Origin of the sequence: Rhizobium sp. 57MFTsu3.2, assembly GCF_012932765.1 — a bacterium.
In the GTDB taxonomy this organism is placed as follows: domain Bacteria; phylum Pseudomonadota; class Alphaproteobacteria; order Rhizobiales; family Rhizobiaceae; genus Rhizobium; species Rhizobium altiplani.
The window spans coordinates 57672-114211 of the sequence record NZ_JDWI01000005.1 but is presented as its reverse complement, the minus strand read 5'-3'; the positions used below and the strand labels follow the sequence as shown (position 1 = coordinate 114211).

The window sequence follows — 56540 nt, the reverse complement described above, 5'->3', positions numbered from 1 at the left end:
AGATGGAAGGGACATGGCGCGGGCTGTGGTACCTCGTCAACAATACCGAGACGGATCAGAAGCTGAAGATCCGCGTCATGAACATTTCGAAGGAGCAGCTGGCTGATACGCTTGAGGATTACGAAGGTCAGATGTGGGATCAAAGTCCCATATTCAAAAAAGTCTACACCGACGAATACTCGATGCTTGGGGGTAATCCGTTCGGCTGCCTGATCGGCGCCTATGAATTCTCGAACCACCCGAAGGATGTCGGTCTGCTTCGCAACATGTCCGGTATCTGCGCCTCGGCGCATACACCGTTCATAGCAGCAGCCGCCCCTCGTCTCTTCCGCATGGAAAGCTGGCAGGAATTGCCGAACCCGCAAGACCTCCAACAGATCGTCTCGTCGCCGGCCTATGCCTCATGGCAGTCGCTGCGCGAGAGCGAGGATGCCCGTTACATAGGCCTGACGATGCCGCGCGTGCTGGCAAGGCTGCCTTATGGTGCAGAAACCGTTCCGGTGAAGGGCTTTGCATTTGAGGAAGAAGTCCAGGGCGATCATCATAAGTATGTCTGGATGAACGCGGCCTTTCCGATGGGCGTCAACATCAACCGCAGCCACAAGCTGTTCGGCTGGGGCACGCAGATCCGTGGTGTCGAGAACGGCGGGGCAGTGATCAATCTGCCTGTCCACAATTTCCCGACCGACGACGGCACGGTGGCGATGAAATGCCCGACCGAGGTCGCCATTGACGATCGGCGAGAGGCCGAGCTCGCCAAGCTGGGGCTGATGCCGATCCTCCATCGCAAGAACACCGATATTGCCGCCTTCATAGGCGCCCATTCACTGCAGGACGACGAAACGAGGGCCGGCCGGCTGGTCGACCCGGATGCTCAGGCCAACGAGAGATTGAGTGCAAACCTGCCCTACCTGTTCCCGGTTTCGCGGTTCGCCCATTACCTGAAGGCGATCGCCCGGGACAAGATCGGCTCGTTCAAGGAACGTGCCGACATGCAGATCTGGCTGACGGAGTGGATCAACCGCTACGTTCTCGCCAACCCTGTCTTTGCCGACGAAAAGGCCCGCGCAAAACGTCCCCTTGCTGCTGCCGAGGTCCAGGTTGACAGTGTTGAGGGCCGTCCCGGCTGGTACAATGCCCGGTTCTATCTGCGGCCCCACTACCAGTTGGAAGGTATCAACGCTTCGCTCCGGCTGGTTTCGGAGCTGCCGTCCATGAAGTCATGAGCAACAGATAGCTGATGGGAGGTTATTCATGAAAATTGACGGATTTCTCAAAGTACCTGATATCACGGGACCCAGCGTTCGCGATGGCCACGAGGAAGAAATCGAGGTCTACGGAGTGGAGTTTGAGATGGTGGCTCCCTTCGACCCCAATTCATTGTCGCGCAGAGGCCGCGTCAGCTTGGGAATGGTCAACTTCATCAAGCATTACGACAAGTCCTCGCCCTATCTGAAGAAGGCTCTCTTCGACAACACGCCTCTGGACGAGGTGAAGTTTTCGGCGCGCAGAACGATCGAAGGCGAAACGAGCGACTACCTGGTCATCACGCTGAAGGAAGCTTCGGTGACCAACTACCACATGAAGCCAAGTGCCGATGAGCCAGACGTGCTCGAAGAGCGGATCGGTTTCGCCTACAAGAACATCACGTTCAACTATGACGACAAGGACGAGGTCGAAATGGATGTCTATGTCGGCAAGTGACAGCTGGCAAAAAGGATTGGGACGGGAGGCAAGACCGCCCGGAGGTCACCCGCGGGCAACTCGCGAAGCGATCCAGCCGTCCCTGTGGGATCGCCTTGTGAACGACCTGCCGGGGCTCAGTTCGGAAATCCATCAACTCCGGCAGGCGATCCAGAACGAAATGGACGAGGAACGTCTCAACGCGCTGATTGCGGGAGGCCTCCATCAGATCGACGCTGCCACGGATATCAGTTCCGAGCAGAAGAAAAACATCCACCGTCTGCTCTCTCTGGAGCGACGGCAGGCGGAACTGGAAAGCCGTGGCGTCGTCGTCTCGATCAATGTGCTGCGCGAAGCAGTGCGACGCGACATAGAGGCGCTTTTCAATGCGCAACGCTTCGAATCCTCGCCACTCTTGACCGACTTCGAAGCCGATCAGGCAGGAGACGACCCTCCATCGCTCGAGGACTTCCCGGAGGTGCGCCGCAGCGTGATCAATTATGGCGTCCCGCCTTTTTCCGGCCGTTCCTCGCGTGACTTCGACCGCGATGAACTGGCCAAAGAGATCCGAAGCGTGCTCGCTGCATTTGAACCCCGGCTCAAGGAGAGCGCGACGAAAGTCACCGTCAGTCTTGGCGACAGGGCAGCCGGTCTCAGGATCGACATCGACGCGCTGCTGCTTACCTCCCCCGCACCAGAGCGGCTGCTGCTGCGCACAATACTCAACCTCGATAACGGTTCGGCGCGGACTGAGCTGAAGGACACCTGACCATGGACCGGGTCTTCCTGGAGTATTACGAGGAAGAACTCACCCACATTCGGGCACTCGCCTCCGAGTTTGCGGGAATGCACCCCTCGATCGCGCGCAACCTCTCCCTGGACACGATCCCGTGTCCCGACCCCTTCGTCGAACGCCTTCTTGACGGTGTGGCCTATCTTGCTGCGCGCACTCGCCAGAAGGTCGATGCCGAGAGCTCGCGTTTCGCACGAAGCGTGCTCGAAAATTTCTATCCGGACCTGATCGCGCCTGCCCCCGCAACCGCCATGGCTTTGCTGAAGCCGGGCCAACAGGTCCAGACGATGCTCGCAGGGCACCTGGTAAAGCGAGGAACCCGACTGGTCTCGAGCGTCCGCCCTGGAGTACCCACCCGGTGCATTTATACGACGGCCCAGGACGTTACCCTTTGGCCGCTCGCGATAAGCTCGGTCTCCTATATTCAGGATCGAAGCGCGCTTGCAGCGGCCGGGATAGCCCCAATTGAAGGGGCAAGCGGTTCGGCGGCGCTGAGCGTCATCGTCAATCGAACCGGCAAAGGCAAGCTCAGCGAGTTGTCGCTCGACTGTCTGGATCTGCATTTTGGCGACAAGAGCAAGGCGCCCCTGCTTTTCGATACGCTCTTTGGCGCTTGCGCGGCCGTCGGAGCCCGCCCTGAAGGGCGCGATAACATTCTGAGCGCACTTCCGGATCCAGAGATGGTCGGGATTTGCGACGACGAAGCACTTATGCCGCGCACGCGCCAAACATTCGAAGGCTACAGGCTTTTGCGCGAATACTTCATGGCGCCGGAAAGATTTCACTATGCGCGCGTGAGAAGCCTGAAACCGGTCGTTCGGCGTTGCGGGAGCGGCTTGGAATTGGTCTTTCTGTTACGGCGTCCCGTTCCAGAGCTTGCGAATATCACGACAAAGGATTTCGAACTCTTCGTAACGCCAATCATCAATCTGTTCGAGCGCAGCTGCAACGTCATTGAACTCGATACACGCCGGACCCGGCAAGTACTTCACGCTGATCGCACGCGCCCACGAGACTTCGAAATCTATCGCACAATCGGCGTCGAAGACGCCGACGCCGAAGGCCCTGATGCCGAGATACCGGCACTCTTTAGCTTGGGCCAGAACCGTGGAAACGGCTGGGTCTATTTCGCCGAGCGCCGTCCGCGGCGACCGGGCGAGGACGAATTGCGCCAAGGACAAACTCGGACATCCTATACCGGCGACGATGTCTTCCTAACGCTTTCGCGCCCTGCCAAGTCAACAGCGGCCCGGCAACTGAAGCGGATTGAGGTTACGGCGCTTTGTACCAATCGCGATCTGCCTATCCTGGACGACACACCGTCCCTTTCGCTCGAAAGCGGCGACCCGGTCGAGAGCGTCCAGCTCCTCGGGGCGCTGCGGCCGCCGTGGCCTTCGATTCCAGCGACGCTTCCGGCTGGAGCGGTGGAAGGCTCGAGGGCCGATGAACTCGCCTGGCGGCTCATCGCGCAACTTTCGCTGAACTTTCTTAGCTTGGCGGAAGAAGGTCGCGGCGTGGATCCGCTTCATGCGCTGCTTGAACTTTACGCGCACCGCGGGGATCCAAGCCTGAGCAGGCACGTTCGCGCGATCGCCCGCGTCGAGGCTCGGCCCGTGATCGAGCGCCTGGCAATTGCCGGGCCGATGTGCTTTGCGCGCGGCACTGAGGTTACGCTTCACATCGATCAATCTGTGCTTGCCGGGCACAGCACCTTGTTGCTTCCAGCGCTGCTGTCGAAGCTTTTTGCGCGCTATTCGGCAATCAACGCATTCGTGCGCACCCGCACGCGCATCATACAGAAACAGGAGGATGTGCTATGGCCGATAGCGCCGGGCAACCGCTTCCTGATCTGACGAAGGAAGCCACTCCATCCCTTGAGGCATTCGACTTCTTCGAGCTCCTGCGACACCTCGAAGACGACGGACAGCGCTTTGGCCAGGCCGGGCGACCGGACCGGGAGCCGGCCCGGCTCGGACAGCACGTGCGGCTTGGTTTTGCCGTGCAGGATGTCGCAAAGGTCGAGCCGGCCACGGAAAGCGCGCCGGCCCGTGTCACGGTGGCAAATATCGGCTTGCTGGGGCCAGAAGGCCCGATGCCCCTCCATCTGACGCGCTGGGTGCTGGACCGACTTTCGCAGCGGTGGTTCGCAAGGGCGGACATGCGGGAGGTCTCCGATACAACATTCGTCGATTTCGTGAACATTCTTCAGCATCGCATGATCGCACTCTTTTATCGGGCCTGGGCCGACGCTCATCCGCCGGTTCAGGTCACACGCAACGACGGCGGCCGCATTCGCGCGATGTCGGCAGCCCTGGCGGGTCTCGGCTTGTGCGGAACGGGGCCCGGTGAGCCCTCGGAAATCGACGCCACCAAGATCTCCCACGCATCGGCCCTCGCCCATCAGGTGGATGGACCAGAGAGACTTACGCTGTTTCTCGCCGACCTGCTGAAAGTGCCGGTTCGGCTTCGCGAATTTGTCGGCTCCTGGACGTCAATACCGCCAGAGCTTCAGTCACGGATTGGCGGCGGGCATGGGCAACTCGGACGAAGCGCCACGATTGGACCGAGGTCGTTCCAGCGACAGCAGAGGATAGAGCTCTCGATCGGCCCGCTGACGTTTACCGACTATGTCGCTTTTCTGCCGGGCGGTGAACGGCGCGAAACCTTGCAATCCGCTGTCCGCGATCTGGTGGGAGACGGGCTCGACGTCGATGTCAGGCTGGTGCTCAAGCGGGACGACGTTCCCGCGGCCAGGATCGGAGCCATGCGGATCGGACACATCGCATGGCTTGCTCGACCGAAAGATCGCGGTGACGCGGATGACTTGTGCATGCGCACCATCATTGGCTGGCGGCCAAAAATGCCGGAGGCCGCGGCATGAGCCTGATCCTCACCCTTGAACACTCACCCCGACCCCAGGCTGTTCGCCAGATGCGGCTTGTTGATGGCGAGCTCGTCATCGGCCGCAGCGCAGACGCTGGCTGGCGGATCGACGACCCCGACATGTATATCTCACGCGCTCACTGCACCATCGGGTTCGTTCGCGGCCGGTATGTGGTGACTGACACCTCCAGCGGTGGGCTTTTCATTGACGGCTCGCGCACGCCGCTTGGACTGGGGAATTCCGCCCCGCTGCATGACGGAGCGCGCCTGCAGCTTGGAAATTACGTCGTCCGGGTCGAGTTCCAGGCAACACCGTCGGAGCGAGCTTCCGAACAGACGGATCCTCTGCCACAGGGTGGGCTCGAGCGGGACGACTTCTTCGCCGAGCGCAAGGAGCCGACAGTTCCTACCCCGCGGCCGGTTGGACTACCGGACCCGTTCGAACAGCCAGCCCCGGGTGCGTTTGTCGCGTCGGACAGGGGCGAGACAGCAAAGAGGGCGCCGATATTCGACGATCCCTTCAGCCTCGATCCTCTGCCAGCGTCAGACCAGGGCAAGCCCGCCTGGGATTTTTCCTTGCCCACGCCACCGCAGCCCGTCTCCGAGCCCCCGCCCGAACCTCGTTATTCCCCAGCGCCGCAGGCGACGCCGACGACGAAAGAGACCGGACAATCCGAAACCGTCTTGCGCGAAGCCTTTCTGCGCGGACTGGGGCTTGGCGCTGAAGAGTTTGCCACATCCGATCCGGTTGCCCAGATGGAGAATTTCGGTCGGGAATACCGGCTGATGCTGGAAGGACTGATGCACCTCTTGCGCAAACGAGCCGAAGAAAAGGGCGAAGCAAGAATCGCCCAGACTGTGGTTGGCGCATCCGAGGTCAACCCTCTCAAATTCCTTCCCACCGTGGATGATGTAATCGCAACCTTCCTGGCTCAGCGCAACGCAGGCTTTCTTTCTCCGCAGGCCGCCATCGGCAATTCCATCCGCGATCTCGCCCACCACCATGTGCGAACGTGGCGTGGCGTCCAAGCAGCGCTTGCCAGGATGATAGACCGCTTTGACCCGGCGACGCTCGAAAGCGAACTGAAGTCGCACTCAGCGTTGGATGCCCTGTTTGCCGGTGGACGGCGGGCGAAACTCTGGGAGCTCTATGAGAACCGTTATCGCGAAATCGCCAAGAGCGCGTCGACGCGCTTCCTCGGCGAAATCGGGAGCGACTTTCGGGATGGCTATGAAGAGAGGGAGGACAATTGATGCTTAACCGACGCGGTTTTCTCATTGTGACCGGCGCGACAGGCCTGCTTTCCGCTTGCATGGGCGGTCCACCCAAATCCTCGACCGTAATCGTCAGGGCGACGGGACAGGCCGGAATGAATGCTGCCGCTGGTGGCGGGGAGCGTCCCGTAACCCTCCTCGTTCTCCGGCTGAAGGATGTCGGGAAATTCAACTCGGCTGACATTTTTGCCCTTCAGTCAGATCCGTCCGGTGCGCTCGGCGCAGACCTCGTCGGATCCGAGCAATTGACGGTCGCTCCCGGTGCAACCGCCTCAAAGACGGTGGCGTTCCCGCCGGAGGCCACTTTCCTCGGGATTGTCGCGCTGTTCCGGGAACCCGGCAGTCGTACGTGGCGAAGGAGTGTTCCGATCAGGCCGGAATCGACGGTGACGGCGAATGTCGTACTCAGCCGCGGCGGTATGACGCTCGCGCTCGCCTGAATGGAGGGCGTTTAGCATGACCGATACCAACAAGGTTCTTTGGTCCGAGGGGCTCTTTCTGCGAACGCAGCATTTCCAGCAGCAGGACCGCTATACCGAAGCGCTGATACGCGGCTCGCTGCAGGCTGGACGGTTGCAGACCTTCGGCTTCAAGTCCCTGATGCTGGATGCCGCGCAGTTGGAAACCGGACGGATAGCGGTGACGTCGGCCCGTGGCATTTTCCCGGATGGCACCCCGTTCGCAATACCCGAAACGATGGACGCCCCCACCCCGTTGACAATCACCAACGACATGGGCGCCGGCGCTGTTCAGCTCGCCCTGCCGCTCGAACCTCCGGGAGGTGCCAGCTTCGATCCCGCCCACCGGGATCCCACCGGTGCGAGGTATAGAGGAAGGATCGAGTGGGTTCGCGATGCCGTGCATGGCGGCGCTGATCCCGAAGAGATCGAGATCGCCCGTCCGCAAGCCCTGCTCCTTTCCCCGGCGCAGGCGACCGGTGGCTACACCGCAATGCCGGTGACCAACGTTACCGGGCTCCTGTCCGATGGCAGGGTGGCGATCTCCGAAAACTTCCTGCCGCCCGCACTCGCAACCGGTACCGTGCTGTTTTATGGCCAACTCCTGCAGGAGGTCATCACTGGGCTTGACCGAATAGCTGAAGCCCATGGCAAGATGGTGCTCGGCGGCCCCGGCCGCAGCGTAGAAAATCTGCTGGTGCTCGATCTTGCCAACAGCGCCCGCGCCCGATTGGCGCATATGCTTCCTCAGGAGGTTTTTCATCCGGCCGAGCTCTTTCTGGAGCTCAGCGGACTGGCTGGACGGATGGCGACCTACGGGTCGGGCTCTCGGCGACTGAGCGAGCTTCCCATCTATGAGCACATGGCGCCTGGACCAGCTTTTGCTGCACTCGCCGACACATTGCGCTCACTGATCCTGAGCCTGCGCTATGTCGAGCCGAAGTCGCGGGCGCTGCCTGTTTTGAAACACGCCACCAATGTCTGGAAGGTCCGCATCGACAATCCCGAACTTCTGACGGCCAGCCGCATTGTCGTGCGGGTCGGATGCGACATGTCCGACGAGGCGCTGCGCAAAATCTTCGTCAACCAGGTTACTGTGGGTGCTGCGGACGAATTCGAGGCGCTGTGGAAGTCTCGACTGCCCGGTATCGGCCTCAAACCGCTTCACTCTCAGCCCCGCGAAATTCCCTACGACGGAGATCGCCTCTGCCTCGAACTCGATCAACGCAGCGAGCACTGGGAGTCGCTTCTACGCTCGCCCGGTTTTGTGATTGGAGTCTCCGGTGTTTTGCCCAACGAACCACAGATCGACTGCTACTCGGTAAACAGGTAGTACCATGTCAAGTGAGGATCCATTCGGCCTATCGGAAGATCAAGGTCGTACGCGTATCCGCCCCGTCCCCCCGGGCGCAATGCCGGTCATTGCCACCGGCACACTGGCTCGACGCGCCCGATCCCATCCTAATCCATTGGTCAATGCCTTCGCCAGGTTGTTCGAATTTGCCCCCGAACTCGAGAATGCATTGCCACCCGGCAATCCGGAAGCATTGCGAACCAGGCTGATGGAGGAACTCGTTTCGGCACGCGATGCGGCCGTGGCGTCTGGCGAAAGCCTGGCCCGCGCTGATGCGGCCGCCTGGGCTGTCGCCGCACTGCTCGACGATCTGGCACTGAACACACCCTGGGGTGGATCCAGCGCATGGCCGCGCCAGCCGCTGGTCGTCATGCTGCGCGGCGATGTGGATGCCGGGGAGCAGTTCTTCGCCAGGCTGGAGGAACTGGAACGCCATCCCGGTCGCGATCGTGAATTGCTGGAGCTGCAGTATATGTGCCTGGCGCTTGGGTTCCGCGGCAAATATCGGGTGCCGGGGCGTGCCGGCGATCGCTCCATTAACGCCGTTCGCGCTGCAGCCGCGCGCTTCTTGCGGGACGTGGATGCCGAGGGTGCGCCGCTTTCGCCGAGGTGGGAGGGCGTTGCGGCGAAAGACGAGCCTTCCGGCTTTGCCATTCCGATCTGGGTGCTCGCTGTCGTGGCGGTCGCACTCGCGACTGCGATCTACGTGCTGTTATCGACGCGGTTGGGCTCCAAGGCGGAAGAGCTTGCGACGCTCGTTCGGGCGCTACCACCGCCGGAGCGCGCCGAAATTTATCGCCCGGAGAAACGCACACCGCCGCCGGGCGCGCCGCCAGTCGAACCCGTCGTCCTTGCGCTTTTACCAGAGTTCCGTGCCGCCGCGCCTCCTGCGCTTCTTCCGGCTTTGAAAGGCAATGAAAACGCCTCTCGGGTCACACTCCTGCTTCAGTCGAGCACTCCGGAGCTCTTCCCTTCTGCCCGGGCCGAATTGACAAAAAGCTTCGAACCCCTCGTCGCATCGATTGCGGCTGTGCTCAAGGACAACGCCGAGCTGATCAGAAGTGTCACGATCGTCGGACACACCGACAATGTTCCGCTCCAGGCCACCAATCCCCTGTCCAACAATCAGCGCCTCTCGGAGGCGCGCGCTGCAACGATTGCCGCCTTGTTGCGTGCCAGCGGCCTGCCGCCGGATCGCCTGAGGTCGGAAGGACGTGCAGCAACGCAGCCTCTGGCCGGAAACGACAGTCGCGAAGGCCGGGCTGCTAACCGCCGCATCGAGCTCCTGATCGAAAAGGGGCTCTGAGATGGCGGTCTTCCGATTCTTCTGGGCAATCCTCACCTCGCGCTGGCTCTGGACCTTCATCGGGCTCGTGCTGCTGTCCCTGATCATCTGGATCTTCGGCCCAATCATCAGTGTCGCAGAAAGCGCGCCATTGGCTTCTGAGACGGTACGACTGGTTGTCATCGGCCTTCTCGTCGTCCTCTTTCTCATCTGGTGGATCGCGGCGCAACGCCGGGCGATCAAGGCCAATCGCATTTTCGTTTCCGAGATCGCCCCCCCACCGGAAGCGCCGCCAAGCCCGGCGGAAGAAGGGGTCGCCTCTGTCGGCGCAAAGTTCCGAGAGGTGATGGCGGAGCTGAAACGCCAGAAAGTCGGCGGCCGAAAACTTCTACGGGAGATGCCGTGGTACGTCATCATCGGGCCCCCGGCAACCGGCAAGACAACCGCACTGCGGCAGTCTGGACTGAGTTTTCCCATTGATCTGTCGGATGATTTGCATGGGGTCGGTGGGACGCGCAACTGCGACTGGTTCTTCACTGAAGAGGCTGTGCTGATCGACACTGCAGGCCGCTACGTTCAACAGGAAAGCCAGCCCGACGTCGATGCAGCCGAATGGCTTGGCTTCCTCGATCTTCTGAAAAAGCACCGGGGCCGCCGAGCCCTGAACGGCGTCATCGTGGCACTCGCAATTGACACGCTGGCGGAAGGTGACGCGGCCATTCGGGCACATGGCCGCCAGATCCGCAAACGGCTCACCGAACTGCAGGAGAGGCTGGAAATTCGTCTGCCCGTTTATCTGATGCTGACCAAGGCCGATCTCATCAAGGGGTTCGAGACTTTCTTCGCAGGCCTGTCGACGGCGGGACGCGAGCAGGTCTGGGGAGCAACCTTCTCACCCGGCGCTCGCATCGACGGCAGCGAAGTCACGCGGGAACTCGAAGCATTGGCTGGCGTGCTCGAACGACGCCTCATTCCCCGTCTGGAAAGCGAAGAAAACCTTAATGCCCGTGCGGAGATCTTCCGCTTCCCGGCGCAGGTCGAGAGCCTTTCCGAGCCTATTCGCGTGTTGGTGGAGACCATTTTCGGTGAAAGCCGCTATGCAGAAAGCGCCTGGCTGCGCGGTATCTATCTGACCTCCGCCACTCAGGAAGGCACTGCAATCGACCGGCTGACAGCAGCACTTTCTTCTTCTTTCGGCCTGCCCGCACAGCCCGCCACCCCAATGCCGCGGGTTGAAACGCGCAGCTTCTTCCTGAAGGACCTGCTCACGAAAGTGATCTTCAAGGAAGCAGGTCTAGGCACGTTTGATCCCGCGGCGGAGGAACGGCGCATATGGATTTGGCGCGGCGCGGCAGTGGCCGCGGCGGCGTTGGTTGTCGTTGCCGGCCTGTTCTTTACGATCTCCTACCGGAAAAACAGCGCCGCGCTTGCCGCACAGGCCGAGCAGCTCGAAGCCCTGCAGATTCCGCTCACTCCGATTGCTGCGCGTCAGGCGCCACTCGAACCGCTCGATCTGGATGTGGCGCTCGAAGCTGCAACCGAAGTCTTAAATGCCCGTACCGAGCCGCCAGGCGGCATGGCTGCCTTGATCGGCCCTTCCGCGGCAACCGAGATCAGACAGGCGCAGGCCGACGCCTACGATCGCTTGCTGCGCAACATATTGGAACCACGCATGGTCGCCCTGCTCGAAGCGACCATGTGGCGTCAGATCCGCGACCCCGAATACCTGCTCGGAGCGCTGAAGACATATCGCATGATGACGGGCTTATCGCCGATGGATCCCGAATTCGCCAAGCAATGGTGGACCGAGCGGCTGCCCGAATTCGCACCGGTTCCTCCTTTCCGCACCGACATGGCCACCGATCATCAACTTGCGGCAATCGACAACATGGCGGCGGAGCAGGCCCTTATTCAACCCGATGAGGCGCTGGTGAGCGAAGCCTTGCGGGCCATCTGTTCAATTCCACTTCCAGTGCGTGCCTATAATGCACTGCTGTCCGACCCGGAAGTCAGGGCGCTCAAGGAATGGGTCCCTGCAGATCATGTCGGCCCGAATGGCCTCAAGGTACTCGCTCGGCGCTCGGACAAGACGCTTCGGGTAGGCATCAGCGGCACCTTCACCTATGACGGCTTCCACAACGTGGTTCTTGCGCGGCTGGAAGACGTGGCCACGCAGGCTGCGCTCGACCGCTCTGTTTTTGCCGGCGGTTGCTCGGAAAGCGCCACCCCTTCTGTCGCCGCGCTGTCGCAGGACATCCTCAAGCTTTACTACGACGATTACATTGCCAAGTGGGACAGCTTCCTGCGCGACGTAAGGCTCGCTCCACTGACCGACCTGCAGACGGCAAGCGAAAATCTCAAGGATCTCTCCAGCGCAGACTCTGCCATGAAACGGCTTCTGGACGCCGTCGTGCATGAGACGGAACTGACCCGTCCCGAAGATGAGGGTGGCGGCAAAGTCCCTCCTGCGGCAACCTCCAAGCTCCTGTCCAAGCTCGGCAAGATCGGCAAGCTTGCCAAGACGGGCGTGAAGTTGATGCCCGCCGGCTCCAAAGCCGAAGTGGACCTTTCGGGCGCTCCGGTCGCCGAGCACTTCAAATCCATCAAGGGCGCAATTGCCGAGGTCGATGGCCAGCCTCCGGCACTCAATGATGCCGTGGCCGCGATGACTGCGCTTTCGAACATGCTGCAGACAGTATCGGCCAGCCCCGACGCCCAGGATGCCATAAAGCGACAAGGCGGTTTGGCCGAGCTCACGGGGGCAGTGGCAAAGCAGGCCATAACCCTGCCTGATCCACTGGACGACTGGCTGGCCGGCATCGCTGGCGATACGAGCGGCATTGCGACGAAAGCGGTGACCTCGGAACTCAACGCCATCTGGCGCGCTGATGTGTTGCCCTTCTGCCAGGCAGCGCTCGCGAACCGCTATCCATTCATTGCTGACAGCGCAATCGATGTGAACGTAGTCGACTTTGCACGCGTCTTTGGCCCGGGCGGGCTGATTGACAGCTTCATCAACAATCACCTGATCAACTACATTGACGTGACCCGCCACCCGTGGAAATGGCGAGCGGACATCCACCTCGATTCATCGTCTTTGGCAGCGTTGGAGCAGGCCCGGCTGATCCGCGACAACCTCTTTCCTGGCGGCGCCGGACCGATCCTGACCTTTACGCTCGAACCGAAGGATCTCTCTCCGACCGTCGGCCGTGTGACGTTAAACGTCGACGGCCAGAGCCTCACCTATTTCAACAACCCGACACGCCCGCAGCCAATGACCTGGCCAGGCAAGGACGGGACCGGTGTGATTACCCTTGCCTTCCAACCGCTCGACGGCTCACCGGAAGTGATGGTCAGCGAAACCGGAAGCTGGGCTTTCCTGCGAATGTTGCGTGCCGGTCGTCTGAGCGGAACGGAACTGCCCGAACTCTACAAGTTGCGGCTTGCCGCTCAGGGCCATTACGCCGATTTCGAGCTGCGGGCCGCGAGCGTGGCCAATCCCTACGATCTGAAAATGTTTGCGAGGTTCTCATGCCCGACGAGGCTTTGATCCTGCCAGGCTTCTTTGGAAAGCTGCCAGCGATGGGGGATTTCGTGACGCGCGGTCTGCCGGCAGTTTTCGTTGGCCCGTGGGATCGCTGGATCAGCCGATATCTGGTTCATCGATTTTCTCAAGGTTCGGTGACCTCTCATCCGGCGTTGCGGTTTATCCTCGGATCCGAGGCCTTTGGACCCATGACCGGTATCGTGATGGCAAGTTCCGACCGCGCAGGCCGCCGGTTTCCCTTGACCATCGCGGCCGCGCCGCCGACCTTGACCACCGAAATCGCCGTCTCCGCCGCGGACTGGTTCGATGCACTGGAAGCGGCGGGAAAATCTGCGCGCGACGGCGCGATGGATGGCGATGGGCTCGCTGCCCTTCTTGCGACCCTGCCCTATCCTGCGATCAAGATATCAGGCGGCGCGGTCCGAGGCATGGCATTGTGGACGCAGCCTGGCGAGCCAATCGAGATTGATCCTGGTGCACCTGAACCAGCGCTTCGCCACCTCTTCCCCGAAAGTCTGGAGACGAGCTGATGCAGATCTGGAACCAGACAGGCTTCCCGACCGAATTCACGATGGGGATGGACAAGGAGGGCCGCGAGTACATCGCCATCGTCGTCAAGGGAACCTTCGACTTTCCCGAGACGCCAGGTGCCCCCGTGCAAAAATCATCCGTGCAGACACCGCTGGTGATGGCCGACACATACACAGGTGCACCCGGTTTTTCGGCCACCCTCTGGGAGACCGACTTCGCCTTTCGCAAGCCGCGCTGCGACGTCATCGCCAACGGATTTGCCTATGCTCCCGGCGGGCGTCCAGTCGACCGCGTCAGTGTCGGGATCAAGGTCGGCAACTGGTCGAAGGTCTTTGATGTCCTCGGCCATCGCGAGTGGCGCGCCCGCGGCCCACTCTTCGTTGCCACGAGTGCGCAATCCTTCCTGCGGCAACCTTTCTCCTACGACACTGCGTGGGGCGGTACGGACCGCCTCGACCCGGAGGACAAGCTGCCGGCGAGCTATCCGCTCAACCCCGTCGGCAGGGGATGGGCGCGACCGAAGAACCAGCATCTGGTCCCCGGTCTACCCCTTCCAAACACACAGGCGATAGGCGAGGAAATCCGCTCGCCGTTTGGCGACTACCGGCCAATGAGCTTTGGCCCATACGGGCGGGGTTGGCCGGGCCGCATTGAATTCGGCGGCACGTATGATCAGAACTGGATCGACAACATCTTCCCGTTCCTTCCGCCCGATTTCGACGAGCGCTACTTCCAGATGTCGCCGCCCGACCAGCAGATAGAACATCCGAAGGGCGGGGAGGACGTGGTGTTGGTCAATCTGACACCGGCCGGGCGCGAGAGTTTCCGGCTTCCAGCGACCGGTCTACCGATGACGTTGTTCAAGGGGCGCGAGAAAGTCTTCGAGAGCGCTTTGGCGCCCGACACTGTCTTGTTCGATCCGGAGAACAGGCGCTTCTCGCTGGTCTGGCGCATGTCGCAACGCATCCACCGAACGATCCTCGACTTCAGCGAGTGCTGGGTCGGACCGCCGACCCAATCGATGCTGAGGGCGCGGGCCACCGGTCGCACCTACGTGCGCGCGAGCAGTGCGCCCGCGGCGCAGGAGGAAGAGGCATGACCGCCCCGATCGACATCGTCTCGGTTGGAATGGCAACGGCCGTCGGCCTCGACACACAATCCGCCTGCGCGGCAATGAGAGCGCGCCTGGACGGCTTTCAAGAAACGCGTTTTCTGGGACCTGGTAGAGAATGGCTGATCGGAGCTCCAGTACCTCTGCCGCGCAACTGGCTTGGCGAAACGCGTATGGCCCGTCTCGCCGCGGGTGCCATTTGCGAGGCCTTCGAGGCCGCTCCTGAAGCCCGCGGCCAGACTGCGCTTATCCTCTGCCTCGCCGAGGAGGACAGGCACGGCCGCCCCGCCCCCGAAGGTGCCCGTTTGCTCCAGCGCATAGCTGAGATCGTGGAATGTCCGCCGCATGGCCGCTCGAGAATTGTACCCTATGGTCGTCCGTCGGGGCATGTCGCCCTGGAACAGGCCCGCCGCATACTGGCGGCGGATGCAGCGCCCTTTGTGATGATCGCTGGCGTCGACAGCTATCTGACGGCAGAGACCCTTTCCTATTATCTCGCCGGCGAACGCCTGCTGACTGCGGATAATCCAAATGGCTTTATCCCGGGGGAAGCAGCAGCAGCCGTGCTTTGCACCCGTTCACATAGTAGCGCCCTTGGTCTGGCCGGGCTCGGTCTGACCCGCGAGCGGGCCTTCATTTACAATGCGGAGGATCTACCGCTGCGCGGCGACGGCATGACCTCGGCCTACCGCGCCGCACTTCACGAAGCCGGCATTGAAATGAGCCGGGTGGGCTACCGCATCGCTGATCTTGTCGGCGAGCAATACTGGTTCAAACAATCGGCATTGGCGAGCCTGCGTCTGTTGCGTGGCCGGCACGACTTCCAGGACATCTGGTCGCCCGGAGAAAGCCTCGGCAATGTCGGCGCGGCCGCTGTGCCCATTATGATCGGCATGGCCTTCATGGCCGCCCGCAAGGGCTACGCCGCCGGCAATCCGGTCTTAATCGAAGCCTCCAGCGATTCTGGCGCCTGCGGCGCTGCTATCCTGGCGACGAGGGCAGCTTAAATGTCCAACGTCTTCGCAAACGGCCTTGAAATTTCTGGCAGGGCCGTGAACGCCAGAACCATCGCGGTCTTCCCGGACACCTGCTTCACCCCGCCTGAGAACCCGGCAACACCGCCCGGCGTGCCCATCCCCTACCCCAGCTTCGGATTTGCCAGCGACACAGAGAAGGGCACGGGCACGGTCAAAATCGGCGGGCAAACCGTCAATATCAAGAACAAGTCAGACCTGTCGAGAACGTCCGGCACCGAAGCAGGCTGTGCCACCAAGAAGGGCATCATCACATCGAACAACACTGGAAAAGAGTATTTCAACAGCTGGTCGAATGATGTGAAATTTGACGGGGAGCCGGTCATCCGCTTCACCGATCTCGCCACCAACAATCATTCCTCCCCAGGCCCCAACACGGTTACATGGCCCCATATGGCCGGATTGAGCGCAGGGGGCCAGGACTGCGAAACCCTGCTCAACAAATATCAGATCCGGCTCCATCAGCATTCGAAGGCCGACTGCCCTGCGGGGTCCGAATCCGAACACTTCGTTCGCGTTGGGTGCTTCCAGAGCAGTCGCAAGCAGAACAAGTCTTTCACGCGATGGAAGGAGTACGATAACCAGACCGCCCCATGCATCTGCATGCGTTCCCGAAAGCACAAGAAAGGGGGCGGGTTTCAGCGCGGCGACGGCAGCAAGAAGGGAACACCCCACAACTTGAAAACGAACCAAGAAGCCGCATTCTTCCGAAAGGAAAAGAAGCGACGCAGGAAGCCATCGCTGAAGAATGCGATGGAAAAGTCACTCGATGCTGTACGGAAGAACGAACCCGCGATTAAGAACGCGCCGCAGAAGGATGCCGACGACATGATTGAATGCTTGCGGCTCGTAATGATAAACTATCTTCAGGACGTAGTCCGACCGAAGAAGACACAGACCGAACTGAATGCAATGACGGTAGGAAGGTGATGACGGACGATCCAGAGCCGCGTCTCGACGACTACCCCCTTGACGAGATCGACATCGAGGCGATCAACGCCTTCCACTTGGGGAGAAATCTCTTCTCCGTATCCGTGCAACTTAGCGACAAGAACGACGAAGCGGGACGCTCGTTCCTGCTGCGGATGTCGCTCGACGACCAGATTCGCCAAGAAGTACTGCTGGACATCGACGATCTCATTCTCTCGCATGTCAGCCTCTCCGAGAAGGAACATATCGCGTTGCAGGTCGGTGGAACCACCCATCACATTCGCAACGGCACCATTGCGACTGGCGAAGGACCGGAGGCGTTCACGAACAAGCTCTGGCATCTCGACCAAAGGACTGCCTATCTTTATGGAGACGAAGGAACTGTTTGCCTGGCGCAGGGCACCCAATGGGTGCCGATCGAGACACGGACTTCGGCTTTCCTGCGTGCCATGCATGGTCCGACACTTAAGCTCATTCACGTGGCCGGCGATCAGGGGACATTGCTGCGCCTCGATGGCACTCGTTGGCGCCCAGTTCCTCTCGGATTCAACCACAGCATCTCTGCGTTGCAGGTTGCGCGTGACGGCAGCGTATATCTCGGATGCGAAAATGGCTTCTGTGCCCGGTACGCGGATGAGGAATTAACGGAGATAGCTGGACCGGGTACACAGATATGCTCGATATGCGAGTTCGCTGGAAATCGGTACTGGGGAGATGACGAGTACGGCCTTTACGTCCAAAAAGGAATGAAACTCGTGCCGTTCAGATCACTGGGCTTCGTCTATGCGATGCATGCGACCGACGACTATCTTGTTGCGGTGGGCTGGAAAGAAGTCTTCACGTTTAACGGAAAGGCGTGGTCAGGGATCGAGTTTGGTTATGACGGTAACCTTTTTGTTCGTAGGATCGACATGACTCGCGAATTCATTTGACGAGCGCTGGCGGCGTTCGGCGTCTGCTCAAGCGGACGTCTCCAGAGTCACTTTCAAGTAGCGTCTGACCTTGTCGAGATCGAGTGCCCGAATCCGCAAGTCCGGTGAGCCAGATAGCATCCGCACCACAAACAACTCCCCGGCCTCGTGAAACGAGGCGTACCGCTCCTTGGCAATTTCCAGCCCGGTCTCTCCTGCCACTCGCAAGCCGTCGATATGCGCTTCCAGCCTCTCGATCAGCCGTGCAAGCCGCTCCTCGTCCATTTCGGGGTTTTCGTCCGGATGGAGCAGATGATAGTCATAGACCGTCCACAGGAATGCCGCCATTTCAGCATGCTGGCGGACGATTTCGCGAAGAACAGGTGCGGCAGGCATCAGTTGAGGTTCACCGATCCGCCACGAATTCGGTTGGCGGCGCTGGCGTGGCTGGTCACATAGGTGCCGCGTATGGTGATATGGCCGTCCTTTTCCATGATGATCGTGGCCTTGCCGCAACGAAGCTCAATACGCTCCTCGCCGGTGATCCGCACGCGCTCGCCGTCGCGAACGACATGTGGCGACGAAGACTTGCGCGCCGGCTCCACGATCTGGCCGACAATCAGTGGCCGCATCGCCTCTCCGCCTTCAAAGAGCAGCGCCACCTCAGCACCGATCATTGCCGATGTGAGGTCGGCCAAGCTGCGCGCAGGCAACGCGGTGTCACGGGGGTTGCCGGGAAAGACGACCAGCGGCACGCCGGCATCGAACCCCAACAACACTCCGATCACCACCCCTTCTATACGTTCCCGAGTCTCGGCCATCTGACTGCCCCTCAATTGTGAGTGATCTTACTGCCTTTCCACGTGACTTCGCTTGAAGCCTTGCCATTGAACTTGCCTTTGGCGTTGACAGAAATATCCTTGCCTTCGATCGTAATCGTGCCATCCTTTTTCATTGAAATGGCCGCAGAGCCGCACTTGATGACGACTGAGTCACCGGCGTCAATCAGCAGATCTTTTCCGATCTTGATCAGCCCGTCCTCACCGACCTCGAGCGCGCTGCCTTTCGCAACTTTCACAACGCGGGCACCGCTGATCTCCGTAGCATCGTCCTCCCCGATCTTCGCGGTGCGTGTCTTGGCGATCTGGCTTGTCTGTCCACCGCCAATGCCGATGCTCTGGTCAGTGCCGACATCCCAGCTGTCGGAAGTTCCGATGTCATGGCTTTGGCTGATAGCGACGCTTACCGACCTGGTCGCGCCGATGGTGTTCATCTGAGCGGCTCCCACCGTTCTGGTCTCTGCGGCCCCGACCGTATCGATCCGCGCCGCACCCACGACGACCGTCTGGACGATGCCGACTGTCTGCGTGTGGTTGGAGCCGATCGTCTCGGTGGAGTTCGCGCCGATGCCAATCGTCTCGTCTGCGCCAACGGTAAGTGAGCGATTGATGCCCACCGTCTCGGTGTCGTTGGAACCGATATTGACCGTGCGGTCGACGCCTACCTTTGTCGTCTTGTTGTTGCCGACGTCCTCATCGAGGTTCACGCCGACGGAATGCTTTGCATTATTGTCGATGCGGTCGGACTGGTCGTGCTGGACTAACTTGCCGCGGTCGTTCTTGATCAGCAGGTTGTGGTCCTTCTGCGCCTGGAAATAAACCTCTTCCGATCCGGCCTTGTCCTCGAAGCGCATTTCGTTCCAACCGCCGCCGCCCGGCGACGAATTCGTCTTCAACCCCGATTGGGTGGCATTTCCCGGCAGCTCGTAGGGCGGCATCTCCTTGCCGTTATAAACCCTGCCGGTGATAATCGGCCGGTCCGGATCCCCCTCGAGGAAGTCCACGATCACTTCCTGGCCGATACGCGGGATCTGGATGAAGCCCCACCCGGCTCCGCCCCAGGTTTGCGAAACCCGTACGAAGCAGGAACTGTTCTGGTCCTTTTTGCCGAGGCGATCCCAGTGAAACTGCACCTTCACCCGCGCATACTTGTCGGTGAAGATTTCCTCCCCTGAAGGACCGACCACCGTCGCGGTTTGCGGCCCCCGCATGATTGGACGAGGCGTGATACGCTGCGGCCGGTAGATGATGGAGGTTGGAGCGACCTGAAGTGCCGCGTGGAAGGTTTCCTCCCCTGCATAACCAGCCGGGCGGTAACCGGGGTCGAACAGGCGATATTCGGCGCGCAGGACAACATGCTCCGTGTTCTGGTCCTTCCGCCGGAAGTTTTCCAGTTTGAAGGTGCAGCCTGAAGCCAGCCCCCGCACAGTACCGCCGGCGGTGATACGCTGATGCGCCGCCTGTATTTCCTCGCGTCTTACCAAGGCCACAGCGTCGCCGCGGCCCACATTCAAATGGGCACCTGGATGGCGGTAGTGCTCTCCCTGTGATTCTGCGTGAGAAAAGGGCTGTGTCGACTGCGCCATGAGGTCGGCGCCCGGCTTGGTGAAATCATAGTCCGTGTGGGCGTAGGCGCCCGGGTGAACGGAACTGGTTGCCACCCATTGCGTGATATATTCCTGGTCCCGCCGCACAGGGTCGCCTTCCGCGCGGAACTTGACTGTCGCATAGCCCGGCGCCGGCTTCAGCTTGTTCATGGCGTCGGCGAGGATGAGCGTGTGCTCTCCGTCGCCATACTCGAAAAAATACATGATGCCTTCGTGCTCGAGCAGGCGCTGCACGAAGTCCAGGTCGGTTTCGTCATACTGCACGCAGTATTCCCTCGCCTCATAGGATCCTTGCAGCCGCTTTTCAAACTTCGCCGGCTTATATTTCGAGAATATCTGCTCGACGATTTCCACGACACTCATGTTCTGAAAGATACGGCAGTCAGTGGTGTTGGCGAGCAGCCAGAGCCACGGTCGCAGCTCCGCCTCGTAATAAGCAAAGCCTTCCTCGATCCGCGTCAGGCGGAAGTCTGAAACGAGCCCGCTGAACCACCGCTTGGGATCTCCGGCCTCGCCCTCAACCGAAATTGGCTTTCCAAGCAGTTTGAGCGCGTCGACGTTTTCGTCGGAACTGACGAAACCGACGGTGAAGGCAAAACACCGGCTTATCTCGTCATGGCCAATGAGGTGCGTAAATGTCAGCGTCGCGGGCCCAAGCGGCGTCTGGACGGTTGTCTTGCGTTCTTCAGCCATTCGGAGAGTGCCCCTGTCTCGTGACGCCGGCATTCCTGTATCATGAGCCTAGCACAAAGACCCGCCACCTCGAAAGCCGCATCGGCGTTGCCGAGGCCATACTCTCCGGACGAAGTACCGACGGGGATTGGGTTTTTTACGCGGTCACGCGATGATACCGATCGGCCATCATCGCCCAGGCTTTTGCACGGATCGGAATTGGGCGGAGTGCTTTGTGCCTCCATGGATCCGGTCTTGACATACGTAGGCCCGAGCTCGCATGGCGCCATAAAGCCACTCTTTCAGCCCTAATCCTTTTCCCTAGGCGAAGCCGCAAAAATTGCATTACTATGGACGCTGTATTCTTGCCGTTCATCAGGACAACGAAGTCAACAATCTGGGCTTACCTGCCATGACGCAAAGAAGTTCGTGCCTTCGGCCGCAATGGATTTTTTTGATCCCGCTGTTGGTGCTGTTTTTAACGGCGTTCTCGCAGATGGCCCATGCGGAGCGTAAAGCCGCTATCGTGGTCGGGAACGGCGAATACGAATTTGCGCCTTTATCGAATCCAAAAAACGATTCCAAGCTGATTGCCGCAACGCTTACCGAGCTTGGCTTCGATGTCCTGCTCTTCTACGACGTCAAGAAAGCCGCCGTCGGCGATCTCGAGAATGCAATCCGCAGCCACCTGGTCGGTGCCGATCTTTCCATTCTCTATTATGCGGGACACGCGCTCCAGCACGAGGGACGAAGCTTGCTGCTACCCGTCGATGTACGGACGGGGTCTGCCAAGGAGGTTATCGATGACGCCATCGCCCTCAATGATCTCATAGACCTCGTCAAGAACGATCCAGTCGGCGTCAAACTGATCATTCTGGACGCTTGCCGCAACAACCCGCTCACCACCGAAAAAGGACTGCAACAGGGCCTCGCCAACATGGAGGCCGGCGCCGGTCAGGTTCTCATTGCCTTCGCTACCGGCGCCGGCGAAGTCGCCTATGACGGCACAGGCGCGAACAGCCCTTATTCTTTGGCGCTTGCCAATGCACTTCAGCAGCCGGGCCTCGACATCTACGACACGTTCAGAACAGTACGGGGAGACGTGCGCCTGGCCACCAACGGATCGCAGATCCCGTGGATCACGGGATCGATCGAAACCAAATTCGTCCTGAAGCCGGCAGGCAGCGAGAAACCGGCGCCCGTGGTTGCGGGCGGTGACGGGGCACTGACGATCGATCAGGTTCTCTGGTATTTCATTCAAGACAGCGCGGATCCAACGGATTTCGAACGTTTTGCCAAGGCGTTTCCGAACAGCACGCTCGCAGCGGAGGCGGTCAAACGTAGCAGCCTTGAGGTTGCCGAGTTGCAGCAGCGTGGTCTGTTCGTCAGCGGCGCACTTGCCGCCACCCCGATTTCCACCGAGCCACCACCCTCCAATGAGGCCAATGCAGCTGCTGGGGCGGAGTTTGTCTTTCAGCAGGCAGGCGAGCGCGCCGTGAGTGAGACTTTTCGAATCTGGCCGCGCAAGATGCCTGACACACAAAGCGGCATGAAGTCTCTCGTTACGGATTGCGACCTGTACGCAGCCGATCCGAACGATCCTCAACGCGTGGTACCGGGCGTCACGAACGGACTGGTGAACATCCGCGACGGGCTACGGTCCTGCGGCTACGCGCTGGCGGCGGACCCCAACAATCCACGCCTGCAGTTCCAGTTGGCCCGCGTCCTCGAAATAGCCAAGCGCTATGACTGGGCGGAACATTTCTACCAACTTGCCGCCACGCAGCAATACAGCGCTGCACTCGTCAATCTCGGATACATGGCCCGTGCCGGCATAGGCCGCGAGGTCGACTACAAGCGGGCTCTCGATTTCTACATGCAGGCGGCACCGCTCGGAAATCTTAGAGCGAGGACGAATGTAGGAACCGCCTACATACGCGGCCAAGGCGTCCCACAGAATCCCGAAGAGGGAATCCTGTGGTACCGACTAGCGGCATCCAGCGGCTGGTCGAATGCAATCACTGCGCTCGGCGACAGCTTCCGGCGCGGCATCGGAGTGAAGAAGGATGATGTTGAAGCGACAAGGCTTTATGCCGCGGCGGCAGATGCCGGCCAGATCGACGCCATGACCAATCTGGGCCGTGCCTATGTCGGCGGCCTGGGCGTCGAGAAGGATGTCAAACGGGGCTTTGATCTGATGATCCGCGCCACGGAAATGGGTAACCAATACGCGCCTCTCTATGCAGCTCGCATTCTCGTCAAAGGCGAGGGCAAGGTTCGTCCCGATGCCAATCGCGCACTTTCCCTGCTGGAACTGTCGGCACGCCGAGGCTTCGAGGACGCCTATCTCGAGCTCGCCAAGGGTTACGCTGCGGGCAGCTTTGCCCGCGGAAAGCCAGATTTGAGGAAGGCATATTTCAACGCGACACTCGCCACGCGTTTCAAAGTCGAAGAGGCGGAACGGACAAAGACCTCGGTGGGCGAGAAGCTGGACGCTGCTTCACGAGAGGAAATCGAGAAAGATGTCGAACTCTTCGTTCAGCAGAATGGGCTTTGAGAGCACGGTGGTACGGTCATAGTGGCATAGTTGCACGGAACGCGGGGATGGCATTGCGCTGGATTGTCGAAAGAATTGGCCGGCTCTTGCGTTTCGGGAGGTCGAAGAGCGCCGTCAGGATTGCCGATCCCGCCGCCGACGGGGACAGTCTTCAGTACGTCCTGCGAGACCCAGTTGACGAAGCCAAACCCAGAAGCCTCATTTCCGTCCTCGGTGCCATGCCCGCTAATCTCGCCGAGATTCTTGACACTGCCGTCGAAGCTTGTAGGGCTAATGGCGAATTTCCAGTTATCGTTCTGTCAGAACTGCGTCCCGACCTGACTGCTGCAAGTTCTGCCCCTTTGGAATTTGTCCCAACCCGCAGCCACCTGCCATCACTTTCCCCCGAAATCTATGGCAGATACTCGCGCAGGCGGTGGTCATTGATCATTGCGAAATGGGATATCGCCAGTGAAATCACAATCTCATCGACCATCGAGGAGTTTCTTGCCGATCAGCTCGGCGCGGATGTTTCCATGAGCTCACATTCGAGCAATCGCGGCATGCAAGGGACGGTCAGCGCGGATGCTGAAGACAAGCTGCTCGACCGCTTTCGCGGCCATGGCGGCTCCATTAACGAAATTCAGGCGCCCCAGACGCCGGCGAACCTCGGTGTGGAAGGCATCTGATAGCGCCAGGTCGAGCGTTGTCGTCACACGATCTGACTCCGAGTATCGTAAGCAAAGACCCAAGCCCGCAGTTTGGGCATAAACGGCGCGAAGATGCTGATCGTCCATTTCCGGCGCCTGGTTGGGTACGAAGATCGAGGGGATCCCTCCCAGGATGCTCTCATGGAAGCTGTTGTACCCCGCGGTGGTGACAAGAAGATCGATCGCGCTGGCGCACTCAGCCAAGGGGTAAACGCTTGTGCGCAAAACGCTCGGCCATTCCTGCTTGGGAGGTGGCGCCAACGGATTGAGGACCTGTACCGTCTGCACATTCCGTCTGGCCAGATCGGCGAAGATCAGACTGGGGAGATCCTCCAGGTCGAAATTTCGTTGCGACCCCAGTTGTACAGCAACCGTGAACCGGTCCGGGTTGACGCCAAGCTTGGCGGCAGCTTCTCTCCTGGGCAGGCCCGATCCGGGATCCAACAGAAGCACAGGGGGAACAGCAACTGCCCCGGGCATATCGCGGGTCGGACCATGGTCTTCGTCATGCGCAAATTCGCCTGGTTCGATCACCATGTCGAATATGTCCTGGACGCCCGGCTCGAAATTGTGGGAAAGACGCCACAACGCACGCCGGATCCAGATCCAGGCGAGGTCGCGTCGGCATTCGGCAACGGCAATTAACCCTGGAAACGGCCTGTTTCCATCAAACACCACCGCCGAGGCATCAAACGCCTCGACTGCCGTCACCAGCTCCTGCGCATAAGCCCTGTTCCAGCTTTCATCCGTTACGCCGATTGCCAAACCGGAAGGCGTATAGTCAACAGCGTGACCTCGCGCATGGGCTAACGCGGATCCGGCCGATCGAGTAAAGAATATCGGATCCATATCATCGGGCAGCCGCTCTGCGATCGCCATCAGTCGTGTGATATGACCGAGCCCGATGCCGTTTGTCGCGACAAGAAGCACTCGGCGCTTCTTGCCTACACGTCGCGGGGCGGATTCAGGCGTCACACTTTCGGCAGTCTTGCCAGGTGAACAACTGCTGCCCACGGCCCGGCTGTTTTCGAACCCAGAAGGCCTGCGAAGCTCAAGATCATCATAGAGGCGTGCCATGCGTTGCGGATATTGGTCGATCGCAAATTTCCTTCGGACAAGCTCCTTGGCGGCATTTGATTGTTGGAGATAGGTCGAAGGAGAGGCAATGAGGCGCTCGATGACGCTTCGCGTTTCTGCAATGTTGCAGTAGACCGCGCCATCTTCGAACAGGCTTTCAAATGAAGGGTCAAGCACGGTCACCAAGCCGCTGGCCATTGCTTCTGCGATACATACTCCGAAGGCTTCCACCCATTGCCGGCTGTGAAAATAGACATAGAAATCAAGGCGTCTGAGAAAGTCTGGGACGCTGTTTTGCGCGAATGGACTGATCTGCCAGTTCGAGCCGATCCACGGCTGGATTGGCTCTGGGACACCGCCCAACACCTTGATGGCGAAATTGGGTGCGTCGGGGTAAGCAGCGCGCAGGTCATCTGCAGAACTGGGCCATTTCGCCGGGTCTCCCCTCGTATGGCGTCCCAAACTCGCGATACCTGCCGGAGCTGATCGCTCGGGTAACGCCCATTCAGCGGCGTCGACCATATTATACAAATCGTGTCGGAGAAGCGGGGGGCTTTCGGTCCCAATACTGTTGAACTGTGACCGGACCTTTGGCCCGACAGGAGCGAACGCGACTGGCACACCAAAGAGCCTGTCCAAGACACGTCCCACGACCGTCAGATCGTATTGCGGAACTCGATTGCCGTCGAACAGAGGATGATGAACCACGCAAACGACGCGGCGAGGTCTTATGCGCACTGGCGAACTCGGCATACGCTCGAACACTGCAGGATGGTGAGCCAGAAGAATGTCGCACGTTGCCTCTTCCGACCCTGTTAGCCAGACGGCATTCGATTGTTCAATTGTGGCGGCCGTGCGAGTGTCGAAGACGCCTAACTCGCGGGTGCGCTGTCCGAGGAAGGGCAATAGCCCACAGCTCACTTCCCACTGTCTCGCCGCCTTGAGCTCGGCTCTCAGTGCGCTCGACGTACCGCCAAGAAACCGTGGGTCGGCAGCATGAACAACGTCAAAATGCATCAGCCAACCCCGAGATTGTTTGCTGCACCCGGAATACCCTACCCTCAAATGAGCTTGAACCCTGTTTCAAATACCCTGATGCAGCGAGACATTTCCACCGCACTGGTCGCAGCCTCCCCGAGGCAGAGAAAAGAACGGGCGCTAATAGGCTGATCCGCGGCCCCAGCCCCGTTCGGATTGGGTGTCCAACTTCCGTACTGCAACAGGTTGCCGTTGAACCCCCTTCTTCATCCTTTCGACCGCCAAGTTGCCGTAGCAACTGCGAGGGTGCTTTGCGAGGAAAGCCTGATAGGATTGACGCGTGTTCAGCTTTTGTGCCCGGCGCCAATCGGCAGATTCAGCTCGACTCGGCGGCGCACTTTGACAGTTACGGGCATTAGTTGGCGCAAAGGGTGGGTACGTCCAGGACGGCACGCATGCCGTCAAAAAGACCGAGAAAAGGACGGAAACACGTTTCAGCATGCGAGACGCTCCAATCCGGGATTTAGGCTAAAAACCTACAAGGAAGAGTAGAATAACTGTCGCCAAATAACAAGCTCCGCAATTCGCACCGACGTCCACGCGCCATCCTTTGCGACGAGAAAACTATTCCAGTAGCTCCGAGCTTACGGGCACAAGCTTTCTCGATTAACGCCGTCAAACATCGTTCCTATAGGGCCGGCGAAACCGGCCCGGAGCGCAGTCGCGAATGGCAGTGCCGGGGCGCGGCACTCTCGTGTCGCGGTTCCTTTATAACAATTGAAGCCTATGTGCCTGCCCATGACTGCCCAACAGAGGATCTAGTATGACTGAAAATAGCTCCGCCAATAATTTCCCTCCCGGGTACGAACTGCCAAAGGTATGGCATTGGGAAAAAGGCAACGGCGGACAGTTTGCCAACATTAACAGGCCCATTGCCGGCCCCACCCACGATGAGCTTCTGCCTGTCGGAACGCATCCCCTGCAACTCTACTCTCTGGCAACTCCGAATGGCGTGAAGGTCACTATCATGCTGGAGGAACTGCTTGCGCTCGGCCGCAGCGGAGCGGAATACGATGCGTGGCTGATTAGGATCGGCGATGGCGACCAGTTCGGTTCCGGCTTTGTGGAGGTTAATCCAAACTCGAAGATTCCAGCACTGATGGACCGTTCTACACCTGAGCCGACACGGGTGTTCGAAAGCGGATCCATACTTCTTTATCTGGCAAGGAAATTTGACGCCCTGATACCACAAGAGCACAAGGCGCAGACGGAGACGATGAATTGGCTGTTCTGGCAAATGGCCTCGGCGCCCTACCTTGGCGGCGGCTTCGGTCATTTTTACGCCTACGCTCCAATGCATATCAAATATGCCATTGATCGTTTTTCGATGGAGGTGAAGCGTCAGCTTGACGTGTTGGACCGTCATCTTGAAGGCAACCGGTTCATGGCGGGCGACGAATACTCGATTGCGGATATCGCAATTTGGCCCTGGTACGGGAACCTCGCGCAAGGAAAGGCATACGGCGACTCCGCAACCTTCCTTGATGTTGAGAACTATAAGAATCTGCAGCGCTGGACTGCTGAGATCGCAAGCCGGCCGGCGGTCAAGCGCGGCCGCATGGTCAACCGGATCAATGGCGATCCTTCAGAACAACTCCATGAACGACACGATGCCTCCGACTTTGAAACGCAAACACAGGATAAGGTAGGCTAGAGGCAGAGGGGCCGTCTTACTCGGTTGGTTGCGAAGGTTTCGGCTGCAGGCGCACGTCAAACCTGCCGATCTTGTTCCTGCGCTTCCAGCCGTGCCCTTCGAAGTCGCTCGCTTTTTTCTTCCCTCTCTCGGCGCTCTTCCTCCACACTCTGGCGAGCGAGGCGCGTCGTTTCTTCGAAAGCATCGAGCCGTTGCTGCCTGCTCGACCTCGAGGATTTTCTGTTGCCGTGCCCTGTCATTTCCATTCTCCTCGCGAGGGGCGTCGTGTCATTCGCACTCCTGAGCCGCGTCCGATGGTATCTAATCGTGCATACAGCAGTTGCAGCGCAGGATGCTCGCGCGCCGGTGAATAGATTTTCACCTGCTCTTGTCTGCGCGAGAAAAGAGAAACGTTCTGCTTCACAAACCGTTCAGTGCACCCTACGAGCGCTTTGACTGCGAGATAGGGCGTTCCATCTCGATGAAAATGGCCGCTGTCGAATTCCTCAACCTCGATGAGGCAGCTATGTTCCACGTTCTGATGAGATGTTTGCGGCATTCAGATCATCGGTGCCAAATGTCATTCGCATTTCATGTGCCGGCTCGGGCCAAGACTGCGATAAAGCGCTTCACCTGCTTTTGACGAATGCAACACAATACCCGTTCAACCGCGGCTTTTCAAATACGCAACAGCCTTGGACATCAGCTTCGTGGCAACGCCCAATCCTCTAAACTCCTGCTCGACCCAGAACCAGAACCACGTAACGCCCATCGCCTCGATCTCGAGGATCCAGCGATCTCCGGTCCTTGGATTGCGATGCGTCGCACTCCTATCGACGCAATTGTCGTCATCAAACTTACCGACGGGTCGGCGTCGGGGCAACCGAGCAACAGTCCAGCGTCAACGCCCGGCGGAAGCGTCGTTAGCCTCGTCCAGGCAGCAACAATCGAAGGAACCGAAGAAGTTGGAAATGGAGATCATTTCGGCTCTGATAGCCACATGCTTGTTGAGGCTGCCAATCACCTCCTGTGCCAACGGGATCAATGGTTTCGGGGGTGATGCAGCAAGTACTGTCACTGACGCAGAACGCCGTGTCGGCAACCCCGCAGCGCGCTAACAAAAGAGGCTCGCCACGAGATACCTGCGGCGAGCCCTTAGCATGTGATGTTGCGCCACGATAACCTACCCGTGACAAATGAAAATCTGACATATAAAGATTAAGCAACTACTAAAATGCAAGCGGGACAAGTTGTTTATGCTCTGCGGCTGAGATCGACCGTCAACCTTAAAAAACCACGACGTTCGCGGGGTCCTCACAGATTCAGGCTTTTCGGCCACACCTCAGCCTGGATATAGATCCATTTCAAGTTGCAAACCATTTTCAATGGGCGGCTCCCCAACCGGGCCGGTTCATGCGCGCGCCCTTACGGCGGCTGCCTCACTGAGGCCGTCGCCAGACGCCAGGCTGAGGCTTGGGTTTCATTTCCGCTGACCCGCTGATCTGGACCGTATTACATGACGCGGTATGCCAACCCAAGGCACAAGCCAGAGATGAAAAGTATCAATGCGATTGCGAACTTCGTTCGATCAATGAAGGCATGGAACGACGCCTCGGGAGGCGCTCCGTCGATACTGTCGACGGGTGTCTCCTCTTCTTGTTTTTCAGGATCGCCCGCTAATGGCCGCAGGTCGCATGGAATATCGGCAGTTGAAACGACGACCCGTCTCACGCTGGCCTCATCAAACTTCACAGAAAAGGAAATCTCCTTGCTCTCTTTGATCGTCAGCAAGGCTTTCCGAGCGGCGGCCTCCTCGTTTTCGGCTTCGACAAGTGACGTGTGCATCACGAGATAATGCGGCATTCGATCCCTCTTGCTGTGCTGTTCGACGGTGATCGGCAACTCCACCGGCCACGTCAAGCGCTAGAGCGTGACAAAGTGTGCCTCTGACCCAAAATCCGGTTCCACGCCAGAGCGGGTCGAGAATGAAAAATCATTGCGCCTGCCTCGGATGGACTACGGTGCGCTACTTATCGGCGGCCAATGCCGTCGAGGCTTCTCCAGCGTGCTAAGCTTTTAGGCATCACGACACGAAAGTGATGAATCTGTCCGACATTTGAGAACATACGGTGATCACGCTGCGAGGATGGATGTTTCGCGCCGCAGTGGCCTGAGATCGATGCTGTCCGTCGGGGTCCAGATGTAATCGCCGGTGAGACTGATATGCTGCCACCCGAGCGGGGTGATGTGTTTGATAATGTCGGGCGGCGTGGCGATGCCCTCCCGGTTGAGCTCGGCGAAAGCCGGTTCGAGATAAAGCGTGTTCCAGTAGACGATGGCATTGATCAGAAGGTTCAGTCCTGACGCCCTATAGAACTGGCTCTCGAAGGTCCTGTCCCGCAGTTCTCCGAGACGGTTGAAGAACAGCGCGCGGGCCAAGGTGTTCTGGGCTTCGCTCTTGTTGAGTCCGGCGGTCGCGTTCCTGCGCATTTCGGGGCTCTGCCACCATTGGGGCAGGAAGATGGACCGATTGATGCGCCCGATGTCGCGTAACGCAAGCGCCAATCCGTTCTGGCGCGGGAATGCGGACAGCTTCGCCAGCAGGGTCGAAGGCCGGACCTGGCCGGAGCGGATCGTCGTGACGAGGCGCAGGATGTCATTCCAGTTTGCCTTGATCCGCTCGACATTGATGGGTTCGCCGACGAGCGACGCCAAGTTTTCGGGAGGTGTGTCGCCTGGGAAGAGATAAAGCCTGCGATCCTTGAGACCACGTAGCCGAGGCACGAGCTGGAAGCCGACGAGATGGCAGAGGGCGAAGCTCATATCGCTGACCCCGCCGGTATCGACATAGTGGGTTTCGATGGCGAGATCGCTACCATGATAGAGAAGACCATCGAGGACATAAATGGCCTCGCTCGCATTGGCGTTCATGGCGATGATGTAGAAAGCGCCATACTGGTCGGAGGTGAACCGATAGAATTTCGCTCCGGGATTGGGGCCATAGCGGGCGTTGAGGTCGCCGATCGCCTCGGCGTGCCCTCCTGCCGGAAAATACTGACCGTCGGAGGATGACGTGGTTCCGTCGCCCCACAGCTTTGCGAGAGGCAATTGCCTCTGGGCGTTGACGAGAATGGCGTGCGCGGCGGCGTAACCCTCCTCGCGAATATGCCAGTCGTGCGCCCAGGCGAGCTGGCGCATGGTTATTCCGGGGGAAACATCCGCCATTCTGGTGAGGCCGAGATTGATGCCGTCCGCCAGAATGGCGGTGAGGAGCGCAAGCTTGTTGTCAACCGTCCGACCGCTGCGCAGATGGGTGAAGGTGTTGGAAAATCCCGTGCGGGCGTCCACCTCAAGCAACAGATCGGTGATGCGGATCGCAGGCAGACGGCTTTCCACCTTCGGCTTCAGTGACTTCGCGATGTCAGGAAACATGGCCTTGTGCGGCGTGACGCTGAAGCCCGCCCCGGTCAATTCGACATCGTCAAGTTCGCCGGCTGTGGCCAGACGGGAAAGGTCGCTCAGTCCGTCGTTCAGGATCTGCCGTTGCTGGTGGAGGTAGGTTTCCACGTCGGTATCGACGGCAACCGGAAGCGGGCCTTCCTCGCGCATCAGCTCGAATGTCGGCGTGGGGATGAGGAAGCTTTCAAAGGACTGGAAGCGCTTGGCTCCCTCGACCCAGACATCACCGGCATCGAGCCGGCGTTTCAGCTCGCTGAACAGGCAGAGTTCGTAAGCCCTGCGATCGATCTTGCCATCCTGCAGAACAAGGGTCATCCAGCCTTTCGGTGCGAAGGAAATGGGAGCGTTGTCCGGTATCGTCCGTTTGCCGGTACGATAGAGATCCGCGACCACGGAGAGCGCCCGCAAGAGATTCGCCGCCACGGCGTGACCGCGGAACACGAGGGTCGAGAGAAATTCCGGCGCCATTTTCCGGATCGTCGGATAGCGCTGGAGCATTTCGATTTTACCGTCGATGACATCCGGCGCGATCAGCGTATCGACCGCCCGGACACTGGTCGCGAAGACCGGCCATTGAATGACCTGTTCAAGCGCTTTGGCGATATCTTCGCCTTTCTCCCTGGCCTCGATGATCGCATGGCAAGCTTTCGAGACGTCCTTCAGCGGCTTCTGCACCTCCCGGACAGATCGGGTGACGCGAGCGGCTGCCTGGTTGTCGGCTCGCCGAGTCAGGATGCCTATGAGTTTTTTGAACATGTCGATGGCGCAGTCGGTCAGATGGCGGGAAAGGTGCAACACCGTCGCGGCCAGGACGGCATGCCGGCGTTCGGTGTTGAGGTCGCGCAGATGCTGCGCGCTCATCCGCATCCCCTCTGCGGCGAATTCATTGAAGACCTTGACCGGAATGCGCTCCATCAACGTCACCGGCAGGGCCAACGACCGAAGAAGGCGAATGCGCTCGGCGATCCTGTCGAGGTTGACGGCGGCTGGCGACAATGCTGGTGACCTCGCCCAGGCAAGAACTGTCACACCCGTCCCCTCACGCGGGTCGAGAAGTTTATCCAGTTCGACCTTCTGGACCTCTGACAGTCCGCCAGCCAGGGCCCGGTGAGCGATGCGAACACCGCGCCTTATCGCCACATGCGTGATGGCTTCGAGTGCCGCGCGCGCCGGCATAAGGATACATCGGCGTCGTAATTCCTCCACCACCATGTCCGCTAACGCATCGGCCTGGCGCAGGGTTTGGGCGGCAGGCGTCAGCCAGCCGGTCAGCGCCCGCACATCCGAAGGCGCGAACGGGCGAATCTTCATCCTGTCGAAAAGCAGGGTGAGATGCTCGCGTCGTGTCTGCGGACGCTCGAAATAGCGATCTATCTCGCGGTGATCGACGCCGATTTGCCGCGCCAGAAAACGCGAGAGGCCAAGCGGCAGAACTTCGCCATCCGCAAGCGGTCGCCCCGGATATCGCAGCATGGCCAGAACACAGGCAAGTCCCAGCCGGTTGGATGCCTTGTTCTGTCGCATGATCAGATCGAGGTCCTGCCGGTCAAGCGTGTAATGTTTGGCGATCTCCCTTTCGTCATCCGGGATGGTTGTCGCTTGTTGCCACCATGCCTCGCTCAGCAGTGCCCTTCGTGCCATTCCTTGATCCTCCAATTTCGTTGCGGTAGCTGCACCGAACTGGAAAATGCATGTCCGACAAACGACCGTTTCGCGGCTTCCACAGATTTTGTCCGCAAACCTTGCTCTGCGACGGCAAATCGGACATTGTCCGGATCCAACGACAAAACGGACAAATCACCTACATGACCGCTATCGGCTACGCGAGGGTCTCAACCGGGGATCAGGATACGGCACTGCAACTCGACGCTTTGCGCAAGGCTGGTTGCGAGAAGCTGTTCGAAGACAGGGCGTCGGGCGTGAAGACCGACCGTCCGGGGCTGGCCGAAGCGATTCGCTATGTTCGGGACGGCGATACGCTCACGGTCTGGAAGCTCGACCGCCTCGGCCGATCGATGAAGCACCTCATCGAGATCATCACCGAACTGGAAGCCAAGGACGTCGGTTTCCGATCCATCACCGAGAATATCGACACCACGACATCCGGCGGTCGCCTTGTCTTCCATCTGTTCGGGGCGCTGGCTCAGTTCGAGCGTGATCTGATCCGGGAACGAACCCGCGCCGGCCTTCAAGCCGCAGAGGAGCGGAGCCGGCGCGGCGGCCGACAAGCGGTGGTAACGCCGGAAAAACTCGCAAAGGCCCAACAGCATCTGGCGGCCGGTCTCAATGTTCGCGAAGCTGCCGCTCGCGTAAAGATCGGCAAGACAGCGCTCTACGAAGCGCTCAAAGCCGAGAAACTATGTGAAATTCAGAAGACAAATGGAGCGAGCAGAATAGAAGTGGAGTGAGCCTCGGCAAGCACGGCGAGCGCAGCGTCGCAGAAGGGTGGAAAACTGACGATGTTGCCGCCTCCATTTGCCGGGCATGACCCGGAGCGGACTGTCGCCTGATCCGGGCCGGAAGAACGATCGCGCTATTTTTGCGGATCCCCTGAGACGGCACCTCCGAACTGACGCCGCAGCGTAGGCTTACCGCTAAGGCGTCTCATGCCCGCGCATGCTGGTTTTTTCGGGTATTATTCCGTTAGCTGCAATTATGAACTGCGAAACTCGGCCGTTCTCACAGGCGGCTAACCGCTCCTCCCTTCACCTATTAGAGGCAAAATTGCTCTCATGCAGCAAAACAACACCCTCGACCTGATCATCGGCGGCCTGGTTGTCGCCGTCATAGTCCTCGGCGTCTACCTCTATCGCGAGGAAACGAAGCCGGCCGGCGTTGAAGTCCCGCTTGACCAGAATGGCGTGTCCGTTCAGGAAAACTGATGTTGAAGGCAGAGGGGAGAATTGGCAGTGAACCACCGTTCATGAGCCGTTTCCATGGCCGCGACTATCACCCTTGATGCCTCTAGCACACGTCCATCGGCGCCCACCGGTTCGGCGTTTCTCACCCATTTTCGATCCTATCGTTGCCACGCTGACTGTTTAAAATGAGCGCTCTTGGTGGTAGTTTTGCCATTCGAGCATGCACAATGGACCGGTGTGGCCGGAAAAAGATCGATGACCGGGGACAATTCGCGAATAGTCTCCGAAGAGGAGATTGCTCTCTACGATGCCATTGAACGAGCGATCGCGAATGTTCGCGCGGCTCTTGCTGAAATCGATCGCGCCTGGGTTCGCATCACTGCGGAACGGCCCAATCCGACTGCGGCTGCTTTCGCGGCTCTGGATACGGCAGACGCGATGCTGACCGTCGCCCGCGAAGATCTCGCCCGCGCCCGCGCTTCGCTCATGGCGTATCCCCGGACGAGACGCATCCAGTAATCGTAAGAGATGCGACGGATTTCGTCCGCCGCATCTCACGACCGTGAAGTCGATGTCAGGTCGCCTTCACCTCGATCTTCCTCACGCGCGACAGCGCTTCCTCCGTTTTTGGGAGCGTCACAGTCAGGACACCATTCTTGAATTGCGCGGCGGCCTTGTCCGTATCGACGCCCGACGGGAGCGGGATCGAGCGGTAGAACGACCCGTATGAGCGTTCCAACAAGTGATACCCCTTCTTGCTCTCTTCCTGCTCACTCTTTTTTTCTCCCTTGATCGTGAGCGCGCTGTCCGTCAGGGAGACATCGACGTCCTTCTGATCGATTCCAGGAAGTTCCACCGAAACCTCGAGCGCACTCTCGGTTTCGGCGATGTCCGTTCGCGGCCCACCGGTATCCCAGCGCCCGAAAGCGCCGAACGGTTGATCGAACCGCTTCCAGAAGTCCTCGAAGATACGGTTCACATCGCGCTGCAAAGAAAAGACGGGGTTTCCATCGTCTGACTTCGCAATTTCGCTTCCCTTGTTGTTGCCCCAGGGGATCAGATCTCTAATCTGCATGGTCAACCTCCTTTCTCCGGACGAACTACGCCATCTTCAACTGGATCTTTCTCGCCTTGGCCGGCGCGGCCTTCGGGAGGACCAGCCGCAGGACGCCGTTCTTCTGCGATGCCTCGATACTGTCCCGATCGATATCCTCGGACAGCGTGAAGACGCGCTCATAATTGCCCGCGCCATATTCGGCGTAAATTTGGCGATAGTTGTCATGCTGCTGGTCCGTCGCGTAGCCGCGAATCGCCAGCGTCCGCTTCTCGAGGGTGATGTCGACACCCTCCGAGGCGACGCCGGGCATGTCGACGAGAACAACGACATTGTCCTCTGTCTCATAGATATCGGTGCGCGGGACAAACACCGGGCGCGAACGGGTCGGTTCGCCACCGTCAAGCTTGCTTGGGACCCGGCGCTCGGTCGTTTTCAGTTCCTGAGCCATGTTTGCCTCCTTATCCTTTGATCTGGATCTTCTTCGGCCGATCCGTCTCAGGCCGGTGCAGTTCAACTTCGAGTAGCCCGTTGGCGAAACGCGCCTCGACCTGTTCCGGATCGACGCGGAAAGGCAATTGCACCGTTCGAGAGAAGTTTCCGTATACTCGCTCGCGCCGGTGCCAAACGGATTTCTCGTCCTCTGCCGGCGATCCGCGTTCGCCCGTCAATGTCAAGGTGTTCTCGCGAACCGTGAGATCGACATCGTCAGGCGCGATCCCAGGCAATTCAGCAGTCACCGCCACGCTGTCCTCACCCATCCAGAGGTTGACGGGTGGAAACTCCTGGGCGGCTTTGGCTGTCATGTCGGACAAGCGCTGATTCATTTCCTGCTGCATGCGCCGCATTTCCAGAAACGGGTCGAACCCGATGCGGCCAAAATCCGATACCAGCATGTGCTTCCTCCTTCGTTTCCTAATCAGCGATGTTGCTTGCGACGTGCCAAGCACGTGCAGGCCGGGGGCCGAATGGATCGGAGGCTGTCGGGACGAGACGATGAGAAGACCGAGACGGTCGAGCGCACAGCGCGCTACGCAAGTAGGTGGGGGGTCGGGCAGACGCCGGACCATATCCTCCTTGCGAAGCGATATGAACCGAACCCGGTCCAACGCATGAGTGGACCATCGTTCCCGTGCCAGGATCCGAGAGGGGCATCCGGCAAGAATGAGGTAGGTGAGCAAAACGCGCGTTTCAAGGGCCGACGTTGCTTGAGAGTGGATCAATCTTTGCTCGGTCGGCCTCTGATCTCACTGAAACGAGCGGCCTGGCTTTTTGCGCTTTGATCGCTTCCTGGCCGGTGCCTGGACCAGCTTCTCCGTGGCTCGCGGAGACGTGTTCGAGCGCTCGGGCAAGGCAGTTCTGGTGGATGCGCAGTTCGGGCTCTTGCCTCTCGGCGAAGGCTATGGGCGCCTCCCGTCAGGGAAATTTAAGCTCGACCTGGACGTATGATGATCCCCTCCTGTGTAGCCCACCAATGAAGGGTGCGTTCAAACACCAACCCTCGGTTGCCGACGCGTGCCGAAGTCATGACGGAGCGCCAAGCCGGAAAATTCGTGCCGAAATTCGCCCGCTCAGCGATGCCCGATTGGCGGGAAACCTCATCGGAAGGTTGGCGTTCGCAGCCAGCCAGCAATTCAACCGGCTAAGGTTCGTCTCCTCGTTTTGTGTCAGCAGCTCCGTTATCGACCCTTCTCGTTTGAAAGAGGCCGGTCGAGGCCTTGGGGCGCAGAATTCATCGAGCCGGCGAAGCGCATCCATGACGGCATCGAAAGTCACAGGAGCCGCGAGGGGCTTGGAAGAGCAGACGGTCCACTTGAAGACCGGTTCCCTGTCGTGATGCCAGCCTCCAACAAATATGGCCGTCATGCCGTGTGAAGACGTGTCAGCGAGACGCGTGCCGGGGTCGAGCCTACCCCGGAACGAGATCAATCACGGGGAAAAGTCAAGGCTTGCGCGCGTGCCAGCGGATAAGGGCTCGTAGCGCACGATGCTTCCAAGATTCGTCGCCATCGCGCGAACGATCTTGCTGCCCAGGCCGGTCCCCTTCGCATCTCCTTCGCCATTCCAGCCTATCCCGTCGTCCTCGACGACCAGCACGGCGATGTCCTCCCTTCGAACGAGGCGAACCCGATTTCGCCAACGGCTCGCGATTCGTAGGCATACTTGAATGCGTTGGTCACAAGTTCGGTCACAACAACACCAAGCGAGACGGCCTTGGAATCTGCATCACCGAAAAGAACAAGCCGAGCTAGCGGATCGCATGGGCGAAACCGTCGTAGTCGACGGGCTTGGTGATGTAGACGTTTGCGCCAAGATCATAGCAACGTTGGATTTCGCGCTGATCGTCCGTGGTGGCCATGGTGGGCTTCCTTCGTCAGGGTTCGTCCCGATCGGTTCCTCTGTGCGAAGATCGTCGACTGTCAAGGCGCAGGCAAGGATACCCCGTGCCTACACCGTGAACCGGGTGTGTTGAGGGGGGCAGACGGCGATCTGTTCGCTCGGATCGTTAATCGACGTCGACAAGTGGTGGGTTGGAAGACTTGAAATCTGCTCTGTCTGCGCCGATATTTTCTTCACTTCTTTTCATCCGGTTTGAATGCGAAAGGAGGACATCATGCTCAACCCGGAATTGGTTTGGATGACTCCCGTCACCGTTCACATGAAGGACGGGGCGTCCCAGGTCTTCGCTTCTGTCAACGACGTGCTCGATTTCCTCGAAGGGGATTGGGCCATCTATCGCGGCAGAAAATACAATCGGGCGGTTCAAACGTGCCGCCGTGCTCTAAACCGAATGACGCCAGTCGCCATCGCGCGCGAAGCGTTTATGGACGCCTGCCGAGACGCGGGCATGTCGATAGGCGCGGATGGACCGCCCGGGGCGAAAACAGGTACCGGCGGTCAACGCTCGCTTACCTAGAATGGCTGGGCTGGGGCACTTCTTAGTGCCCCAGCCTTTCGAGCATTCGCTCCGGCGCACCGGAGCAATTCGCCATCACCCTTAAAGCGTTCTGATAGAGCCGCCAGACGCGATGTCCGGGCATTTCGGTTGATCGTGTCAGGCCCACGTTCGCCTTTACGGCCCCTGGGCCACCGTGCGGACGGAGGGTGCGGGGCGTAGATCTCGTCACTCATGGTTGGCTGCCCCATCACAGTGACAATCGGGCTCTTGAAGATCAGTTTCCGCAAAAATACGTCGTTTCGACGCCGCCCTCGACGGGTGCGGCCTACCTGCCTGCCGTGCGACCACCTGGGTCCGCTCGTGAAGAAAGGACGGTTGATCCAGGCACTAGCGGACTGGTGTCCCTCGTCCTGGAGATCACCTCTACTATCCGAGCCGCCGCTTGGCATCGCCTGCCTTCGCGCTGCTGCTACTGGTTGAAGCTCTGCGCTATCGATGGCTTCCACGGGAGGAAGGCGGTTTCGGAGGCGGGCTCACTGCCGCCCGCGCCAGCCTACCTTGAAAACCACGCAACAAGCGCTGCTTACCGCGCTAGCTTAGCTAGAGAGGCCGCGAGCGCGGCCCCCCACTCCAGAAAGCCGGTTTACGGGTGTACTCGACCGCCGCCCGGCTTGGCCTTGATCATCCACGGCAACACCGCAGGAGCTTTCACAAGGATGCCCTTCTTGTGCGCAAAGGAGCGGAGCGCGTCGCGCGCCACCTGAACTGGTTTGTGGCCGTCATGTGCCAGGTAGCAGGTCTTCAGCGTCGCGTCATGAATGATATCGCGATCTCCTTTGGACCACTCCTCGAGGAAATCGATCGCGTCGTCCAGGTTTGTGATTTCGAGGATCAGATCCTTCCTTTCACGCAGGTAAACTGGTCGGTCAAACATCTTCGTGTGCATTTCCACCTCACTGAATTCGTTGGTTTTCAACAAGGAAAGCGCTTTTGGATGGCGCCCGTCAAAGATTTATTCTCGCGGCTTGGCGAGTTCAAGGGGTGGAGCGTGCATTATGCATCCACGCTTATATGCAAACTCAAAGGTCCGGGGCGGACCGCGGGTTCGAGAGCATGGCCGCGCTCTTTCGTCGCGGGCTTTCCTCCAAGGGTGTTCCGCCACTATTCGCCTACGCAAAGATCGTCGATCTGCCGAGACAGTCGATCACAATCGCCTTAGTCGTGGTAGCTGCAGCCCACGGAGATAATCGGGCTCTTGAAGATCGTATTTCGCAAAATTACATCGTTTCGCGCAGCGTGCACAGCACGCGAGAACACCGTCGATCAAGCTTCATTCGTGGAGGTTGTCATGGAAAATGGACTGATGGAAAGCAAGAAAGCACAGGATTGGCTCAATCTGGTTCTCGCAGTCGCCCTGTTCGTTTCACCTTGGGTGCTCGGCTTCGCCAGCGAAACCATACCGGCGTGGAACGCATGGATTGTCGGAATCTTGCTCGCCGCTCTGGCGGTCGCCGCTCTGTCGGCGTTTGCTGAGTGGGAAGAGTGGTTGAGCCTGGTGCTCGGGGTTTGGCTGATCGTCTCGCCCTGGCTGCTTCAATTCGCGGCGAACATGAACGCGATGTGGACCCACGTGGTCCTTGGAGCGTTCGTCGCCGCCGTGTCGGCCTGGGCGCTTTGGGACAATCGGCAGAACCCGCATGCCCACGCATGATCGAGAATTGGAGTACGGCCCGCCGTCTCAGCGGCGGGCTCAGACTGCTGACAAACCCGTCGATATTTTCGGCGGGTTTTTGTTTTGGGGTTTGCGCTGTCGAGTGGATTGCGGCGGCTTGTATGTGTCGTCGCGGGGCGCATGACGTTTGCTCAGGCGGGGCTTGGGTTCGGGGCCCTGGTCAGAGGAAGAACCTGATTAAGTGCAAAACGACAGGACCTTCGCCATGACACATCATTCGATCACAAACGAGATCGGCAAGCTTTCGAAGCATCGGATGTGGGCCGGAAATCTCAAGCCGCTAACACGCGCCACGCAAAGGGGCGCATCGTTTGGCGATCGCCGGCCGTGAAATGCTCCAAGGCCCGAGGCTGTCTGTGCTTACTCGAGAATCTTGGGGACCAGGAAGAAGTTGCGCTCACTGAGAGGTGCATTCGCCACGATCTCTTCGGCATGATTGCCTTCGGTCACCACGTCCTGGCGCATTTTCATAGTTGTTGGCACAACCGAGGTCATCGGAGGGATGCCTTCGACATCAACCTCCAAAAGTTGCTCGATGAAGGTCAGAATTTCGTTCAGCTCGCCACACATTTTTTCAGCCTCGTCTTCGCTGAGTGCGAGACGGGCAAGGCGGGCAATACGTCTAATGGTCGCGATATCTATCGACATAGGCTCCGTCCGATTTGATGGCTTCCGTCGCTTGCGCAAGATTTTGCCGATCTGAGCCTTCTGCCGCTAACACTGACTGCCTACCAGAAATCTGGCAAGTCAATCTCGACGGCCCGCTGCATTCCGTTCGCTATACGCATCAGTGCCTGATCCGGCCGAACGAATGGCGCCGTATTGAAGGTGAGTTCAAGCTGCACTGAGATTTGCGAAAATTCTCCAAGGCGGCACTTGAAGCCGGATTTCACAAATACCAGATCATCTGCCGCCAGCCGCTGACAACAGGGCCGGCAATGCTGGAAGCGCCGTCTTTCGGCGCTCCATACCCATGTTGCTTTCAGGAGGATATGGCTATGGCAACATCTTACGACTACACACCTCTCTTCCGATCGAGCGTTGGCTTCGACCGGCTCTTCAATCTTCTGGAAAACGCCCAGCGCGACCGTTCGATCAGCGATTGGCCGCCCTATGACATTGTCAAGACGGGTGACGACAGCTACCGCATCTCGATTGCGGTTGCCGGCTTCGCCGAAGGCGACCTCGACATAACGTTCCAGACCAATCTTCTCACCGTTATTGGCAAGAAGCAGGGTTCTCCGTCCGAAGCCTACCTGCACCGAGGCATCGCCGGCCGCCCGTTCGAACATCGTTTCGAGCTTGCCGACCATGTCAGGGTGAGTGGAGCGGGATTGAACAATGGTCTGCTGACCATCGATCTCGTCCGGGAGATTCCGGAGGCATTGAAACCGCGCAAGGTCAGCATTCAAAGCGGTTCCGCTCTCGGACGGCCGGACGCCGCGCCGCAGATCGAAGCCCAGAGCGCCGCTTGAGCAAGTTTCCACCGGAGGGCGACGCTGTAGTGGCGTGCTGCAACATCGCGGGTTGGAAAGGAGAGAGTTATGAAACCCGATATGTTCGAGAACCCTGTGCGTATTCTCGTCGGCCTTGGATTTCCGACGGAAGTGAGAAGCGTGATGGACGCTTACCGCCATCTGGTCGAGTGGCCGATATCACTCAGGGATGGTCCGCATTCGGTTGCGCTCAAGGCGTGCCGCGCCGCCTTGCGCGGCGAGATCGAAGCTGAGACCGCACGTGGGTTGTTTGCCGCCTTCGCGGAAAAACACGATCTGCTGGCGCCGGAAACTGACCCGGTAACGGCGACTTATCCGAGGTGGAGTCGGGATCCACACGTAAGCTGAGGTGAACCGATGATGGACGATATGTTTAAGCAGATTGCCGCAACTGCCGTGAACATCGGACCGGAAGTTCTAGCATCTCACTGGTCGCCGTTTCGACGTCCAATGGATGTGGTGAAGGCTCCTGCACTTTCTGTCGATGATAAACGGGCCATTCTCGCCGCGTGGGCTTCGGACTTTTACGCGATAGATTCGAAGCCAGCTCTCCGTCATATGCCAGGAACGCCTGAGCCGGTTTCAATCGATGAGGTTCGGTCTGCCCTGCGAGAGCTCGATTCGCGGTACGATATCTGACGGAGTTATCTGGGCGCCTGCTTCAAAGCCTTGCCAGCTTTCCGACGGGCGGTTCTCATATGAGGCGGCCCGTCAAAGATATACGGACTGGGAATTCAGTTCACATTGAGAGAATGCCTTCTTCAGACGGCACGGTGCCAGCTTTCGCTTTTCATTATTGTTCCGGCGGCCGCTTTTAGGCCTGGAGGAGCGGTAGGCTGTGGTGCGGTTGAGCCGCACCTTCTCCTGGCTGATGGTCTCGCCCTGGCTGCTTCAATTCGCGGCGAACATGAACGCGATGTGGACCCATGTGGTCCTCGGCGTGCTCGTCACCGCCGTGTCAGCCTGGGCACTCTGGGACTATCGGCGGAACTCGCATGCACATGTATGATCGAGAAAAGGAGAGCACGGCCCGCCGCTTCAGCGGCGGGCTCTTCCGAAAATTGGCGATGCCGATCGATGCGCCGATCGCGCAGCAACGGGGATTGAATGGTAGAGCTTGCCGGCGATATCAACGAAAACTAGGGACGGCGGCTCCTGTCGTCTACGACGGTGCAATTCAGTTTCTGTCGCTTTGCGTAGGCAATGGCGGCATCGCGGGTTGGGAAATGCAGTTCAACCTGAGTCAGCGTGTCACTCCCGCCAGTGTAGCCCATCAGATAGTCGATGACGGGTGGGGCTTGCCGTTCGAATACCAGCAGCCAAGGTCGCCCCGAGACGCGCGCCGAAGTCATCACAGAGCGTGACGGGCGAAAAATGCGTGCAAGGGGTTCCGTCAACCACGTCATCGGTTTTTGCCACGCGAATAACCAGCCGGGCACGTTGGCACCCGGCTGGCTTGCGGCGGTCGGTATTATTTGGTGCTGTCGATCGTGATCCGCTTGACGTTGGCTCGCGCCTTTTCGGTCTTCGGCAGCGTCAAGGTGAGCAGACCGTTCTTGAACGTTGCGGCGACCTTGTCCTCATCGACTTGGCGACCAAGGGCCAGCCGCCGTTCGAGGCGCCCGTAGTAGCGCTCGCTGAACCGGCGATCCTTGTCCTCAGTCTCCGATTTGTTCTCGCCGCGAAGCGTAAGCACGCCATCTTCCAGCAGCACCTCGATGTTGTCTGGTTCGACGTCTGGTACCTCCGCGATCAGGCGGATTTCGTTGTCATTCTCCTCGATTTCCTCGTGCGGCCACGAACCATTGAAGGGCGACGTGCCACCGAGCAACGATGGCGGGCCGAAGCCGCGGAAGACTTCGTCTCAACATAGGTACGAGGGAGCGCCAAGAAGCTTGGGGCTCCCGGACTGGTGTCGACCCACTTGGGCGTCGATGAGAATGAGGTGGGGATCATGATGCCTTGCGTCAAGAGGCAGCCACACCATCCAACCACCAGCGACGTGAAATAGTCTCATGAATTCATGCCGGTAGCACTCGACCTGGTGGAGTGCTAAAAAATTTCTGATTCCCTCTTGAAACTCGAAAAGACAAAAACCAGATCGATTTGCGCGCGATGCCGAAAGGGTCGGCGCGCCCCGCGTCGGTTCGCTCCGAATGCGGCGCCGAGGACCCGTTGAAAAATCTGTTTGTCGATGAGGAGAGCGAAATGACGTTCCGTCCGTTGCATGACCGTATCCTGGTTCGCCGCATCGAGGCCGAGGAAAAGACGGCCGGCGGCATCATCATCCCAGATACGGCGAAGGAAAAACCACAGGAAGGTGAGGTCGTTGCCGCCGGCCCGGGTGCGCGCGACGACAGCGGGCAGTTGCGACCGCTCGATGTGAAAGTGGGTGACCGCATTCTGTTCGGCAAATGGTCGGGCACCGAGATCAAGCTCAATGGCGAGGATCTCCTGATTATGAAGGAATCGGACGTGATGGGCGTGGTCGAGATCGACGCCGTAGCGAGAAACGCAGCCTAGTGCCGATCCGGACTTGCCAGACAAGGAATGCTGCCTGAGGAAGGAGTAGAAAAATGGCTGCCAAGGAAGTGAAATTCCATTCCGACGCCCGCGAAAGGATGCTGCGCGGCGTCGACATCCTCGCCAATGCCGTCAAGGTTACGCTCGGTCCCAAGGGCCGTAACGTGGTGATCGACAAGTCATATGGCGCGCCCCGCATCACCAAGGACGGCGTGACCGTCGCCAAGGAGATCGAGCTTGAGGACAAGTTCGAGAATATGGGCGCACAGATGGTGCGGGAGGTTGCCTCGAAGACCAGCGACATCGCTGGTGACGGCACCACCACCGCGACTGTTCTCGCTCAGGCGATCGTCAAGGAAGGTGCGAAGGCTGTGGCGTCGGGCATGAACCCGATGGACCTCAAGCGCGGTATCGACAAAGCAGTCGAAGCTGTGGTCGAGGAACTGCGGCGGAACGCCCGTAAAGTCACCAGGAACGACGAGATCGCCCAGGTTGGCACCATCTCGGCCAATGGCGACACCGAGATTGGCCGCTTCCTCGCAGAAGCGATGGAAAAGGTCGGCAACGAAGGGGTGATCACCGTCGAGGAAGCCAAGACCGCGGTGACGGAGCTGGAAGTCGTCGAAGGCATGCAGTTCGATCGCGGTTATCTCTCGCCGTATTTCGTCACCAACCCCGAGAAGATGCGGGTTGAGTTCGAGGAACCCTACATCCTGATCCACGAAAAGAAGCTCTCGAACCTGCAGACATTGCTGCCGGTTCTCGAAGCGGTCGTTCAATCTGGAAAGCCGCTGCTGATTATCGCCGAGGATGTCGAAGGCGAGGCGCTGGCGACGCTCGTCGTCAACAAGCTGCGCGGCGGCCTGAAGGTGGCTGCCGTCAAAGCGCCGGGCTTCGGCGACCGCCGCAAAGCGATGCTGGAGGACATAGCGATCCTCACTGGCGGAACCGCGATCTCTGAAGATCTCGGTATCAAGCTCGAGAACGTGACCCTCAATATGCTTGGCCGCGCCAAGAAGGTCGTCGTCGAAAAAGATAACACGACGATCGTCGACGGCTCTGGCTCGAAAACGGAGATTGAGGGCCGCGTCGCGCAGATCAAGGCGCAGATCGAGGAAACCACGTCGGACTACGATCGCGAGAAGTTGCAGGAGCGCCTGGCCAAGCTTGCTGGTGGCGTTGCCGTCATCCGCGTCGGCGGCTCAACCGAGGTCGAGGTGAAGGAACGCAAGGACCGCGTCGACGACGCGATGCATGCCACGCGGGCGGCCGTCGAGGAGGGCGTGCTGCCGGGCGGTGGTGTCGCTTTGCTGAGGGCCGTCAAAGCACTGGACAACACGCAGACCGAGAATACCGACCAGAGGCACGGCATCGACCTCGTTCGCCGCGCGATCGAAGCGCCGGTGCGCCAGATCGCCGAGAACGCGGGTGCCGAAGGCTCGATCATCGTCGGCAAGCTGCGCGAGAAGACCGATTTTGGCTATGGCTGGAACGCCCAGACCAACGAATTCGGGGATCTTTACGCTCAGGGCGTGATCGACCCGGTCAAGGTCGTTCGCACCGCGCTGCAGGACGCGGCCTCGGTCGCCGGCCTGCTGATTACCACCGAGGCAATGGTCGCCGAGAAGCCGAAGAAGGATGTACCGCTTCCGCCGATGCCGGGAGGTGGCATGGACTTCTGACTGCAACGATAAGTCCGCGCCCCGACGGGGCGCGGGCTTTGGGTAGACTTGTGAAGTAAGAGATGCATTGCGCCTGAATCGGCGCGGCGTTTCGATATCGGACTGGTGCTGGTTTGGCAGGAGCCAAAATCGTGGCTCCGATGAGGCTGGCCCCGAGGGCCCGCCCCCTGCACCGAAGGAGGATCTGAAGAATTCGGGGCCAAAAATGACCACGCGTTCGTCGAAATATGTTGGCGTATTCGCCGCACTCGTCCTCATCCTGGTTCCTGCGCCGTTACCGGCGGCGCGGCCGCAGTCGGCGATGTCGGCAAGCACGCAACCCCCGCTCGCTGATGTCTTGGAGAAGGTCACGCCGGCGGTCGTCAACATTGCAGTAAGGTCTCGCGTTTCCGCCGAAACCAATCCTCTTTACAACGATCCCTTCTTCCGCCGCTATTTCAACCTGCCTGAGCAGGAGCAGCGGCTGAGCGCGGGCTCCGGCGTCATCGTTGACGCCGACAAAGGCTATATCCTCACCAATCACCATGTCGTCGCGGACGCCGGCGAGATTGCGGTAACCCTGAAGGACCGCCGCCGCTTCACGGCCGAATTGGTCGGCACCGACAAGGCAACGGATATAGCGTTGCTGAGGATCGACGCTGACAAGCTGACGGCGCTTCCGTTTGGCGATTCCGGTGCGCTGCGGGTCGGCGACTCCGTTGTCGCGATCGGCAATCCGTTCGGGCTTGGCCAGACCGTCACCTCCGGCATCGTCAGCGCCCTTGGCCGTGGCGGCATCAATCTCGAGGGCTATGAGGATTTCATCCAGACGGATGCTTCGATCAATCCCGGCAACTCGGGAGGCGCACTGGTGACAACAGACGGCATGCTGGTCGGCGTCAACACCGCAATCATCGCGCCCACCGGCGGCAATGTCGGCATCGGCTTTGCGGTTCCGATCGCGATGGCGTCGGCCGTGATGGAGCAACTGATCGAGCATGGCGAAGTGCGGCGCGGCCGGATCGGCATCTTCGTCCAGGACCTGACGCCCGACCTGGCCGAGGCGCTGAGCATTGCGGAAAGCTACGGCGCCGTCGTCGGCAGCGTTGAGCAAGATTCGCCCGCGGCACAGGCGGGCCTTCGAGCTGGCGATGTCATCATCGCCGTCAACAATCGCAAAATCACGGGCTCGGCAGATCTCCGCAATCGTGTCGGCCTGGCTCAGGTCGGATCGGAAGTCGAAATCGAATTTCTGCGCGATCGGGTTCGCAAAACGGTGTCAATGCACATCGAGCCGGACGAGGCAATTGCCAAGCCTGGAGCCATGCCCGCTCGCCTTGAGGGCGCTGAGTTCCAGGATGCGGCCGGCAACGTGGTTGTTTCCAGCGTTGAAGATGGAAGTGCTGCGGCCCGAGCCGGTCTGCGCATGGGCGATGTGATCGTTGCTGCCAATCGCCGGCCTATCGCGACCGTCGGACAGCATCGATCTCAGGCCACTGCGGCGCGAAACATCCATCCTCGCAGCGTGATCACCGTATGTTCTCAAATGTCGGACAGATTCATCACTTTCGTGTCGTGATGCCTTTTAGGTGCTCCCGTCGAAACATCATTTCTTTTCTGCCCCAACCACGAGCCCAAGACGCTTCGCCAACATATGCGCATCGGCAGGCGCTCGAACTTTAACGTCGTTGTCGAAATAGAGGTAAACATCCCGCCCCTTTTTGGACGGGGAAAGCGGCGCGGTAACCCGTTCCGCGTCAACGGGCTCTTCGCCGCGGGCCCATGCAGTAACCCGCTCCGCCCACGTTTTCAAAGCGTCATCGTAAGAAACGATAAGAGGAAGCTTCCCGCACGCCCATCCACTTTCCGGGCCTGCGAAATATGCGCATCACAAATAACCGAGAACCACGACTGATGATCCTAGTGTTCAATAATGCGACCTAGCATTCGATCTTGGACATTTTCTGGTCCGACTATTAACGCGGCGATCGAAGTTGCGCGTTCCCGCTCGGCGTAGTTATTGATGTATCCCTCTAGCAGAATGACAGGACCCAGCATCTTGATCGTGATGGCAGAGCTATCCAGATCGGGGTCGGCGGACATTGCCGCTTCAACGGATGCAATAGTCGCAGCCGAACTATGACCGCTCGTGCAATGCTGTTCATGGCTAAAGCTGTCTGATCCGAACTTCATCGTCTTTTCTCCTTCCGGCTCCCTTAAGAAACAGTCGAAGGATCATTAAGTTCGGGCGTTGGACTTAGGTCTGATTGAGAGGCGACGATCCATCGCTTACCTCCATGAGGCTTAGGGTCAGAAAACGCGAGCGTTGTCAGTGAGGCAATGCTCTAGCGTTTGTGGCGGGCCACACTTGGAGTGGTTCGCATTCGCCTACGCAAGTCGAGAGATTCATTTTAGCGGCAATGAAAGGATGACCTGAGTTAAAGAGATCCAAGAGAATATTGTTTTTTATTTCAATGTCTTATCTCGAATACTTCCACTGTTAGGAAAGCTACGCAAGCAGGCTTCCATGGCTTAGTGGCGTCGATAGACTGAAGGCTAAATGGCCGGCCGACCCTCAAGCAGGAAGACTAGCCTTCGCTCAGCCGACTTTGATCGCGCAGATCAAGTTTCGCCGATTGTCAATGCCACGCTCCGCCATGCATTAGAGCCGTGAGATCCAGGACAATGTTGTTGTCCATGGCCGAGAAAATGCAGACTAAAACAGGCAGGGCGCTCGACCCTTGCGGGGAGCGCCCTGCCAAACCCGGACGACCGCAGGCGGCAGAAATCTGCACGGCAAGGACCATCGAAACGGGTAGTGGGGCGTTATTTGGTGTGCGCCTGTTCTTTTTCAAGCTCTTCCGTCCGTTCGAGTTCAAAGAAGTAGATCTGGTCTTCGCCTTTGATCGTCATCACCCCCATGATCTTTCTTTCATCGACGCGGCGGAAATAGTCGACAATCGGCTGCTCGTCATAGACCATCGCCGCACTCTCGGCGCCGGCAAACCGCATGATCCTCAGGCAAGCCACCGGACCACTCGCCTGAAAACCGCGGCGCAGATAGGAGAACAGGATCCGCGCCGCTCCCGTGCGTCCGAGCTTGTGGAAACGAAGTGCCAGGCAAACCGGTATCTGTGCTGGATCGATGGCAATCAGACGCCGCTCTCGCGTCCAAAACAGTAATGCGTCTGCACGCATGTCCGCCCTAAACCGCTTTCCGAACCAGCCAAGATTTTCCAGCACGCCGTCGAGCGGGTGCCCGGCGGGGATGCCGCGCCCCTGCCACAATCCGACGATTTCGATCGGCTCGACCGGCGGCAGGCTTCGGAATTGCTCAAAGGCGGCGGTTTGCCGTTCTCTCATTCGATGACCTGTCCTTGCTTTTACGCTCGTTCGCCAGCCGTCTGGATCTCGCGTCGCGTCGCGCAGGTCGCAACTCCTCCAGCGTCGGCATCCACCAGCCCCGATCGAGCTCACTCTTGTTGGGTGGTGTTCGCGCAGGCCATGTCGTGACCAGTTCTTCAAGTGTGCCTGCGCGCCACGACGCCCAGACATATTCTACGCTTTCAGTTGCGGGAAAATAGAACGCGCTGACCGTGGGCCGGTCCGCCAACTCGCCGTCAGTGCCGATGAAACAGACGACTCCGACATGCGTCCCGATCGCGCGCGCGAAAGGCGGGCCATCATGTGCGGGAACAGGGTATCGCTTCCGCCGGCGCTCCCGTGTCCTCGCCTTGGACAAGCCCTCTTCTTCCGTTCCCTTGATGGCCTCCCGCCGCGCGCGCCTCGCTTCGGGCTCACTGCGCTCGGAAGCCGCTTCGATCGCCGGCCATCGACTGCGGAGGTCCTCGAACGACCGGTAAGGAACAGTCCATAAGCGGCGATCAACGTCCCAGCGTGCATAAGGGATCTCGCGGATCTCCTTGATGACACTTCGTGAATAGGGCGTCCGGATCTGGAACGTCGCCGTCGCGGCTTCGAGATATCGGCTTTCGATCGGATCGAATGCAAACGCGTCCCTGCCCTTTTCGTCAGCGAATGCATCTGCCTCAGCCTCCACTTCGGCGAACCATCGGCTGATACGCCTTTCCGCTGTACGACCGGGCACGAACCAGGCGTTCAGGCTGTCGCTCCACCGCGCACGAGGAAACGCTTCTCGAAACCGCTCCACCGTTATCCGGTCGTGCGGCAGATCAGTCGTTGCACCGACACGCCAAGGCCGGGTGGCCGTGGTTTTTGCTTCTTTGTCCATGTGCCGTGGCCTTAAGACACATCTGGCAACTCATGCTGGCCGTTTTGCTTTTCCGAGACGCTTGATTGCCTCTTCAAGCGGTCGCTCACCATCACAATAATCCTGCCAGGCTGAGCTTTTCGCAAGCAGCACAGGCACCGTTCGAACAGTGAACCGCGCCGGGTCGAGATCGGACGTCTGCTTGTGCCGAGGTCAGCGGCATAGAGATGGTACCGCCTGGTCGCGCCCGCGGCGACAGAGGCGCGCCACGGCCGTCGCCATGCGATCGTTTCGTAGATAGTCAAGAAAGAAATTTTGCCGTTCCGAAGGCTTTTGGTCATCTTGATAAGATGGAGGTCGGGGGGTATCGCGCGCCATCAGCTGGCAGACATCATGCGCAAATCCTTTCGCTTCCGCCAAGGGCCGTGCGCGCCATCAGTAGTAGGGCGAGACACACGCCTGTCGTGGGCCATAATAGGGCTGGAACGTGTTGTCATAACTCCTGTAGGATCGATAACGCGCATAACACCAGCGCGTATGCGCATTGCCACCGTAATACGCTCTGCGATAGTATCGAGGCGCATAATAAGACGGGCCGTAGTAACCCGGGTCGTAGTAGTCAGGTGCATAATAGTTCGGCTGCGCCAGCAATCCGCCGATTATTGCGCCTGCCGCGAGGCCGCCGAGCGCCCAGCCCCACCCGCCGTCGCCATGATGGTGATAGTATCCGCCGTGGTAGTAACCGCCGTGGCCGCCATGATAGTCCACCGGCTGCGCCTGCGGGGAATCGATCTTCGGGGCGACGATGGTGGGGAATGCCATTGCCGGCGGGACGCTCGTCAACGCCGTCGCAAGCAACACGGCAACGAATGCTAGCCTTTTCATCGGCTTCCCTTCCGTCAACTTTGCAGTCCACCATTATACCGCGGAAAGGACGATGTCGCACTTGATTTCCAGTGGGCGGTGAACGGTCCAGAAGGGCTGCCTTTTACCTCACTGCGACATTGATCGCTCAATGCCAGCATGGCCAGAGCCCTGTAATCCAAAGCGGCCCGCGATCGCGAGAGAAGCGCAGGCGTTGCCTAAAAAGAGCTAAGCTTCTCCCCCTCTGGCATGGGAGATTTCGTCCTGTGCAGGATGCTGGGTGTCCGGTTGCGCCCTGTTTGAGCCGCACCTCTCAAAGATACCACGTCGTGACCGTCATCAGGTCAGCTACGTCTTCACCTTCCAGCCGGGACAGCCCAGAGTAACAAACCCGTCGATTTGCAGAATACCGGCATCGGCATCGACGACGATATATCCTTGTCACCATACGGTAGGCGGGCCAATGACAGACGATCCGTCACCGCAGTTCAATATTGACAGCCTGGGGGCCTTTTCCTCTTTTATCCGGTTCCGTATCGAATGAGACTTTCTGCCCCTCGCGGATGGTCTGGATCCCAGAGGCCTGAAGAGCCGAGATGTGCAGAAACACATCGTTGCCGCCCCCCTCGGGACTGATAAAACCGAACCCCTTGTCTTCGTTGAAGAATTTCACCGTGCCCGTTACCATTATAACCTCCCGACCAAGAATATGATCAACATGGAGCCGACGCGCAGCCTACGCAAGCGGAAATATGGGCCTCAGCCGCTGGTCCAGAGGCTGCTCTCTGCCAGGATATTTCGCCCGACCTATGACTGCCGAAGGCCCCCTCGCCGCTTCATTGTTGTCGACCGATCGGAAGAGGTTTACGTTTGCGACGATATCGGGACGTGACTTACTGTGTTTTGCGTTGTGGACCAGGCGCGGTCTCTTGGCAATCCCGCGCATCGTTGGCTCACGACGCAGCTTCAGATTGACCGGCGTCTCGTTTCCAGTTGGAGGAAACTCATGGGTCAGATGATGAAGGCCGCTGTCGTTCGACAGTTCCGCACACCTCTCGTGATCGAAGATGTGCCCGTGCCATCTCCGCAACCGGGGCAGATACTCGTCAAATACGAAGCGACTGGCGTGTGCCATACCGACCTCCATGCAGCCAATGGGGATTGGCCGGTGAAGCCGAGCCCACCATTCATACCCGGGCACGAGGGCGTTGGCTATGTTTCGGCAATCGGCGCCGGTGTCACGAGAGTGAAGGAGGGCGACCGTGTTGGCGTGCCCTGGCTACACAGCGCGTGCGGCTACTGCCCGCAGTGCCGAACCGGTTGGGAAACACTCTGCGCCTCGCAGTCGAACACCGGATACTCCGTTAATGGCACCTTCGCCGAGTATGGGCTCGCTGATCCTGAGTTCGTCGGCACACTGCCTGACCATTTGGAGTTCGGCCCCGCTGCCCCGGTTCTTTGCGCGGGCGTCACTGTCTACAAGGGATTGAAAGAGACAGAGGTGCGCCCAGGCGAATGGGTTGCCATTTCGGGCGTGGGAGGCTTGGGTCACATGGCCGTCCAGTATGCAAAGGCGATGGGCATGCATGTCGTCGCCGCCGACATCTTCGAAGAGAAACTGGCTTTGGCAAAACAACTCGGGGCGGACGTCACGATCAACTGCAAGGCTGGCGACGCCGTCGAGCAGGTTCGGAAGGCGACCGATGGCGGTGTACATGGGGCTCTCGTTACGGCGGTCTCCCCCGCCGCCATGGAGCAGGCCTTTGGCTTCCTGCGATCGCGTGGGACGATGGCACTCGTCGGCCTGCCGCCGGGGATGATATCGCTGCCGGTGTTCGAAACAGTCCTGAAACGCATAACAGTTCGGGGATCGATCGTCGGTACGCGCCAGGATCTGGAGGAATCGCTGCAATTCGCGGCCGAAGGAAAAGTCACACCTCATTTCTCCTGGGAGGGTCTCGAGAGCATCAATGACATTTTCCACCGTATGGAAGCGGGAAAGATCGACGGTCGCATCGTCATGAGATTGTAACACTTGTACCAGCCAACCGGCGGTTCCGATTTTGGACAACAGGGTTCGCAAGGCGGCATTGCGATCGGAAATCTTGCGGGGGGATCCGCTCAGTTGCGAAACGACCTTAGGTAGCTCAGAACCGTGCCGCTGCGGGAGGTTTTCACTCCGACAGCCGGTTCGAGGCATAGCAGAGCCAATGACCTTTGACCCACGGAAAGGTATCGCCATGAACAAGGGCTTGTTGTCTGATGCGCGTGACGGACTATCCAGAAGAGATCTTCTGCTGGTGGCGGGAACCGCCGCCGCGACGATCGCCAGTTACAGCAATGGCGCCAAGTCCGCGTCCCAGCCGGATGCATTCTCCATCAAGGACGTGAAACAAGGCGAGGATATTTTTACCTACATCTCAAGAATGAAGGGCGGCTTTGAACCTACTTTATACCAGCAGGTTATCGGTGCTGCCAATGAGTTCAAGGAAGGAGATCAAGCAATCGGCGTTGGCGCCGACAACGATGCGACGCGACGAAATGCGCGCATTCTGTTGACGAATACCAAGCTCGCGGACCTCTACGCGAGACCATTATCTCAGGATGATCTGCAACAACTCATCTGGCAGACCACCGACCAGGCCCAGTACGAAAAGGTCAAGGACTGGACCATGGGCGAATTGAAGGAATTTCTTCTCGCCGAGCCAGAGGACGAGATTAGGGGTGTCATGAATGGCCTGACCAGCGACACCATCGGCTGCGTGCCGAAATTGATGAGCAATGAAGAGCTCGTCTCCGTCAGCCGAAAGATCTTTAACGCAATGCCTGGCACCAAGCTTGGCGCGAAGGGATACATGGGCGCACGCATCCAGCCCAATTCACCGACGGACCATCCCGACGACATAATCTGGCAGGTCTTCGACGCATTTTCGTATGCCACGGGCGACATCGTCATCGGCACCAATCCAGTTGACAGTACGGTCAACAGCGTCGCCACTGTCGAACGTGCGCTCAAGGACGTTGTCGACACCTTCAAGCTGCAGGATGTGATCCCGTGGTGCGTCCTCTCGCACATCGATGTCCAGGCCGAAGTAGGCGACAGCTTCCCCAAAACCGTCTCCACGATGTTCCAGAGCCTTGCTGGAACTGACGATTGTAACAAGATCTTCGACATCACGATTGACAAGATCCTGAAATATGCGCGGGCGAAGAAGGGGCAGCGATATGGCCTCTACTTTGAAACCGGACAGGGCTCGGAATTCACCAATGGGGCGGCGAACGGCGTCGACATGATGGTTCTTGAGTCACGAAAATACGGCTTCAGCAGGGCTGTAGGATTGGAGCTTGCCAAGGTGCAGCCCAAGGGCGCCTGGCTTCACGTCAATGATGTCGCCGGTTTTATCGGGCCGGAGGTATTCAAGAGCCGCGACCAACTCGTGAGATGCTGTCTCGAAGACTTGGTCATGGGCAAGCTCCATGGCCTTACCATCGGTCTGGACATTTGTACGACATTGCACATGACAGTGAGCCTTGATGACCTGGATTGGTGCCAGGATCAGATCATGCCGGCCAATCCCGCTTATCTGATCGCGCTGCCAACGAAGAACGACCCGATGTTGAGCTACCTCACCACATCGTTTCAGGATCACGTGCGCTTGCGCGAAAAGTTCGGCTTTCGGGTCAACGATGCGATTTGGGACTTCTACAAGCGGCTCGGCGTGGTGGGCAAGGACAACCGCTACACGGCGAATTATGGAAATCCCCTTTGGGTGTACTTCCAATATCGCCTGGCCAAGGGCGACAAAAGATCGCGTGAGCAGGTCTATGCGGAAGGCCGGCAGAAGATGCGGGAGATTGAGAAGCGAGGGGTCGACATTGCCACAGGGCATGGAAGGAACAGATGGGATCTCAATCAGACGCTTTCGACCAAGGTCAAAGGCTTGTACGAGGATGCGAAGCAGTCCCTCTGGACCGAATTCACGCCCGAGTTTATCGCCGGCATTCCCGATGCCGTTTCAGTGCACACACAGTCCAGGGATCGCAATGACTACATAGCCCATCCCATGAGTGGCGAGATGTTGAACGCGGAAGGATTGCGGGACGTCGAAAGACTGAGAGATGCCTGGGGAGACGATATCCCTCAAGGTCAGATCGTTATTTCCGACGGACTAAATGCAAAGGCCATCATGGATGATGGACATCTTGCGCCCTATCTCGAGGAGATGCGCCGGCTGCTGGCCACAGCTGGCGTCGCAATGAGCAACAAGAACATTGTTGTTACCAGCGGAAGGGTGAGAGCCGGATACAGGATCGGCGAGGTACTTTTCGCAAGGACAAATCCCAACAGCTTCCGAGGGATTCTTCACATCATCGGCGAACGGCCAGGGACGATGCACCACGCCTATTCGGTGTACATTACTGTCGCCAAGGGCAAACGATGGTCCGAAAAGGATATCGATCACGACATCACCAGGCTTGTCAGCAACGTCGCGGACACGGCCCTGCCGCCCAACGAAGCCGCCAGAGAAACACTGACCATCATCAGGGAAATCGTCGGACGGAATGTAAACGGCAGCCGTCGCTACGGGGAATAGAAAGGCGGTGTACGGGTGCTCCTCTCCCCGTTATCAGGGCCGCAGGTCCAGACCCGATCAATCGATCCTCCGGCCCACGCGCACCAGGTGTTCGTCCGGATCGGACACTGCGAATTCGAACATGCCCCATGGCTGCTTGACTGGTGGATAAAGAAGCCTGCCTTTTAGCCGGGCCGCCAGTTCTTCGACATCGTCAGCGTAGAAGTAGATGCCGAACGGGCTCTTGCCGGGAACGAGCCAGTCCTCGGCCGCCTTCGTCAGGTGGATTTCGGCGCCTCCGTCGTCCGTCAATATCACGTAATCGCCGTAGTCCTCAGAATCCGAATAGCACCGGAGGCCTTTTTGGGAAAAGATCGAAGCCAGCTCCAATGGGCGGCAATGGACATAAGCGCGCCGACTGCCATTTTATGGATCGGTTCGCCAATTTCCCCCGGTGAACCAAATCAGGACGTGTGCGAAACAACGGACGGTCACAGAATACCATCCCTCGCGGCGCCTTAGACCACCGGGACCTTCGCCTCTCCACCGCCTCCCCGGCCAGAGTGTAACCAGATTTTACTTCACCAGGTTGCGCGCAATCTGCACAAGCGCACCGTCACTGGCATCCGACGTCTCTGATTGATTTCCAGCCTCAAGCCAGCAGACGTTCATAACTGCCAGAATATCCTCATCCGATTGATCCACACCAGCCGCGTCGAAGTCTCTCCGGATGATGGCAAGGATATCGTTGCGGTTGACGTCAACCGCCCCTCTGGCAAGTTCATCCGAGTATGCTTTCGCGTTTTCGTCGGCGAGCGCCAGTTTTTCCGCCGCCCACATGCCAACCAGCTTGTTGCGCCTCACCATTCTCATCACATCTATCCGAAGGCTAGCCATCGAAAACCCTCCGTTGCGTGTCTGCCTGCATCATATCCTTGTCTGCGATCCCGACAAAGACGATGAATGGAACTGGCCCTTGAATGATACGCTGCGTGCTCGGCGAACTTTATCTGGACGCAGCGCCAGCTGAAGGCTGGAATGGCGGCTTTTTTCGTTGCCGTTTCTTTTGATGTCCAAACGCTCTCCTCGCCCCGCTTGTGCTCAGGCGGGGCCCTTTTGCATGACCAACCTGATCCGATGCCAGAGGTTTTGATTAAACTCGCGATCACCATCGCCGCGTATCGTTATACCGATGGCCCGAAGCCACAACAGCCCTCCCAGGGTCGGCGGTGCGGATGACTATCTAAGCCTGATCCATCAGCGTTTCTGCCTGAACAGG

The 56540-nt window shown here is 59.1% G+C and carries 51 protein-coding genes and 6 pseudogenes (1 of these 57 only partly in view); 33 read left to right on the top strand and 24 right to left on the bottom strand.

What is annotated here, in order from left to right; translation table 11 throughout:
• The 15 genes in view from tssC to AF71_RS07810 are tightly spaced (at most 28 nt apart) and all read left to right on the top strand, a layout consistent with a single transcriptional unit that may run on beyond the window.
• On the top strand, positions 1-1226 hold the 3' portion of the coding sequence (tssC, locus tag AF71_RS07880; RefSeq protein ID WP_169680791.1) for a type VI secretion system contractile sheath large subunit. Its footprint begins 283 nt before the window's first position; only the last 1226 of its 1509 coding nucleotides appear in the window; its start codon lies beyond the left edge, outside the window; the stop codon is at positions 1224-1226.
• 28 nt (positions 1227-1254) lie between these two features.
• Entirely contained in the window at positions 1255-1704 is a 450-nt protein-coding gene (gene tssD / locus AF71_RS07875; protein ID WP_025659184.1) for a type VI secretion system tube protein TssD, read from the top strand.
• Positions 1691-2452, top strand: a complete 762-nt coding sequence (gene tssE / locus AF71_RS07870) for a type VI secretion system baseplate subunit TssE (protein ID WP_025659185.1) — start codon at positions 1691-1693, stop codon at positions 2450-2452. The genes tssD and tssE overlap by 14 nt, the downstream gene beginning before the upstream one ends.
• A gap of 2 nt (positions 2453-2454) precedes the next feature.
• Positions 2455-4329 carry a type VI secretion system baseplate subunit TssF gene (gene tssF, locus AF71_RS07865; RefSeq protein WP_169680788.1) on the top strand — a complete coding sequence of 625 codons (1875 nt, stop codon included), beginning with the start codon at positions 2455-2457 and terminating at the stop codon, positions 4327-4329.
• Positions 4293-5357: a type VI secretion system baseplate subunit TssG gene (gene tssG, locus AF71_RS07860; RefSeq protein ID WP_169680786.1), complete on the top strand. Its 1065-nt coding sequence runs from the start codon at positions 4293-4295 to the stop codon at positions 5355-5357. The genes tssF and tssG overlap by 37 nt, the downstream gene beginning before the upstream one ends.
• A complete protein-coding gene (gene tagH, locus AF71_RS07855; RefSeq protein WP_169680783.1) occupies positions 5354-6613 on the top strand; it encodes a type VI secretion system-associated FHA domain protein TagH in 1260 nt (419 codons plus the stop codon). The genes tssG and tagH overlap by 4 nt, the downstream gene beginning before the upstream one ends.
• Positions 6613-7074, top strand: a complete 462-nt coding sequence (gene tssJ, locus AF71_RS07850) for a type VI secretion system lipoprotein TssJ (protein ID WP_025659188.1) — start codon at positions 6613-6615, stop codon at positions 7072-7074. Before tagH ends, tssJ begins: the two co-directional genes overlap by 1 nt.
• A 16-nt stretch (positions 7075-7090) precedes the next feature.
• Positions 7091-8425 (top strand): type VI secretion system baseplate subunit TssK, encoded by a 1335-nt coding sequence (tssK, locus tag AF71_RS07845; RefSeq protein WP_169680781.1) that lies wholly within the window; start codon positions 7091-7093, stop codon positions 8423-8425.
• A 4-nt stretch (positions 8426-8429) separates the two neighbouring features.
• Positions 8430-9752 carry a type IVB secretion system protein IcmH/DotU gene (gene icmH, locus AF71_RS07840; RefSeq protein WP_169680779.1) on the top strand — a complete coding sequence of 441 codons (1323 nt, stop codon included), beginning with the start codon at positions 8430-8432 and terminating at the stop codon, positions 9750-9752.
• A 1-nt stretch (position 9753) separates the two neighbouring features.
• The gene (gene tssM, locus AF71_RS07835) at positions 9754-13281 is read left to right on the top strand and encodes a type VI secretion system membrane subunit TssM (RefSeq protein ID WP_169680777.1); all 3528 of its coding nucleotides are present in this window, start codon (positions 9754-9756) and stop codon (positions 13279-13281) included.
• A complete protein-coding gene (gene tagF / locus AF71_RS07830) occupies positions 13263-13808 on the top strand; it encodes a type VI secretion system-associated protein TagF (protein WP_169680775.1) in 546 nt (181 codons plus the stop codon). Before tssM ends, tagF begins: the two co-directional genes overlap by 19 nt.
• Complete coding sequence (locus tag AF71_RS07825) at positions 13808-14908, top strand: DUF2169 domain-containing protein (RefSeq protein ID WP_169680773.1); 1101 nt, start codon at positions 13808-13810, stop codon at positions 14906-14908. Before tagF ends, AF71_RS07825 begins: the two co-directional genes overlap by 1 nt.
• Complete coding sequence (locus AF71_RS07820) at positions 14905-15927, top strand: 3-oxoacyl-ACP synthase (RefSeq protein WP_169680771.1); 1023 nt, start codon at positions 14905-14907, stop codon at positions 15925-15927. Before AF71_RS07825 ends, AF71_RS07820 begins: the two co-directional genes overlap by 4 nt.
• The gene (locus AF71_RS07815) at positions 15928-16884 is read left to right on the top strand and encodes a DUF4150 domain-containing protein (RefSeq protein ID WP_025659195.1); all 957 of its coding nucleotides are present in this window, start codon (positions 15928-15930) and stop codon (positions 16882-16884) included.
• Positions 16884-17816, top strand: a complete 933-nt coding sequence (locus AF71_RS07810; protein WP_025659196.1) for a hypothetical protein — start codon at positions 16884-16886, stop codon at positions 17814-17816. Before AF71_RS07815 ends, AF71_RS07810 begins: the two co-directional genes overlap by 1 nt.
• 27 nt (positions 17817-17843) lie before the next feature.
• Here the strand turns inward: AF71_RS07810 and AF71_RS07805 are convergent, their stop codons facing one another.
• The 3 genes from AF71_RS07805 to tssI are packed head-to-tail and all read right to left on the bottom strand — an operon-like array spanning position 17844 to position 20934.
• Positions 17844-18191, bottom strand: a complete 348-nt coding sequence (locus AF71_RS07805; RefSeq protein ID WP_025659197.1) for a hypothetical protein — start codon at positions 18189-18191, stop codon at positions 17844-17846.
• The gene (locus AF71_RS07800) at positions 18191-18616 is read right to left on the bottom strand and encodes a DUF6484 domain-containing protein (RefSeq protein WP_025659198.1); all 426 of its coding nucleotides are present in this window, start codon (positions 18614-18616) and stop codon (positions 18191-18193) included. The genes AF71_RS07805 and AF71_RS07800 overlap by 1 nt, the downstream gene beginning before the upstream one ends.
• A gap of 11 nt (positions 18617-18627) precedes the next feature.
• On the bottom strand, positions 18628-20934 hold the full coding sequence (gene tssI / locus AF71_RS07795) for a type VI secretion system tip protein VgrG (RefSeq protein ID WP_169680769.1): 2307 nt from the start codon (positions 20932-20934) through the stop codon (positions 18628-18630).
• A 475-nt stretch (positions 20935-21409) separates the two neighbouring features.
• Between tssI and AF71_RS07790 the strand changes: the two genes are divergently transcribed.
• Entirely contained in the window at positions 21410-23470 is a 2061-nt protein-coding gene (locus AF71_RS07790; protein WP_246733611.1) for a caspase family protein, read from the top strand.
• A 521-nt stretch (positions 23471-23991) separates the two neighbouring features.
• Here the strand turns inward: AF71_RS07790 and AF71_RS07785 are convergent.
• Positions 23992-26253: a glycosyltransferase gene (locus AF71_RS07785; protein WP_169680765.1), complete on the bottom strand. Its 2262-nt coding sequence runs from the start codon at positions 26251-26253 to the stop codon at positions 23992-23994.
• A 784-nt stretch (positions 26254-27037) separates the two neighbouring features.
• Between AF71_RS07785 and yghU the strand changes: the two genes are divergently transcribed.
• On the top strand, positions 27038-27928 hold the full coding sequence (gene yghU, locus AF71_RS07780; protein WP_169680763.1) for a glutathione-dependent disulfide-bond oxidoreductase: 891 nt from the start codon (positions 27038-27040) through the stop codon (positions 27926-27928).
• Positions 27929-29419: 1491 nt separating this feature from the next.
• On the opposite strand, the gene AF71_RS07770 is transcribed toward yghU, so the two are convergent.
• Positions 29420-29770, bottom strand: coding sequence for a hypothetical protein (locus AF71_RS07770; protein WP_169680759.1), 351 nt, complete (start codon positions 29768-29770; stop codon positions 29420-29422).
• 270 nt (positions 29771-30040) lie between these two features.
• Positions 30041-33007, bottom strand: coding sequence for a Tn3 family transposase (locus tag AF71_RS07765; protein WP_169680757.1), 2967 nt, complete (start codon positions 33005-33007; stop codon positions 30041-30043).
• Positions 33008-33171: 164 nt separating this feature from the next.
• Here AF71_RS07765 and AF71_RS07760 point away from each other — a divergent pair, with 164 nt between their 5' ends.
• The 3 genes from AF71_RS07760 to AF71_RS07750 all read left to right on the top strand — a co-directional run bounded on the left by AF71_RS07760 (position 33172) and on the right by AF71_RS07750 (position 34746).
• Positions 33172-33774, top strand: a complete 603-nt coding sequence (locus tag AF71_RS07760) for a recombinase family protein (RefSeq protein WP_169680996.1) — start codon at positions 33172-33174, stop codon at positions 33772-33774.
• A gap of 324 nt (positions 33775-34098) precedes the next feature.
• Positions 34099-34248 (top strand): hypothetical protein, encoded by a 150-nt coding sequence (locus tag AF71_RS07755; RefSeq protein ID WP_169680755.1) that lies wholly within the window; start codon positions 34099-34101, stop codon positions 34246-34248.
• 234 nt (positions 34249-34482) lie between these two features.
• A complete protein-coding gene (locus AF71_RS07750; RefSeq protein ID WP_113515276.1) occupies positions 34483-34746 on the top strand; it encodes a hypothetical protein in 264 nt (87 codons plus the stop codon).
• Positions 34747-34801: 55 nt separating this feature from the next.
• Here the strand turns inward: AF71_RS07750 and AF71_RS07745 are convergent, their stop codons facing one another.
• From AF71_RS07745 to AF71_RS07725, 5 genes and pseudogenes are all read right to left on the bottom strand, one after another.
• Positions 34802-35302 (bottom strand): Hsp20/alpha crystallin family protein, encoded by a 501-nt coding sequence (locus AF71_RS07745; protein ID WP_169680753.1) that lies wholly within the window; start codon positions 35300-35302, stop codon positions 34802-34804.
• Between the two features lie 25 nt (positions 35303-35327).
• A complete protein-coding gene (locus AF71_RS07740) occupies positions 35328-35732 on the bottom strand; it encodes an Hsp20/alpha crystallin family protein (RefSeq protein WP_169680751.1) in 405 nt (134 codons plus the stop codon).
• A 10-nt stretch (positions 35733-35742) separates the two neighbouring features.
• Entirely contained in the window at positions 35743-36177 is a 435-nt protein-coding gene (locus AF71_RS07735; protein WP_169680748.1) for an Hsp20/alpha crystallin family protein, read from the bottom strand.
• Positions 36178-37210: 1033 nt separating this feature from the next.
• A pseudogene (locus AF71_RS31565) lies at positions 37211-37497 on the bottom strand (sensor histidine kinase); the annotation flags it as partial.
• Between the two features lie 32 nt (positions 37498-37529).
• Positions 37530-37640 (bottom strand): annotated as a pseudogene (locus tag AF71_RS07725) (response regulator); the annotation flags it as partial.
• Between the two features lie 255 nt (positions 37641-37895).
• Between AF71_RS07725 and AF71_RS07720 the strand changes: the two are divergent.
• Entirely contained in the window at positions 37896-38198 is a 303-nt protein-coding gene (locus AF71_RS07720; RefSeq protein WP_246733610.1) for a DUF982 domain-containing protein, read from the top strand.
• A gap of 342 nt (positions 38199-38540) precedes the next feature.
• Positions 38541-38742 (top strand): annotated as a pseudogene (locus AF71_RS31560) (hypothetical protein); the annotation flags it as partial.
• Between the two features lie 81 nt (positions 38743-38823).
• Here the strand turns inward: AF71_RS31560 and AF71_RS07710 are convergent.
• Positions 38824-39126 carry a DUF982 domain-containing protein gene (locus AF71_RS07710; protein ID WP_169680744.1) on the bottom strand — a complete coding sequence of 101 codons (303 nt, stop codon included), beginning with the start codon at positions 39124-39126 and terminating at the stop codon, positions 38824-38826.
• Between the two features lie 402 nt (positions 39127-39528).
• Between AF71_RS07710 and AF71_RS07705 the strand changes: the two genes are divergently transcribed.
• Entirely contained in the window at positions 39529-39891 is a 363-nt protein-coding gene (locus tag AF71_RS07705) for an SPW repeat protein (protein ID WP_169680742.1), read from the top strand.
• A gap of 381 nt (positions 39892-40272) precedes the next feature.
• Here the strand turns inward: AF71_RS07705 and gatC are convergent, their stop codons facing one another.
• Entirely contained in the window at positions 40273-40560 is a 288-nt protein-coding gene (gene gatC, locus AF71_RS07700; protein ID WP_060585941.1) for an Asp-tRNA(Asn)/Glu-tRNA(Gln) amidotransferase subunit GatC, read from the bottom strand.
• 86 nt (positions 40561-40646) lie between these two features.
• Here gatC and AF71_RS31555 point away from each other — a divergent pair.
• The 5 genes and pseudogenes from AF71_RS31555 to AF71_RS07675 form a co-directional block, all read left to right on the top strand.
• Positions 40647-40760: pseudogene (locus AF71_RS31555) on the top strand (protein usg); the annotation flags it as partial.
• Positions 40761-40910: 150 nt separating this feature from the next.
• Positions 40911-41387, top strand: a complete 477-nt coding sequence (locus AF71_RS07690) for an Hsp20 family protein (RefSeq protein WP_169680740.1) — start codon at positions 40911-40913, stop codon at positions 41385-41387.
• 69 nt (positions 41388-41456) lie between these two features.
• Positions 41457-41756: a DUF982 domain-containing protein gene (locus AF71_RS07685; RefSeq protein ID WP_113472162.1), complete on the top strand. Its 300-nt coding sequence runs from the start codon at positions 41457-41459 to the stop codon at positions 41754-41756.
• 9 nt (positions 41757-41765) lie between these two features.
• On the top strand, positions 41766-42047 hold the full coding sequence (locus tag AF71_RS31550) for a hypothetical protein (protein WP_060585934.1): 282 nt from the start codon (positions 41766-41768) through the stop codon (positions 42045-42047).
• Positions 42048-42273: 226 nt separating this feature from the next.
• Positions 42274-42417 (top strand): annotated as a pseudogene (locus AF71_RS07675) (SPW repeat protein); the annotation flags it as partial.
• Positions 42418-42547: 130 nt separating this feature from the next.
• Here AF71_RS07675 and AF71_RS07670 read toward each other — a convergent pair.
• Both AF71_RS07670 and AF71_RS07665 read right to left on the bottom strand, forming a co-directional pair.
• Positions 42548-42814 (bottom strand): NADH dehydrogenase ubiquinone Fe-S protein 4, encoded by a 267-nt coding sequence (locus AF71_RS07670; RefSeq protein ID WP_113472164.1) that lies wholly within the window; start codon positions 42812-42814, stop codon positions 42548-42550.
• Between the two features lie 65 nt (positions 42815-42879).
• A pseudogene (locus AF71_RS07665) lies at positions 42880-43272 on the bottom strand (Hsp20/alpha crystallin family protein); the annotation flags it as partial.
• 344 nt (positions 43273-43616) lie between these two features.
• Here AF71_RS07665 and AF71_RS07660 point away from each other — a divergent pair.
• The 3 genes from AF71_RS07660 to AF71_RS07650 all read left to right on the top strand — a co-directional run bounded on the left by AF71_RS07660 (position 43617) and on the right by AF71_RS07650 (position 47171).
• Positions 43617-43931 (top strand): co-chaperone GroES, encoded by a 315-nt coding sequence (locus AF71_RS07660; protein WP_058325139.1) that lies wholly within the window; start codon positions 43617-43619, stop codon positions 43929-43931.
• 53 nt (positions 43932-43984) lie between these two features.
• Positions 43985-45613, top strand: a complete 1629-nt coding sequence (gene groL / locus AF71_RS07655) for a chaperonin GroEL (protein ID WP_169680736.1) — start codon at positions 43985-43987, stop codon at positions 45611-45613.
• A 205-nt stretch (positions 45614-45818) separates the two neighbouring features.
• Positions 45819-47171 (top strand): Do family serine endopeptidase, encoded by a 1353-nt coding sequence (locus tag AF71_RS07650; protein WP_246733609.1) that lies wholly within the window; start codon positions 45819-45821, stop codon positions 47169-47171.
• Positions 47172-47198: 27 nt separating this feature from the next.
• On the opposite strand, the gene AF71_RS07645 is transcribed toward AF71_RS07650, so the two are convergent.
• From AF71_RS07645 to AF71_RS07615, 7 genes are all read right to left on the bottom strand, one after another.
• On the bottom strand, positions 47199-47405 hold the full coding sequence (locus AF71_RS07645) for a DUF72 domain-containing protein (protein ID WP_210258192.1): 207 nt from the start codon (positions 47403-47405) through the stop codon (positions 47199-47201).
• Positions 47406-47512: 107 nt separating this feature from the next.
• Positions 47513-47785 (bottom strand): BON domain-containing protein, encoded by a 273-nt coding sequence (locus AF71_RS07640; RefSeq protein WP_062375180.1) that lies wholly within the window; start codon positions 47783-47785, stop codon positions 47513-47515.
• Between the two features lie 633 nt (positions 47786-48418).
• The gene (locus AF71_RS07635; protein ID WP_169680734.1) at positions 48419-48955 is read right to left on the bottom strand and encodes a DUF4334 domain-containing protein; all 537 of its coding nucleotides are present in this window, start codon (positions 48953-48955) and stop codon (positions 48419-48421) included.
• Positions 48927-49844 (bottom strand): hypothetical protein, encoded by a 918-nt coding sequence (locus AF71_RS07630; RefSeq protein ID WP_169680732.1) that lies wholly within the window; start codon positions 49842-49844, stop codon positions 48927-48929. Before AF71_RS07630 ends, AF71_RS07635 begins: the two co-directional genes overlap by 29 nt.
• Before the next feature lie 192 nt (positions 49845-50036).
• The gene (locus tag AF71_RS32225) at positions 50037-50201 is read right to left on the bottom strand and encodes a hypothetical protein (protein ID WP_348644120.1); all 165 of its coding nucleotides are present in this window, start codon (positions 50199-50201) and stop codon (positions 50037-50039) included.
• A 57-nt stretch (positions 50202-50258) separates the two neighbouring features.
• Positions 50259-50708, bottom strand: coding sequence for a BA14K family protein (locus AF71_RS07620; RefSeq protein ID WP_169680730.1), 450 nt, complete (start codon positions 50706-50708; stop codon positions 50259-50261).
• Between the two features lie 457 nt (positions 50709-51165).
• Positions 51166-51378 carry a cold-shock protein gene (locus tag AF71_RS07615; RefSeq protein WP_169680992.1) on the bottom strand — a complete coding sequence of 71 codons (213 nt, stop codon included), beginning with the start codon at positions 51376-51378 and terminating at the stop codon, positions 51166-51168.
• 315 nt (positions 51379-51693) lie between these two features.
• Between AF71_RS07615 and adhP the strand changes: the two genes are divergently transcribed.
• Together adhP and eutB are read left to right on the top strand one after the other, a co-directional pair.
• On the top strand, positions 51694-52719 hold the full coding sequence (gene adhP / locus AF71_RS07610; RefSeq protein ID WP_169680728.1) for an alcohol dehydrogenase AdhP: 1026 nt from the start codon (positions 51694-51696) through the stop codon (positions 52717-52719).
• Positions 52720-52927: 208 nt separating this feature from the next.
• Positions 52928-55282 carry an ethanolamine ammonia-lyase subunit EutB gene (gene eutB, locus AF71_RS07605; protein ID WP_169680990.1) on the top strand — a complete coding sequence of 785 codons (2355 nt, stop codon included), beginning with the start codon at positions 52928-52930 and terminating at the stop codon, positions 55280-55282.
• Between the two features lie 57 nt (positions 55283-55339).
• Here the strand turns inward: eutB and AF71_RS07600 are convergent, their stop codons facing one another.
• Together AF71_RS07600 and AF71_RS07595 are read right to left on the bottom strand one after the other, a co-directional pair.
• On the bottom strand, positions 55340-55579 hold the full coding sequence (locus AF71_RS07600; RefSeq protein WP_169680726.1) for a hypothetical protein: 240 nt from the start codon (positions 55577-55579) through the stop codon (positions 55340-55342).
• Between the two features lie 258 nt (positions 55580-55837).
• Positions 55838-56134, bottom strand: a complete 297-nt coding sequence (locus AF71_RS07595) for an ATPase inhibitor subunit zeta (protein WP_246733608.1) — start codon at positions 56132-56134, stop codon at positions 55838-55840.
• Positions 56135-56540 lie beyond the last annotated feature (406 nt).

Coding starts and splice junctions, on each gene's coding strand:
- gatC (WP_060585941.1), bottom strand. CDS start 40,560: ATGTCGATAGATATCGCGACCATTAGACGTATTGCCCGCCTTGCCCGT.
- AF71_RS07740 (WP_169680751.1), bottom strand. CDS start 35,732: ATGGCTCAGGAACTGAAAACGACCGAGCGCCGGGTCCCAAGCAAGCTT.
- tssK (WP_169680781.1), top strand. CDS start 7,091: ATGACCGATACCAACAAGGTTCTTTGGTCCGAGGGGCTCTTTCTGCGA.
- AF71_RS07810 (WP_025659196.1), top strand. CDS start 16,884: ATGACGGACGATCCAGAGCCGCGTCTCGACGACTACCCCCTTGACGAG.
- AF71_RS07745 (WP_169680753.1), bottom strand. CDS start 35,302: ATGCAGATTAGAGATCTGATCCCCTGGGGCAACAACAAGGGAAGCGAA.
- AF71_RS07690 (WP_169680740.1), top strand. CDS start 40,911: ATGGCAACATCTTACGACTACACACCTCTCTTCCGATCGAGCGTTGGC.
- AF71_RS32225 (WP_348644120.1), bottom strand. CDS start 50,201: ATGGCGCGCGATACCCCCCGACCTCCATCTTATCAAGATGACCAAAAG.
- tssF (WP_169680788.1), top strand. CDS start 2,455: ATGGACCGGGTCTTCCTGGAGTATTACGAGGAAGAACTCACCCACATT.
- AF71_RS07670 (WP_113472164.1), bottom strand. CDS start 42,814: ATGACGTGGTTGACGGAACCCCTTGCACGCATTTTTCGCCCGTCACGC.
- AF71_RS07735 (WP_169680748.1), bottom strand. CDS start 36,177: ATGCTGGTATCGGATTTTGGCCGCATCGGGTTCGACCCGTTTCTGGAA.
- AF71_RS07640 (WP_062375180.1), bottom strand. CDS start 47,785: ATGAAGTTCGGATCAGACAGCTTTAGCCATGAACAGCATTGCACGAGC.
- AF71_RS07825 (WP_169680773.1), top strand. CDS start 13,808: ATGCAGATCTGGAACCAGACAGGCTTCCCGACCGAATTCACGATGGGG.
- AF71_RS07750 (WP_113515276.1), top strand. CDS start 34,483: ATGACCGGGGACAATTCGCGAATAGTCTCCGAAGAGGAGATTGCTCTC.
- AF71_RS07760 (WP_169680996.1), top strand. CDS start 33,172: ATGACCGCTATCGGCTACGCGAGGGTCTCAACCGGGGATCAGGATACG.
- AF71_RS07710 (WP_169680744.1), bottom strand. CDS start 39,126: ATGCACACGAAGATGTTTGACCGACCAGTTTACCTGCGTGAAAGGAAG.
- AF71_RS07650 (WP_246733609.1), top strand. CDS start 45,819: ATGACCACGCGTTCGTCGAAATATGTTGGCGTATTCGCCGCACTCGTC.
- groL (WP_169680736.1), top strand. CDS start 43,985: ATGGCTGCCAAGGAAGTGAAATTCCATTCCGACGCCCGCGAAAGGATG.
- AF71_RS07800 (WP_025659198.1), bottom strand. CDS start 18,616: ATGGCCGAGACTCGGGAACGTATAGAAGGGGTGGTGATCGGAGTGTTG.
- tagH (WP_169680783.1), top strand. CDS start 5,354: ATGAGCCTGATCCTCACCCTTGAACACTCACCCCGACCCCAGGCTGTT.
- tssJ (WP_025659188.1), top strand. CDS start 6,613: ATGCTTAACCGACGCGGTTTTCTCATTGTGACCGGCGCGACAGGCCTG.
- AF71_RS07705 (WP_169680742.1), top strand. CDS start 39,529: ATGGAAAATGGACTGATGGAAAGCAAGAAAGCACAGGATTGGCTCAAT.
- AF71_RS31550 (WP_060585934.1), top strand. CDS start 41,766: ATGATGGACGATATGTTTAAGCAGATTGCCGCAACTGCCGTGAACATC.
- tssE (WP_025659185.1), top strand. CDS start 1,691: ATGTCGGCAAGTGACAGCTGGCAAAAAGGATTGGGACGGGAGGCAAGA.
- AF71_RS07805 (WP_025659197.1), bottom strand. CDS start 18,191: ATGCCTGCCGCACCTGTTCTTCGCGAAATCGTCCGCCAGCATGCTGAA.
- tagF (WP_169680775.1), top strand. CDS start 13,263: ATGCCCGACGAGGCTTTGATCCTGCCAGGCTTCTTTGGAAAGCTGCCA.
- AF71_RS07630 (WP_169680732.1), bottom strand. CDS start 49,844: ATGGACAAAGAAGCAAAAACCACGGCCACCCGGCCTTGGCGTGTCGGT.
- AF71_RS07790 (WP_246733611.1), top strand. CDS start 21,410: ATGGCCCATGCGGAGCGTAAAGCCGCTATCGTGGTCGGGAACGGCGAA.
- tssI (WP_169680769.1), bottom strand. CDS start 20,934: ATGGCTGAAGAACGCAAGACAACCGTCCAGACGCCGCTTGGGCCCGCG.
- eutB (WP_169680990.1), top strand. CDS start 52,928: ATGAACAAGGGCTTGTTGTCTGATGCGCGTGACGGACTATCCAGAAGA.
- AF71_RS07685 (WP_113472162.1), top strand. CDS start 41,457: ATGAAACCCGATATGTTCGAGAACCCTGTGCGTATTCTCGTCGGCCTT.
- tssD (WP_025659184.1), top strand. CDS start 1,255: ATGAAAATTGACGGATTTCTCAAAGTACCTGATATCACGGGACCCAGC.
- AF71_RS07820 (WP_169680771.1), top strand. CDS start 14,905: ATGACCGCCCCGATCGACATCGTCTCGGTTGGAATGGCAACGGCCGTC.
- AF71_RS07765 (WP_169680757.1), bottom strand. CDS start 33,007: ATGGCACGAAGGGCACTGCTGAGCGAGGCATGGTGGCAACAAGCGACA.
- yghU (WP_169680763.1), top strand. CDS start 27,038: ATGACTGAAAATAGCTCCGCCAATAATTTCCCTCCCGGGTACGAACTG.
- AF71_RS07815 (WP_025659195.1), top strand. CDS start 15,928: ATGTCCAACGTCTTCGCAAACGGCCTTGAAATTTCTGGCAGGGCCGTG.
- AF71_RS07720 (WP_246733610.1), top strand. CDS start 37,896: ATGCTCAACCCGGAATTGGTTTGGATGACTCCCGTCACCGTTCACATG.
- AF71_RS07595 (WP_246733608.1), bottom strand. CDS start 56,134: ATGAGAATGGTGAGGCGCAACAAGCTGGTTGGCATGTGGGCGGCGGAA.
- AF71_RS07770 (WP_169680759.1), bottom strand. CDS start 29,770: ATGCCGCATTATCTCGTGATGCACACGTCACTTGTCGAAGCCGAAAAC.
- AF71_RS07620 (WP_169680730.1), bottom strand. CDS start 50,708: ATGAAAAGGCTAGCATTCGTTGCCGTGTTGCTTGCGACGGCGTTGACG.
- tssG (WP_169680786.1), top strand. CDS start 4,293: ATGGCCGATAGCGCCGGGCAACCGCTTCCTGATCTGACGAAGGAAGCC.
- AF71_RS07785 (WP_169680765.1), bottom strand. CDS start 26,253: ATGCATTTTGACGTTGTTCATGCTGCCGACCCACGGTTTCTTGGCGGT.
- AF71_RS07635 (WP_169680734.1), bottom strand. CDS start 48,955: ATGAGAGAACGGCAAACCGCCGCCTTTGAGCAATTCCGAAGCCTGCCG.
- adhP (WP_169680728.1), top strand. CDS start 51,694: ATGGGTCAGATGATGAAGGCCGCTGTCGTTCGACAGTTCCGCACACCT.
- AF71_RS07660 (WP_058325139.1), top strand. CDS start 43,617: ATGACGTTCCGTCCGTTGCATGACCGTATCCTGGTTCGCCGCATCGAG.
- tssM (WP_169680777.1), top strand. CDS start 9,754: ATGGCGGTCTTCCGATTCTTCTGGGCAATCCTCACCTCGCGCTGGCTC.
- AF71_RS07755 (WP_169680755.1), top strand. CDS start 34,099: ATGCAGCAAAACAACACCCTCGACCTGATCATCGGCGGCCTGGTTGTC.
- icmH (WP_169680779.1), top strand. CDS start 8,430: ATGTCAAGTGAGGATCCATTCGGCCTATCGGAAGATCAAGGTCGTACG.